General features: G+C 73.1%; 54 protein-coding genes and 1 pseudogene (1 of these 55 running past the window's edge). 36 read left to right on the forward strand and 19 right to left on the reverse strand.

Going from position 1 to position 56,648, the window contains the following annotated elements:
- Positions 1–131 precede the first annotated feature (131 nt).
- Positions 132–1,940 (reverse strand): S8 family peptidase, encoded by a 1,809-nt coding sequence (locus ACIRS4_RS12860; protein ID WP_404194056.1) that lies wholly within the window; start codon positions 1,938–1,940, stop codon positions 132–134.
- Positions 1,941–2,298: 358 nt separating this feature from the next.
- Between ACIRS4_RS12860 and ACIRS4_RS12865 the strand changes: the two genes are divergently transcribed.
- Complete coding sequence (locus ACIRS4_RS12865) at positions 2,299–3,273, forward strand: lytic polysaccharide monooxygenase (protein WP_404194058.1); 975 nt, start codon at positions 2,299–2,301, stop codon at positions 3,271–3,273.
- 36 nt (positions 3,274–3,309) lie between these two features.
- Here the strand turns inward: ACIRS4_RS12865 and ACIRS4_RS12870 are convergent, their stop codons facing one another.
- Complete coding sequence (locus ACIRS4_RS12870; RefSeq protein ID WP_404194061.1) at positions 3,310–3,948, reverse strand: Tat pathway signal sequence domain protein; 639 nt, start codon at positions 3,946–3,948, stop codon at positions 3,310–3,312.
- 706 nt (positions 3,949–4,654) lie between these two features.
- Between ACIRS4_RS12870 and ACIRS4_RS12875 the strand changes: the two genes are divergently transcribed.
- The 7 genes from ACIRS4_RS12875 to ACIRS4_RS12905 all read left to right on the forward strand — a co-directional run bounded on the left by ACIRS4_RS12875 (position 4,655) and on the right by ACIRS4_RS12905 (position 11,297).
- Entirely contained in the window at positions 4,655–5,323 is a 669-nt protein-coding gene (locus ACIRS4_RS12875; protein ID WP_403804877.1) for a DUF6230 family protein, read from the forward strand.
- Positions 5,320–5,742: a DUF6114 domain-containing protein gene (locus ACIRS4_RS12880; RefSeq protein WP_404194063.1), complete on the forward strand. Its 423-nt coding sequence runs from the start codon at positions 5,320–5,322 to the stop codon at positions 5,740–5,742. Before ACIRS4_RS12875 ends, ACIRS4_RS12880 begins: the two co-directional genes overlap by 4 nt.
- 320 nt (positions 5,743–6,062) lie before the next feature.
- Positions 6,063–7,070, forward strand: a complete 1,008-nt coding sequence (locus ACIRS4_RS12885; RefSeq protein ID WP_404194065.1) for a substrate-binding domain-containing protein — start codon at positions 6,063–6,065, stop codon at positions 7,068–7,070.
- Positions 7,071–7,150: 80 nt separating this feature from the next.
- On the forward strand, positions 7,151–9,904 hold the full coding sequence (locus ACIRS4_RS12890) for a nitrate- and nitrite sensing domain-containing protein (protein ID WP_404194067.1): 2,754 nt from the start codon (positions 7,151–7,153) through the stop codon (positions 9,902–9,904).
- Between the two features lie 11 nt (positions 9,905–9,915).
- Positions 9,916–10,350: a roadblock/LC7 domain-containing protein gene (locus ACIRS4_RS12895; RefSeq protein ID WP_404194069.1), complete on the forward strand. Its 435-nt coding sequence runs from the start codon at positions 9,916–9,918 to the stop codon at positions 10,348–10,350.
- Between the two features lies 1 nt (position 10,351).
- Entirely contained in the window at positions 10,352–10,714 is a 363-nt protein-coding gene (locus ACIRS4_RS12900; protein WP_404194072.1) for a DUF742 domain-containing protein, read from the forward strand.
- The gene (locus tag ACIRS4_RS12905) at positions 10,701–11,297 is read left to right on the forward strand and encodes a GTP-binding protein (protein ID WP_404194074.1); all 597 of its coding nucleotides are present in this window, start codon (positions 10,701–10,703) and stop codon (positions 11,295–11,297) included. The genes ACIRS4_RS12900 and ACIRS4_RS12905 overlap by 14 nt, the downstream gene beginning before the upstream one ends.
- 7 nt (positions 11,298–11,304) lie before the next feature.
- Here ACIRS4_RS12905 and ACIRS4_RS12910 read toward each other — a convergent pair whose 3' ends face one another.
- Positions 11,305–11,724, reverse strand: coding sequence for an ankyrin repeat domain-containing protein (locus ACIRS4_RS12910; protein ID WP_404194077.1), 420 nt, complete (start codon positions 11,722–11,724; stop codon positions 11,305–11,307).
- A gap of 674 nt (positions 11,725–12,398) precedes the next feature.
- The gene (locus ACIRS4_RS12915; RefSeq protein ID WP_404194080.1) at positions 12,399–13,355 is read right to left on the reverse strand and encodes an ABC transporter substrate-binding protein; all 957 of its coding nucleotides are present in this window, start codon (positions 13,353–13,355) and stop codon (positions 12,399–12,401) included.
- A gap of 265 nt (positions 13,356–13,620) precedes the next feature.
- Between ACIRS4_RS12915 and ACIRS4_RS12920 the strand changes: the two genes are divergently transcribed.
- From ACIRS4_RS12920 to ACIRS4_RS12935, 4 genes are read left to right on the forward strand one after another with little or no spacing between them, the layout of a single operon-like run.
- A complete protein-coding gene (locus tag ACIRS4_RS12920) occupies positions 13,621–16,449 on the forward strand; it encodes an ATP-binding protein (RefSeq protein ID WP_404194082.1) in 2,829 nt (942 codons plus the stop codon).
- Positions 16,446–16,922: a roadblock/LC7 domain-containing protein gene (locus tag ACIRS4_RS12925; RefSeq protein ID WP_404194084.1), complete on the forward strand. Its 477-nt coding sequence runs from the start codon at positions 16,446–16,448 to the stop codon at positions 16,920–16,922. The genes ACIRS4_RS12920 and ACIRS4_RS12925 overlap by 4 nt, the downstream gene beginning before the upstream one ends.
- A gap of 49 nt (positions 16,923–16,971) precedes the next feature.
- Positions 16,972–17,412 carry a DUF742 domain-containing protein gene (locus tag ACIRS4_RS12930; RefSeq protein WP_404194086.1) on the forward strand — a complete coding sequence of 147 codons (441 nt, stop codon included), beginning with the start codon at positions 16,972–16,974 and terminating at the stop codon, positions 17,410–17,412.
- A complete protein-coding gene (locus tag ACIRS4_RS12935) occupies positions 17,399–17,998 on the forward strand; it encodes a GTP-binding protein (RefSeq protein ID WP_404194088.1) in 600 nt (199 codons plus the stop codon). The genes ACIRS4_RS12930 and ACIRS4_RS12935 overlap by 14 nt, the downstream gene beginning before the upstream one ends.
- A gap of 45 nt (positions 17,999–18,043) precedes the next feature.
- On the opposite strand, the gene ACIRS4_RS12940 is transcribed toward ACIRS4_RS12935, so the two are convergent.
- From ACIRS4_RS12940 to ACIRS4_RS12960, 5 genes are all read right to left on the reverse strand, one after another.
- Positions 18,044–18,721: an ABC transporter permease gene (locus ACIRS4_RS12940; RefSeq protein WP_404194090.1), complete on the reverse strand. Its 678-nt coding sequence runs from the start codon at positions 18,719–18,721 to the stop codon at positions 18,044–18,046.
- A complete protein-coding gene (locus ACIRS4_RS12945; RefSeq protein ID WP_404194093.1) occupies positions 18,718–19,392 on the reverse strand; it encodes an ABC transporter permease in 675 nt (224 codons plus the stop codon). The genes ACIRS4_RS12940 and ACIRS4_RS12945 overlap by 4 nt, the downstream gene beginning before the upstream one ends.
- Positions 19,389–20,534, reverse strand: coding sequence for an ABC transporter ATP-binding protein (locus ACIRS4_RS12950; RefSeq protein WP_404194096.1), 1,146 nt, complete (start codon positions 20,532–20,534; stop codon positions 19,389–19,391). Before ACIRS4_RS12950 ends, ACIRS4_RS12945 begins: the two co-directional genes overlap by 4 nt.
- Before the next feature lie 118 nt (positions 20,535–20,652).
- Positions 20,653–21,084, reverse strand: a complete 432-nt coding sequence (locus ACIRS4_RS12955; protein WP_404194098.1) for an FMN-binding protein — start codon at positions 21,082–21,084, stop codon at positions 20,653–20,655.
- Positions 21,085–21,094: 10 nt separating this feature from the next.
- Entirely contained in the window at positions 21,095–22,432 is a 1,338-nt protein-coding gene (locus ACIRS4_RS12960) for a ferric reductase-like transmembrane domain-containing protein (RefSeq protein WP_404194101.1), read from the reverse strand.
- A gap of 174 nt (positions 22,433–22,606) precedes the next feature.
- On the opposite strand from ACIRS4_RS12960, the gene ACIRS4_RS12965 reads away from it, so the two are divergent.
- The 3 genes and pseudogenes from ACIRS4_RS12965 to ACIRS4_RS12975 all read left to right on the forward strand — a co-directional run bounded on the left by ACIRS4_RS12965 (position 22,607) and on the right by ACIRS4_RS12975 (position 25,879).
- Positions 22,607–23,296, forward strand: a complete 690-nt coding sequence (locus tag ACIRS4_RS12965; protein ID WP_404194104.1) for a response regulator transcription factor — start codon at positions 22,607–22,609, stop codon at positions 23,294–23,296.
- Positions 23,293–24,738: pseudogene (locus ACIRS4_RS12970) on the forward strand (sensor histidine kinase); the annotation flags it as partial. The gene ACIRS4_RS12965 and the pseudogene ACIRS4_RS12970, both read left to right, overlap by 4 nt.
- A gap of 103 nt (positions 24,739–24,841) precedes the next feature.
- Positions 24,842–25,879, forward strand: coding sequence for a YbhN family protein (locus ACIRS4_RS12975; RefSeq protein WP_404194107.1), 1,038 nt, complete (start codon positions 24,842–24,844; stop codon positions 25,877–25,879).
- Between the two features lie 48 nt (positions 25,880–25,927).
- Here the strand turns inward: ACIRS4_RS12975 and msrB are convergent, their stop codons facing one another.
- The 4 genes from msrB to ACIRS4_RS12995 form a co-directional block, all read right to left on the reverse strand.
- Positions 25,928–26,335 (reverse strand): peptide-methionine (R)-S-oxide reductase MsrB, encoded by a 408-nt coding sequence (msrB, locus tag ACIRS4_RS12980; protein WP_404194109.1) that lies wholly within the window; start codon positions 26,333–26,335, stop codon positions 25,928–25,930.
- Between the two features lie 24 nt (positions 26,336–26,359).
- On the reverse strand, positions 26,360–27,751 hold the full coding sequence (gene murC, locus ACIRS4_RS12985) for a UDP-N-acetylmuramate--L-alanine ligase (RefSeq protein ID WP_404194111.1): 1,392 nt from the start codon (positions 27,749–27,751) through the stop codon (positions 26,360–26,362).
- Between the two features lie 123 nt (positions 27,752–27,874).
- Entirely contained in the window at positions 27,875–28,348 is a 474-nt protein-coding gene (locus tag ACIRS4_RS12990) for an indole-3-glycerol phosphate synthase (protein WP_404194113.1), read from the reverse strand.
- A gap of 187 nt (positions 28,349–28,535) precedes the next feature.
- Positions 28,536–29,318: a pyrimidine reductase family protein gene (locus ACIRS4_RS12995; protein WP_404194116.1), complete on the reverse strand. Its 783-nt coding sequence runs from the start codon at positions 29,316–29,318 to the stop codon at positions 28,536–28,538.
- A gap of 37 nt (positions 29,319–29,355) precedes the next feature.
- Between ACIRS4_RS12995 and zapE the strand changes: the two genes are divergently transcribed.
- The 8 genes from zapE to ACIRS4_RS13035 all read left to right on the forward strand — a co-directional run bounded on the left by zapE (position 29,356) and on the right by ACIRS4_RS13035 (position 37,088).
- Entirely contained in the window at positions 29,356–30,471 is a 1,116-nt protein-coding gene (gene zapE / locus ACIRS4_RS13000) for a cell division protein ZapE (RefSeq protein ID WP_404194118.1), read from the forward strand.
- Between the two features lie 208 nt (positions 30,472–30,679).
- Entirely contained in the window at positions 30,680–31,072 is a 393-nt protein-coding gene (locus ACIRS4_RS13005; RefSeq protein ID WP_404194120.1) for a hypothetical protein, read from the forward strand.
- Between the two features lie 78 nt (positions 31,073–31,150).
- The gene (locus ACIRS4_RS13010) at positions 31,151–31,729 is read left to right on the forward strand and encodes a carbonic anhydrase (RefSeq protein ID WP_404194122.1); all 579 of its coding nucleotides are present in this window, start codon (positions 31,151–31,153) and stop codon (positions 31,727–31,729) included.
- Between the two features lie 8 nt (positions 31,730–31,737).
- Positions 31,738–33,231: a SulP family inorganic anion transporter gene (locus ACIRS4_RS13015; RefSeq protein WP_404194124.1), complete on the forward strand. Its 1,494-nt coding sequence runs from the start codon at positions 31,738–31,740 to the stop codon at positions 33,229–33,231.
- Between the two features lie 231 nt (positions 33,232–33,462).
- Positions 33,463–34,296 carry a slipin family protein gene (locus tag ACIRS4_RS13020; RefSeq protein WP_404194127.1) on the forward strand — a complete coding sequence of 278 codons (834 nt, stop codon included), beginning with the start codon at positions 33,463–33,465 and terminating at the stop codon, positions 34,294–34,296.
- 226 nt (positions 34,297–34,522) lie between these two features.
- Complete coding sequence (locus ACIRS4_RS13025) at positions 34,523–35,848, forward strand: alkaline phosphatase PhoX (protein ID WP_404194725.1); 1,326 nt, start codon at positions 34,523–34,525, stop codon at positions 35,846–35,848.
- Between the two features lie 93 nt (positions 35,849–35,941).
- Positions 35,942–36,862, forward strand: coding sequence for a polysaccharide deacetylase family protein (locus tag ACIRS4_RS13030; RefSeq protein ID WP_404194130.1), 921 nt, complete (start codon positions 35,942–35,944; stop codon positions 36,860–36,862).
- 37 nt (positions 36,863–36,899) lie between these two features.
- Positions 36,900–37,088 (forward strand): hypothetical protein, encoded by a 189-nt coding sequence (locus tag ACIRS4_RS13035; protein WP_404194132.1) that lies wholly within the window; start codon positions 36,900–36,902, stop codon positions 37,086–37,088.
- A 23-nt stretch (positions 37,089–37,111) separates the two neighbouring features.
- Here the strand turns inward: ACIRS4_RS13035 and ACIRS4_RS13040 are convergent, their stop codons facing one another.
- Both ACIRS4_RS13040 and ACIRS4_RS13045 read right to left on the reverse strand, forming a co-directional pair.
- Positions 37,112–37,783 carry an ABC transporter gene (locus ACIRS4_RS13040; protein WP_404194135.1) on the reverse strand — a complete coding sequence of 224 codons (672 nt, stop codon included), beginning with the start codon at positions 37,781–37,783 and terminating at the stop codon, positions 37,112–37,114.
- A complete protein-coding gene (locus ACIRS4_RS13045) occupies positions 37,780–38,655 on the reverse strand; it encodes an ATP-binding cassette domain-containing protein (RefSeq protein ID WP_404194137.1) in 876 nt (291 codons plus the stop codon). Before ACIRS4_RS13045 ends, ACIRS4_RS13040 begins: the two co-directional genes overlap by 4 nt.
- An 89-nt stretch (positions 38,656–38,744) precedes the next feature.
- Between ACIRS4_RS13045 and ACIRS4_RS13050 the strand changes: the two genes are divergently transcribed.
- From ACIRS4_RS13050 to ACIRS4_RS13070, 5 genes are all read left to right on the forward strand, one after another.
- Complete coding sequence (locus ACIRS4_RS13050) at positions 38,745–39,467, forward strand: aminoacyl-tRNA hydrolase (RefSeq protein ID WP_404194140.1); 723 nt, start codon at positions 38,745–38,747, stop codon at positions 39,465–39,467.
- Positions 39,468–39,710: 243 nt separating this feature from the next.
- A complete protein-coding gene (locus tag ACIRS4_RS13055) occupies positions 39,711–41,039 on the forward strand; it encodes a DUF692 domain-containing protein (protein WP_404194142.1) in 1,329 nt (442 codons plus the stop codon).
- 109 nt (positions 41,040–41,148) lie between these two features.
- The gene (locus ACIRS4_RS13060) at positions 41,149–41,958 is read left to right on the forward strand and encodes a DUF4142 domain-containing protein (protein ID WP_404194145.1); all 810 of its coding nucleotides are present in this window, start codon (positions 41,149–41,151) and stop codon (positions 41,956–41,958) included.
- A 99-nt stretch (positions 41,959–42,057) separates the two neighbouring features.
- Positions 42,058–42,822: a TIGR04222 domain-containing membrane protein gene (locus ACIRS4_RS13065; RefSeq protein WP_404194147.1), complete on the forward strand. Its 765-nt coding sequence runs from the start codon at positions 42,058–42,060 to the stop codon at positions 42,820–42,822.
- Between the two features lie 147 nt (positions 42,823–42,969).
- On the forward strand, positions 42,970–44,562 hold the full coding sequence (locus ACIRS4_RS13070) for an alpha/beta hydrolase (protein WP_404194149.1): 1,593 nt from the start codon (positions 42,970–42,972) through the stop codon (positions 44,560–44,562).
- Positions 44,563–44,638: 76 nt separating this feature from the next.
- Here ACIRS4_RS13070 and hemQ read toward each other — a convergent pair whose 3' ends face one another.
- Complete coding sequence (hemQ, locus tag ACIRS4_RS13075; RefSeq protein ID WP_352245941.1) at positions 44,639–45,370, reverse strand: hydrogen peroxide-dependent heme synthase; 732 nt, start codon at positions 45,368–45,370, stop codon at positions 44,639–44,641.
- 5 nt (positions 45,371–45,375) lie between these two features.
- Positions 45,376–46,866, reverse strand: coding sequence for a protoporphyrinogen oxidase (gene hemG / locus ACIRS4_RS13080; protein ID WP_404194153.1), 1,491 nt, complete (start codon positions 46,864–46,866; stop codon positions 45,376–45,378).
- Between the two features lie 164 nt (positions 46,867–47,030).
- Here hemG and ACIRS4_RS13085 point away from each other — a divergent pair, with 164 nt between their 5' ends.
- Both ACIRS4_RS13085 and ACIRS4_RS13090 read left to right on the forward strand, forming a co-directional pair.
- Positions 47,031–47,981 (forward strand): DUF4349 domain-containing protein, encoded by a 951-nt coding sequence (locus ACIRS4_RS13085; protein ID WP_404194156.1) that lies wholly within the window; start codon positions 47,031–47,033, stop codon positions 47,979–47,981.
- Between the two features lie 33 nt (positions 47,982–48,014).
- Complete coding sequence (locus ACIRS4_RS13090; RefSeq protein WP_404194727.1) at positions 48,015–49,415, forward strand: FAD-dependent oxidoreductase; 1,401 nt, start codon at positions 48,015–48,017, stop codon at positions 49,413–49,415.
- 57 nt (positions 49,416–49,472) lie between these two features.
- Here ACIRS4_RS13090 and ACIRS4_RS13095 read toward each other — a convergent pair whose 3' ends face one another.
- Positions 49,473–49,748, reverse strand: a complete 276-nt coding sequence (locus ACIRS4_RS13095) for a hypothetical protein (RefSeq protein ID WP_404194158.1) — start codon at positions 49,746–49,748, stop codon at positions 49,473–49,475.
- Between the two features lie 124 nt (positions 49,749–49,872).
- Here ACIRS4_RS13095 and ACIRS4_RS13100 point away from each other — a divergent pair, with 124 nt between their 5' ends.
- Positions 49,873–50,685: a rhomboid family intramembrane serine protease gene (locus ACIRS4_RS13100; protein ID WP_404194160.1), complete on the forward strand. Its 813-nt coding sequence runs from the start codon at positions 49,873–49,875 to the stop codon at positions 50,683–50,685.
- A 10-nt stretch (positions 50,686–50,695) separates the two neighbouring features.
- On the opposite strand, the gene hemE is transcribed toward ACIRS4_RS13100, so the two are convergent.
- Positions 50,696–51,763, reverse strand: coding sequence for a uroporphyrinogen decarboxylase (gene hemE, locus ACIRS4_RS13105; protein ID WP_404194162.1), 1,068 nt, complete (start codon positions 51,761–51,763; stop codon positions 50,696–50,698).
- 176 nt (positions 51,764–51,939) lie between these two features.
- Here hemE and ACIRS4_RS13110 point away from each other — a divergent pair, with 176 nt between their 5' ends.
- The 5 genes from ACIRS4_RS13110 to ACIRS4_RS13130 form a co-directional block, all read left to right on the forward strand.
- Positions 51,940–52,608: a DUF3000 domain-containing protein gene (locus tag ACIRS4_RS13110; RefSeq protein WP_404194165.1), complete on the forward strand. Its 669-nt coding sequence runs from the start codon at positions 51,940–51,942 to the stop codon at positions 52,606–52,608.
- Positions 52,609–52,954: 346 nt separating this feature from the next.
- On the forward strand, positions 52,955–53,617 hold the full coding sequence (locus ACIRS4_RS13115; RefSeq protein WP_003972894.1) for a response regulator transcription factor: 663 nt from the start codon (positions 52,955–52,957) through the stop codon (positions 53,615–53,617).
- 192 nt (positions 53,618–53,809) lie between these two features.
- Positions 53,810–55,099 (forward strand): HRDC domain-containing protein, encoded by a 1,290-nt coding sequence (locus ACIRS4_RS13120; protein WP_404194167.1) that lies wholly within the window; start codon positions 53,810–53,812, stop codon positions 55,097–55,099.
- Positions 55,100–55,302: 203 nt separating this feature from the next.
- Positions 55,303–56,520 (forward strand): thiolase family protein, encoded by a 1,218-nt coding sequence (locus ACIRS4_RS13125; protein ID WP_404194170.1) that lies wholly within the window; start codon positions 55,303–55,305, stop codon positions 56,518–56,520.
- Positions 56,517–56,648 carry the start of a 3-hydroxyacyl-CoA dehydrogenase NAD-binding domain-containing protein gene (locus ACIRS4_RS13130; RefSeq protein ID WP_404194172.1) on the forward strand. The gene runs 1,998 nt beyond the window's last position, so 132 of the gene's 2,130 nt are visible here — the first part of the coding sequence; its start codon is at positions 56,517–56,519; its stop codon lies off the right edge, out of view. Before ACIRS4_RS13125 ends, ACIRS4_RS13130 begins: the two co-directional genes overlap by 4 nt.

Raw genomic sequence — 56,648 nt, forward strand, 5'->3', positions numbered from 1 at the left:
TTTGCGGTGGTGGGGGGGGGGGGGGGGGGGGGGGGGGGGGGGGGGGGGGGGGGCGGGGGGGGGGGCGGGCGGGGGCCCACCCCCCCGGCCCGCCCCGCCCGTTCACCGACAGCTCACGCTGTCGAGGCTGCTCAGAAGGTCAGCTGCCAGCTGTTCAGCCGGCCCGTGTCCTGCGCCGCCACGTCCTGGACGCGCAGCTTCCAGGTGCCGTTGGCGACCTCGCTGGAGGCGTTCACCGAGTAGGTGGTGACGACGTCGTCCGCCGAGTCGGAGCCGGACGACTTCAGGCGGTACGCCGTGCCGTCCGGGGCGATGAGGTCGATGACCAGGTCGCCGCGGTAGGTGTGGGTGATGTTCACGCCGACCTGGAGGCTGGCGGGCGCGTTCCCGGTGCGGCCGGTGACCGCGATGGCGGACTCGATCGCCGCGCCGTTGTCCGGGACGGCGACGGCGGTGGTGTTGGAGAAGGTGGCGCCCGTGGTGGAGCCGCCACTGGTGCCGGTCACGGCCGCCACCGTCTTGGCCGCGTCCGCGAGACCCGCGCCGCAGCCGCCCGAGCAGGCACCCGGCAGAGGACGGGCGTTGGCCTTGATGGCCGACTCGATCTGGGCCGGGGTCAGCGAGGACTTCGCCGACTTCACCAGCGCGGCGAGGCCCGCGATGTGCGGGGTGGCCATGCTGGTGCCCTGGTAGTAGGCGTAGTTCTCGCCCGACGGCGTCTTGGTGCCGGAGTTCAGCGTGGACAGGATGCCGTTGGCGGTGCCGGTGCTGGTCTGGCCGCCGGGCGCGGAGATGTCCACCAGGGAGCCGAAGTTGGAGTAGGACGCCCTGGCGCCGGTGCGGCTGGTCGCGGCGACCGAGATGACGTTGTTGCAGTTGCCCGGCGAGTGGTTCGCGACGTTGTCGTTCTCGTTGCCCGCGGCCACGACGACGGTGGTGCCCCGGTTCACGGCGTTGTTGATCGCGGTCTGGGTCGCCGAGGTGCAGGCGCCGTCGCCGCCGAGGCTCATGTTGATGACCTTGGCGACGTTGGAGTTGGCGGGCACGCCGGAGACGGCGCCGCCGGACGCCCAGGTGATGGCGTCGATGATGTCGGAGTCGTAGCCGCCGCACTTGCCGAGCACCCGGAGCGGGGAGATCTTCGCGCCGTGGGCGATGCCCGCGATGCCCTTGCCGTTGTTGGTGACGGCGGCGATGGTGCCGGCTACGTGGGTGCCGTGCCAGGAGGAGGTGGAAGCGGGGATGCCGGCGCCGCAGTCGTTCGCGTTGTACCAGTCGCCCGGGTCGGCCGGGTTGCTGTCGCGGCCGTCGCCGTCCACCGAGACGGCGGTGTCGGAGATGAAGTCGTAGCCGCCGACGATGTTCGCGGCGAGGTCGGAGTGCGCGACGTAACCGGTGTCGATGACGGCGACCGTGACGCCGGCGCCGGTGGCGGTGTTCCAGGCGGCCGGGACGTTCATGCCGGCGGTGGGCTCGAACAGGTCCCACTGCTTGGCGTACTCGGTGTCGTTCGGGTCGGCCTTCGGGGTGTTCAGGCGGTCCGGGACGACGTAGGCGACCTGCGGGTCGGCCCGGTACTCGGCGACGACGTCGGCGACGTCGGCGCTGCTGAGGTTCTCGCCCAGGTCGACCAGGGCGGCGCCGGTGCCAAGGCGGCGCTGGAAGTCGACGTCCTCGCCGGTCTCCTTGCCCTTGGCCGCGGCGTCGGCCTCGGCGGCCGGGTTCGACTTCGCCTCGGCGGCGTCCGACTTGTAGCCGACGATGAGGCGCTCGGCGGGGGCGCCGGGCGCGGCCTCGGTCTGGGCGGCGGGGACGGCGGCGGCCTGCGGGTCGCCTTCCGGGGCGGCGGAGACCGACGCGGTGGAGGCGGCGGTGAGGAGGGCCGCGGAGACCGCGGCGACGGATATCAGCTTCCGTCTCAAAGCGGGGGAGGTGCGCAACGGCGTGCCTTTCGTGGCCTGCTCCGGACAGGACGGAGCGGCAGTCGATTCGCTTCGTCATCGAAGCGGCGGGGGTCAATCGAGGAGCGACGCATTGGCCGGCCAGGCGGGGAAACCGCTCCCTGTAGGGGTTACCTGTGGGTCGGTTGTGCGTGAACGATAGGCAAAGGGATCGGCGGCCGGATAGCGGGGAAACCCTCGATCGGGCCGGAAACACACCCTTGACGCTCTCAACAGGCTTGCGAATGAGCCGGTTTGCTCAGGTGACACCCGGTGCGTGGGCGTAGTGAACGCGTCGCACCGGTTTCCCGTACTGCACGGCAGAACCGTATCCGCGCCGGCCGAGGAGACGTCCCCGATGCCCCGCACGACCGCACACCGCACCGCCGCCCTGGCCGTCACCGCCCTCGGCCCGCTCACGCTCGGCCTGTGGGCCTCGGCTCCCGCACAGGCGCACGGAGCACCCACGGACCCGGCGAGCCGGGTGTACGCCTGCTCTCCCGACGGCGGCACGGCGTCGCGCTCGGCCGCGTGCCGGGCCGCCGCGCGGGCGAGCGGCGGGCAGCTGGGCGCCTGGGACAACCTGCGGGTCGCGAACGTGAACGGCCGTGACCGGCAGACGATCCCCGACGGCGAGCTGTGCAGCGGGGGTCTGTCCGCCTACAAGGGGCTGGACCTCGCGCGCGCCGACTGGCCGTCGACGCGGGTCGCACCGGGCGGGACGCTGCGGATGACGTACGTCTCGACGATCCCGCACAAGGGCACGTTCAAGCTGTATCTGACGAAGCCGGGCTACGATCCCGCCAAGCCTCTGACCTGGGCAGATCTCCCGCAGCGCCCGTTCGCCGAGGTCAAGGACCCGGCGCTGACCGGCGGCGCCTACCGCTTCTCGGCGAAGCTGCCCGCCGACCGGACGGGGCGTCAGGTGCTGTACACGGTCTGGCAGAACAGCAGCACGCCGGACACGTACTACTCGTGCTCGGACGTGGTGTTCCCGGGGGCCGGGGCCTCCTCGCCGGCCGCGCCCACGTCCGCCGCTTCGTCGGCCGCGCCCACGCCGACCGCGTCGGCCCCAGCGGCGGGCCGGGCCTCCGGACGGCCCTCGGCGAGCCCCTCGGCGAGCGGCGTCCCCTCGACGGCGGCCGCGCCGGCACGCGGGGGCGTCGGCGCGGGGAACCCCGCGGCCCGGGCCGCGGACACGGCGAGCACCCCGGTGGCGGATGCCACCGGGGCCGGTTCGGGACCGTCCACGCCGCTCGTCGCGGGCGGCGCCGCGGCGGCACTGCTGCTCACCGGCGGCGTCGCCCTGGTACTGCGGCTACGGCGGCGCTGACGTGGACAGGCTCTGTGAACTTGCTTTTCTCGCCTACTAGTTGACGATGACCGGGCCGCCGGCGGCGCTCACCGGGGCGTACTTGGCGCTGAAGAAGGCGTTGGCGAAACACAGCGACGAGCCGGACACCTTGGCGAACGGCTGGTTGACGAATCCGATGCTGCTGTCGGCGTTGTCCGCCGTGCCGACCAGGCTGGCGCCCTCGTAGACGCAGCTGACGCTGCCCAGCAGGGTGCGCAGGCTGACGGTCGTGCGGATGTGGGCGCCGGGCGCCGCGGTGACGTTGACGCCGCCGCCTGAGGTGACCGCCGCGGTGTACGGGAGGTTGTTGACGGTGATGCTGTTGACGCCGAGCACGCCCAGGACGTTCGAGGTGCAGCCGGTGAAGGTCTGCTGCGTGAGCGACTCGGAGGCGGTGCCGGGGGCGGCCGGGTTGTCGGTGACGGTGGCGGAGAAGCTGGACGTCGTGCAGGAGATGCCGCTGGTGCCGGTGGCGTTGGAGTAGAACGTGGCGTTGGTGCCGGCGGCCAGGGACGCGGTGACGACCTCACCGACGGCGATGTCGCCGCCCGCGGTGGAAAGGACCGCGGGGCCGGCCGCCGAGGCGGGGCTGACAGCCGTCAGCGAGAGGGCGGCGACGGAACCGACGGCGGCGAGGAGGGTACGGACGCGCATGCGGGTGCCTCATTTCTGAAGTGGGGGGTCGTTCGGGGGAGTCGGCCGAACGAGGGGAATGGGGTGGGGGGTTGGGCGAACACGCTGGTCGTGGGAACAGAGGGGACGCGAGTCCGCGTCGGCCGGAACCGGCCCGTCACGCCTTCTCCGTACGTGACGGACCGGCAGCGGTGAGAGGCGTCGGACCCCACGGACAGGGGGGTGGTGGCCGTGGGCGGCGCCGGTGAACGAATCGGACTCGGGGCGCAGAAAGCCCGTGCTGGATGCCCGGGCGGAGATACCGGTACTGACAGGAGGTCCGGCCGCCGGCTGACGGCGGCCGGACCCGTGTCCGGGAGCGCGGCCGAAGTCGCCGCGCTGCGGATCCGGCGCCACGGATCCAGGCTGAGCCACGAGAGTTGTAGACCTGAGGGTCAGTCAACGTCAAGCATTTGAAGCCAAGTTGATGATCCATTCGACATAAACGCGCACCTGGGTGACAGTGTGGATCACAGCCGATACACAATGGACACCGTTTTTCCACATCTCCCTTGACCCCTCGGTGTAACCATCGGTAACTTCCGAGGAGGCTACTGACGCGTAACGAGTAAGCCCTTGCAACAACATCCGGGAGTTGTGAGGAGCGGTGCGCGACAGTCCGCTGTCCGCGCCAGGACAACGACGCCACTGAAGCCCAACCCGCATGACTATGCCCATGGGAGCAGACATGGCCTCGTCCCCGGACGTCACGTCGTCCGCCGACAACACCCCCGAGAACCCCGAGAGCGGTTCGGCCGTAAGACGCGGCCGGGTCCGGCTGCGCCGGGCCGCCGTGATGGCGGTGCCCGCGACCTTCGTCGCGGCCGGCCTCGCGGTCCTGACCGCCCAGGGAGCGCTGGGTGTGCAGTTCGCTATTTCCGGTATGCCGTTCGTGGTCACCGCCGACAAGCTCGAGGGCGACGGCTTCGCCCAGTTCGGCGCGCTGGACCACATGATCGAGAACAGCCCCAACGAAGGCGACACCGGCGGCCAGGTGCTGGTCGTCACCTCGGTCGTGAAGAAGGGCAAGCTGACCAACCTGTGTCAGAGCGTCGACCTCGGCGGCATCCAGCTCGTCCTCACCGCGGGCGACAAGGGCACCAAGGTCGACGTGGAGAACCTGGCCATCGACTCCGATGACATCACCGGTGACGCCGCGTTCAACAACATCGAGATCGGGCGTGACTCCAGCACCTTCGACAAGGTCGGCAAGCAGGGCCCGGCCGGCGTCTACGGCCAGCAGGCCGACAAGGTCGTCATCACCGACCTCTACCAGCACAACTACGCCGCCACCGCGGCCGTGTTCAAGCTTCCCGACCTCCACATGAGGTTCGGGGGCAAGGGCTGCCCGCAGTGAACCGCTTCCAGGACTGGAAGAGGCACCGGCCCTTCGCCGGCGGAGTGATGCTCGTCCTGGGCGGCGCGGAGATCCTGCTGACCATGAAGGCTCCGCTGCCGGTCCTCCTGCGCATCGGCATGCAGGGACTGGCGGGCTATCTCCTGCCGTCCGTGATGCTGCTGTGCGGGCTGCTGATCCTTTTCAACCCCTCGCAGCGCCTCTTCTATTCGATCATCGGCGTTCTGTGCTCGCTGGGCTCGTGGGTCACCTCGAACATCGGGGGCTTCGTCATCGGCCTGCTCCTCGGCGTCACGGGAAGCTGCCTGGCCTTCGGGTGGCTGCCCGACCAGGAACCCCGGCGCAGCCGCCGCCAGCGGCGCAAGGACGCCCTGGCGGACAAGGCCATGGCCTTCCCCCACCACGGGGAACCGGCCTGACCCCGTACGGCACGGCCACCGTTGTCGTCCCCTGTGCCGGCGTCGGCGACGGCGCCGGCACAGGCATGCGCCGCCCGCCCTCCCCTTCTGATTGACAGTCGGTCGATTCGCCTGCCGTGAAGTCTGCGTGCGGGCCCATGGGTCCGTTCCACATCACGATGCGGCAGCAGCACCTCACCCCGAGTGGTTGTTCACTTGACTACCGGCGGTCACACGCGGTTGGCTCCGAGCCAGCGAAACCTTTCGCCGGTACGTGCCCCGTCGTTCCGGCAGCGCTCGCACGTCCTCCTGCTCTGCCGCACAGCGAGGTACAGCCCCCCATGAACACTCCCCTCCCCGCTCACCCACCCTCCGCTTCCCCCGGAGCCGCGCGGGCGACCGCCTCCGCCGCCGTCTGTCTCCTCCTCGTCGCCGGCTGTTCCGGCGCGACGGCCTCCGGCCCGGACCCGGCCGGACGCCCCGGCGACCGGATCAGGGTCGCCCTGGTCACCCACGGCGCACCGGGCGACGCCTTCTGGGAGTCGGTGCGCAGGGGCGCGGAGACGGCCGCCGCCAAGGACGGCGTCGAGCTGACCTACGCGAGCGACGCCGACGCCGCCGGACAGGCCGCGCTGGTGCGGGACGCGGTCCGCGACAGGGTCGACGGCATCGCGGTGACCCTGGCCAAGCCCCGGGCGATGAAACGCCCGGTGTCGGAGGCCAGGGCGGCGGGCATTGCCGTGGTCGGCCTCAACTCCGGGATCGACGCCTGGCGTTCCGCCGGGCTGCTGGCGTACTTCGGCCAGGACGAGAGCGTCGCCGGCCGTGCCGTCGGCGACCGGCTCGACGGCCTCGGCAGGAAGCACGCGCTGTGCGTCATCCACGAGCGGGGCAACGTCGCCCTGGAGGCCCGCTGCGCCGGGGTGAAGAAGTCGTTCGCCGGTGAGACCGAGATGCTCTACGTCGACGGCACGGACCTGGACGCCATGACCGCCGCGGTGGCGGCCCGCCTCGGGCAGGAGCCCGCCGTCGACCAAGTCATCGCCAACGGAGCGCAGTTCGCGCTCGCCTCGGTGAAGGCGGCGAAGGACGCCGGCAGCGACGCCGAGGTCGCCACCTTCGACCTGGACAAGGACCTGGTCGCCGCCGTCCGCGACGGCAGGGTCCGGTTCGCCGTGGACCAGCAGCCGTGGCTCCAGGGCTACCTCGCCGTGGACGCGCTCTGGCTCCACGAGACGAACGGAGGCGTCAGCGGCGGCGGCACGGCCCCGGTCCTGACCGGCCCGGCCTTCGTCACGAAGGCCGACGTCGCCGACGCGGCCCGGCTCGCCGCCGCCGGAACCCGCTGACCGACCGCTGACCGGCCCCCGACCGGTCCGCACACCCCGCCCCGCTCCCCCACTCCCCCGCCGCTCGCCCAAGGACGACCATGTCACCACGGACAGGTGCCCGGCGCCGCCGTCTCGGCTCCATACGTCTCTCCCTGATCCTCCTGGCGCTGGTGCCCGGCGTCACCCTCGCCGCCATGTGGAGCGTGACGACGATCCAGATGTTCTCCGAGGGCATGCGGCTGCGCGCGCAGACCGAACTGAGCCGCTCCACCGGCGCCATGGGCACCGAGGCCACGCTCGCGCTGCAACAGGAACGCAGCCTGTCGGCCGTGTGGCTGGCCGCGCCCCACGGCTCCCGCGCGGCGCTGGAGGCGCAGCGCGCGCAGACGGACGCGGTGGTCGCGAAGCTGGTCGCCCGCGCGAACGACATCCAGCGGGCGCCCGACCGCGTCCGCGAGCGGATGTTCTCGGTGATCGCCTCCGTCAGCAGCCTGGAGTACTACCGGGGCCAGGTGGACGACCCCACCGACATCACCGCCGCGCAGGCGCTGGACCAGTACACGTCGATCATCGACGACCAGGTCCACGCCTTCCAGGAGCTGTCCCAGGTCGACGACGGCGACCTCACCTCGCAGGCCGGCCCGCTCGTCGCCCTGGAGCACGCCGCCGAGCTGGTCTCCGAGGAGGACCTGTACCTCACGCTCGCCGGTCCGAAGGGGCGCATGGCCGAGAAGGAGTGGGCCGCGTTCGCGCAGACGGTGAACGCGCGCCGCTGGCTGGTCCAGGACCAGATCGTGCCCTCCCTCACCGGCTCGACGAAGACGCAGGCCGAGAAGATCCTGCGCAGCCCGCAGTGGCGCACCCTGGAGTCCGTCGAGGACAGGGTGCTCGCCGCCCGGTCCGACCAACGCGAGAACGGCGACGTCCCCCTGCCCGACGTGCGCCGGCAGTGGCGGGCCGCTCTCATCGACGTCTCCGGCCAGTATTCGGCGCTGATCCGGGAGCGGACCGAGGCGCTGCTCGAGAACAGCGCGGTGGAGGCGCGCGACCTGCTGGTCAAGGCCGCCGCGCTGAGCACCGCCGGGCTCGTGGCGCTGCTGCTGTGCGTCGGGATGTCCTGGCGGATCACCCGTTCGCTGTTCCGGCGGCTGCGCGGGCTGCGGATGGCCACGCTGAGTCTGGCGCGGGTGAGGCTCCCCGACGTGGTGGCCCGGCTCGACCGGGGAGAGACTGTCGACGTGGACTCGGCGGCCCCGCCCCTGGACTACGGCGGCGACGAACTCGGCCAGGTGGCCGAGGCGTTCAACACCGCGCAGCGCACGGCCGTGCACACCGCCGTCGAACTCGCCGACACACGGCGCGGGTTCCAGAAGGTCATCCTGGGCATCGCACGCCAGAGTCAGAACCTCGTCAACCTCCAGCTGAGCAAGCTGGACGCGCTGGAACGCGCCCACCAGGACCCGGACGTCCTCAAGGGTCTGTACGAACTGGACTCCACAGCGAGCCAGTTGCGCCGCTACGAGGAGAACCTCGTCATCATCAGCGGCGGCCGGCCCGGGCGCAGCTGGTCGGAGCCGGTCGCGTTGGTCGACATCCTGCGCAGCGCCGTCGGCGAGGTCGCCGAGTACGCGCGGGTGGAGGTGCACACGGAGGAGGAGGCGTGCGTCGCCCCTCCGGCCGTGGCGGACGTGATCCATCTGCTGGCCGAGCTCATCGACAACGCGACGTCCTACTCCCCGGCGCCGAGCCCGGTCGCGGTGCGGGCGACGACGGTGGCCAAGGGCCTGGCGATCGAGGTGGAGGACCGCGGTCTGGGGCTGTCCGAGGAGGACTACGCGTCGTTCAACGCGCAGTTGGCGGTGGAGCCGCAGTTCGACGTGGTGGCGCTCGCCGACGACCTGCGGCTGGGCATGTTCGTGATCGCCCGGCTGGCCACCCGGCACGGCATCGCCGTCACCCTGCGCCCCTCGCCGTACGGCGGCACCACGGCGATCGTGCTGCTGCCGAAGGACATCGTGGTGCGGGAGAGGGCGGACGGCGAGCGCCCTGAGCCCGAGGGGTCCGAGGGGTCCGAGGAGTCCGAGGCCGAGAGGTCCGAGGGGTCCGAGGCCGAGAGGTCCGAGGGGTCCGAGGCCGAGAGGTCCGAGGGGTCCGAGGCCGAGAGGTCCGAGGGGTCCGAGTCCGAGGGGTCCGAGGGGTCCGGAGCGACCGGGGCGACCGTCGCGCCGGACACCCCGACCTCCGCCCGCCCCTCGCCCGCGCCGGGCGTGCTGGAAGCGGTGCGCGAGGCGCTCACCGCACCGCCGCCCGCCGCAACCGCGAGGGACGCCGACTCCCCGGCCCGCGACGAGGCGCACGCGTCGCACCCGCCGGACGAGGCGCGAGCGCCGAGCGCGCCGGACGCCCCGGACGGTCCTGCTGCCTCCGCGCCGGCTCCCTCCACCGGCCTGCCCGTCAGGACGCCCGGCGCCGCGGGGGTGCGGACGCGCAAGGAGACGGCGACGGCCACGAGCCCGCGCGCGCACGGTGCGGCGGGCTCCGGCCGCTCGCCCGGGGCCTCGCCGCTGCCCCGCCGGGTCCCGCAGACCAGCCTCGTCGCCGAGTTGCGCGAGGAGCCGGCACGCGGCGGGGAAGGCGGTCCCACCGCCGACGGCGACGCGTTCGAGGAGTTCACCGCGGAGCGCGCCGCCTCCTCCCTCGCCGGTTTCCAGCGCGGCACCCTGCGCGCACGCGACGACGCCGACGCGCCGCCCTCCGGACCCGAGGAGACGGCCGCCGCGCCGTTCTCCGGCCCGCCGGCCGCCGCCGCGGGCGCCGCCCCGACCCCGACACCCCCCGCCGACCGCTCATGAAGGACACCGCGATGACATACTCCGCTCCCGCCACCGACACCAAGCTCGACCAGTTGCTCACCGGACTGGTGGAGAAGGTCGCCGATGTGAACCAGGCCGTCGTGCTCTCCGAGGACGGACTGGTGGTCAGCAAGTCCCTCGGCTTCATGCGCGAGGACGCCGAGCGGCTGGCGGCCACCGCGTCGGGTCTGATGAGCCTCAGCAAGGGCGTCAGCATGGACTTCCGCGGCGGCCCGGTGCGCCAGGCGCTCATAGAGATGGCGAACAGCTATCTGATCCTCACCTCGGCCGGCCCGGGGACCCACCTGGTCGTGCTGGCCGGCTCGCACGCGGACGTCGGCGTGGTGGCGTACCAGATGAACATGCTGGTGAAGAAGATCGGCGAGCACCTCAGCGCGGCGCCGCGGACCGGTGTCGGTCCCGCCTCGCGCCCCCTCGGCGGGTGAGGTGAGCGGAGGCGACGAAGCGGGCCGGCTGGTACGGCCGTTCGCCCTCACCGGCGGGCGGACCCGGCCCAGCCGCGCCGACTTCACGCTCATCACGACGGTGACCGCGGTGGACCCACCGCCGGAGCGGGCGGCCCGGCCCCAGCCCGAGCATGCGCGGATCGTGCGGATGTGCGCCCGGCCGGTCGCCGTGGCGGAGCTCGCGGCGCTGCTGGACCTGCCGGTGAGCGTGGTCGTCATCATGCTCTGCGATCTGCTGGAGGCGGGGCTGATCACGGCCCGGCCGCCCCGTCCCGTGACCGGTGACGACGGCCGGGACCTGGAGCTGCTGCAGAAAGTGAGGGACGGCCTTGACCGCATCTGACCCCACCGCCGCCGGGGCCCCCACAGCGCCCGACGCGGTGAAGATCCTCGTCGCCGGCGGCTTCGGCGTCGGCAAGACCACGATGGTCGGCTCGGTCAGCGAGATCGCGCCCCTGCGCACCGAGGAGCCGCTGACCGTCGTGGGGCTGGACGTCGACGACCTGAAGGGCATCGAGGAGAAGCGGTCCACCACCGTGGCCCTCGACTTCGGGCGGATCACCATCGGCGACGACCTGGTGCTGTATCTGTTCGGCACACCGGGACAGCAGCGGTTCTGGTTCATGTGGAACGACCTGGCCGTCGGCGCGCTGGGGGCGGTGGTGCTGATCGACGTGCGCCGGCCGGACACCAGTTTCGCGGCGATCGACTTCTTCGAGCGGCGAAAGATCCCGTTCGTCGTCGGGGTCAACGGCTTCCACGGGCTGCACCCCTATCCGCCGGACGAGATCCGGGAGGCGCTGGCGCTGCCGGCGGGCGTTCCGGTGCTGCTGTGCGACGCCCGCGAGCGGGAGTCGTGCCGGGACGTGCTGATCGCGCTGCTCGATCTGCTGATCGCCGACGCGGATCGGACGACCCGGCATTGACGTCCCGTCAGGCGGTTGCTCCTGCCGCGCGCAGTACGGCGATCGTCTCCGGGTACGGCCCTGTCGTCGCCCATTCCAGCGGGGTGTGGCCGGTGCCGTGGTCCTCGCGGCGGGCGGGGTCGGCGCCGTGGGCCAGGATGACGCGGACGGTGTCGGTGTGTCCCCAACAGGCGGCCGCGCACAGGGGCGTTCCCTCGGAGCCGAGGCCGCCGCTCTCCGCGTCGGGCGGGGCTCCGGCGGCCAGAAGGAGCCGGGCGGTCTCCGCCGCTCCGTGCACGGAGGCCGCGTAGAGGGGCGTGCGGCCGTCGGTGTCGGCCTCGGCCGGATCGGCGCCTGCGCGCAACAGCGCGGCCACGCCCTGACGGTCGCCGGACCCGGCCGCCCTCACCAGGCGGGCCGTCAGCTTCTTCTGCCGTCTTCTGTTCACGGCCTCCGAGGATAGCGGGGGCCGCGTGCGGCCGCCTCCGGTTTTCCGACGGCCCGGCAGCAGGTCACAACTCGGCTGGCCCTGGCAGCAGTTCGAACCGCCGACCGCAGGCCCTCGGTGGGCGGGCGGTCGTCCGGGTACCGCCACACCGTCGGCGAGCGCCATCAACTCGGCCGACACTGGCAGCAGTTCGGCCGCCGACCACACGTCCTCCCCGGACGGCCGTCCCGGCACCGCCACCCCTCGGCCAGCGCCATCAACTCAGCTGGCCCTGCGAACAGTTCGGCTGCCGGCCGCACGTCCTCGCGGGCGGGCGGTCGTCCGGGTACCGCCACACCGTCGGTGAGCGCCATCAACTCGGCCGACACTGGCAGCAGTTCGGCCGCCGACCACACGTCCTCCGGGGGCGGGCGGTCGTCCCGCAACCGCCACACCTCGGCCAGCGTCATCAACTCAGCTGTCCCTGCGCATAGTTCGGCCGCCGGCCGCACGTCCTCCGCGGCCGGACGGTCGTCCCGGCACCGCCACACCGTCGGCCAGCGCCATCAACTCGGCTGGTCAGGGCGCCCAGGGCGACCGCCGGGGCGGACTTGGCCCGGTTCCGGTGGGTCCGGGGGCGGTCGAGTCCGAGGCCGGTCAGGTCGTCGCCGCTTGCGGCCCGGACGCCATGGACCTCAGGACAGGCCGGCCGACTTCAGCCACGCCTTGGCGACGTCCAGCGGGTCCTTGCTCTGGAGCTGCACCTGATAGTCCAGGTCGAGCAGCGTCTTGGTGTCGAGCTTGGCCGAGACCGCGTTGAGCGCGTCGACACCCTCCTTCGAGAGCCCGCTCTTGTAGACCAGCGGGGTCACGTTGGCGAAGCCGAAGAGGTTCTTCGGGTCCTTGAGGAGGACGAACTTCTCCTTGGTGATGGTCGGGTCGGTGGTGAAGATGTCCGCCGCCTGCACGGTGTCCTTCTTCAGTGCGGCCTGGGTCAGCGGGCCGCCGGCGTCGAGCGCCTTGAAGGACTTGAACTTCAGGCCGTACACCGCTTCGAGGCCGACCATGCCCTGCTGCCGGGTCTGGAACTCGGGCGAGCCGCCGAGGACCAGCTGCGGGGCGATGTCCTTGATGTCGTCGAGGGTGGACTGCGCGGTGAGGTTGTGCTTCTTCGCGGTCTCCTGGTTGAGCGCGACGGAGTCCTTGTTCTCGGCCGAGGAGGACTCCAGCAGCGTCAGCTTGGGGTCGAGCTTGCCCTTCACGGCGGCGTTGACCGTCTCCGGCGACTTCTGCCCGGCCTTGGGGTCGAAGTAGGCGAGCAGGGAGCCGTTGTACTCCGGCAGAACGGTGATGGAACCGTTCTTGAGCAGGCCGTACGTGGTCTCGCGGCTGCCGATGTTGGGCTTGTAGGACACCTTGATGCCCTTGGCCTTGAGGGCCTCGCCGTAGATGTCCGCGAGCAGGATGCTCTCGGCGAAGTTGTTGGAGCCGACGACGACGGTGTTGCCGTCCGCCTTCCCCTCGGCGAGCGGGTCGGAGGGGTCGTCGGAGGAGGAACATCCCGCCAGCAGGGCCGTCGTCGCGACGAGGGCGACGGCTGCCGCGCCGGGATGGTGCCGGAGGGACCTGCTGCTGTGGGCGTTGGAAGTCACGGTTGCCGTTCCGGGCTCGGGGGTTCGGTGAGATGGAACTGAAGCACGCTGCAACTGATCCAATCCATCCGCTTCTCCATCAGTCAAGTGCCCCCGGGTCACCGATCGGCTTCGATTCGTGACCGATCGTGTCCGCGGAAGGGGGCGCTTCGTAATGGATTCTTGACGTAGGGCGACACACTCGACCGCACAAAGGCGCGATAGTGTCACGGAGGTCGACGTCGGTCACAACGGCGTGCGCCTGCGAGTCCTTGGAGGAGGCCTGGTGTCCACGAAACCGGTGGACGCGCCTGCCCGGCCATCCGGGGCCGTCTCACCGGTCCGCCGGGGGCGGCGGGGCTTCGCCGACAGGTGGCCTTTCCAGCGCAAGCTCACCGTCCTCGTCGGCGTACCGATGACGGTGATCGCGCTGCTGCTGACGTACCTCATCGTCAACCTGGTCGAGGAGTCCGACCGCGCCGAGTCGGCGGCCCGGCTGGTCCGCGACAGCGCCGAGGTCGCCCAACTCGTCACCGCCGTACAGGCGGAGCATCAGCAGGCCATCCTGCTCTCGGTGCGGCACGAGGCGGCCTTCGACGGTGGCACCCCCTCCACCAGCGCCTACCGGATCGCCCAACTCGCCGTGGACTCCCAGGTGCAGAAGGTGCGCGACGCGTTCGGCGGCCGGCTGCCGGCCGGCGAGGCGCAGGCCCTCAAGGAGATCGAGGGGCTGGCCGGCCTGCGCGCCACCATCGAGCAGGGCTACCTCCCCGCCGACAACATCGACCCCGCGTACACGGGCGCCGCCGAAGGCCTCATCGACGGACTCGGCCTGGACCGCAGCTCCGACCTCGCGACGACCTTCACCGGCAACCTGCTCGACTCGCTGCTGCGCGCCGACGCCGCGCACGGCGCTTTCGAGACCGGCGTCTTCTCCGCCCGCACCGGCGACAGCAACGCCCTCATCGAGTTCATGAGCGCGGTCGGCTCCGCCGAGTCGTACGCCTACCAGTCCGAGCGGTTCGCCCGGTTCGCCACCGAGGCGCAGACCGACGAGCTCGGCGGCATCGAGCACAACTCCTCGATGGCCGAGATCGGCCGGCACTACGCCGAACTGGCCGTCGACCCCAGCGTGTTGCAGGCCGGCTCCAAGGACGAGCTGCGCACGGCGTTCCGGCAGGCGCTCGACTCCTACCACCTCTACAACCAGCAGGCCTCTACACGGATCGAGATCACCGGCTCGCTCATCGGCCAGATCGCCGACCGGGCCGAGGACGCCTCGGTCAACGCCCAGTGGCGCGCCGGTCTGCTGCTCAGCCTGGCGCTGCTCGGCTTCGCCCTGTGGCTCGCCCTCGCGGTCCTGGTGCGCCGTTCCGTGATCCGTCCGGTGCTGGCCCTGACGGGGGCGGCGCAGGAGGTCGCCGACGTCGCCGGGCGCGAACTCGCGCGGGTGGCGGACGACGACGCCGAGGAGAGCGGGCCGCCCAGGCTGCGCGAGCTGCCGGTCACCGCGGACGACGAGATCGGCGAACTCGCCGAGGCCTTCAACGCCGTTCAGACCACCGCGGCCGCGCTGCTGGAGCGCCAGGTGCTCAGCCGGCGCAACGTCGCCGAGATGTTCGGCAACGTGGGCCGCCGCGTCAGCAACCTGACCACTCGTCAACTCGCGCTGATCGACGCGGTGGAGCGGGGCGAGACGGACCCCGCGCTGCTCGAACGGCTCTACTCCATCGACCACATCGCGGTCCGGTTGCGCCGCAACGCCGACAGCCTGATGCTGCTGGCCGGCATCCGTGAGACCGTCCTGGACTCCGGCCCCAGCGCGCTGACGAACGTGGTGCGTGCGGCGCTCGGCCAGATCGAGGGCTTCCAGCGGGTACGGCTGCACGCCGGGACCGAGGTCATGGTGGAGCCCGACATCATCGGCGACCTGACGCTGATGGTCGCCGAACTCCTGGAGAACGCCGTGTCGTTCTCGCCGGAGGGAAGTCCCGTCGAGGTGGCCGTCGACTCCGTCGACGGCGGTGCGACGATCACCGTCGCCGACCACGGTCTGGGCATGAGCACGGAACGCCTCACCGAGGAGAACGCCCGTCTGGTGCGCCGCGAGCGCCTCGACGTGGTGCCGACGAAGGTGCTCGGCCTGTTCGTGGTGGGCGCGCTGGCGCGCCGCTGGGACATCACCGTCACCCTCTCCCGAACGCCCGGCGGGGGTGTGACGGCGGAAGCGGTGATCCCGTCCTCCCTGCTGCTGGAACCGAGCGGCACGGGGACGCCGGAACCGCGTGCGAGCGACGCCAGGACCTCGCGATCGCTCACGAGGGCGCACTCGGACGCAGGGCCGGACTCGGACACGGAGCCGCCCGGTTCGCCGCCCGCCCCCTCGGCGCCCGCGTCCGGCCCCTCCCGCGCCCTCTCCGTCCCCGCCTGGGCCGTCGGCGACGACGGTGAGCCCGCCCCGCTCCCGCGCCGCGTCCCCCGGCGCGACACCGCGTCGGCCGACGAGACGCGGCCCGCGGCCCCGGACCCCACCGCCGTGGAGGAGGAGCAGCCGCCGGCCCACTCGAGAACGGCCGACACGGATCTCCCCGGCGGCACCGGAACGCACGGCGACGAGCCGGCCCCGGCTCCCGCCTCGGCCCACGACGGCGCGCCCTCCCCCGCCCACACGGGAACCGCGACCCACCAGGCCGCCCCGGGCCCCCGCACCGAGGCCGCCCGGCCCCAGGCCCGCGACGCCGCCCCGGTCCCTCACCCCCGTACCGAGGACAGCACCTGCGGCCGTGCCACCGCGGCGGACCGCCCGGTGGACGCGTCCGGCGGCCCCCGCCCACTGCGGCGCCGGGTCCGCGGCGCCACGCTGCGCACGACCGCCGACGCCGCCCAGCAGGCCGCGCGCGGGCCCGCACGGCCCGCGGACGCGGACGCCGTCCGCAGCGCGCTGGAGGAGTTCGAGGCGGCCGTGGAACGCGCCCACCGCGACACCGGCGAGCACCCCCGCCCCGCGGCCCCCCGGGCCGGCCACCACTCCCCCGACACCGTAGACGCCGAAGACACCGACCACCGGAACTCCGCGCACCGCCAGAACCACCTTCCGGAAGGAGCCGAGCAGTGAGCACGTCGACAGGTGAGACTCCCTCGGGAGACGCCACGCCGACCGACCTGCGGGCCGCCGCAGCCGACTTCACCTGGCTGCTCAACCGCTTCGCCACCGAGACCGCCGGGGTGGTGGACGCCATCGCGGTGTCCTCCGACGGTCTGCTGATCACCGTGTCGGAGCTGCGCGAGCACGCCGACTCCGAGCGGCTGGCCGCGATCGTCTCGGGCATCACCAGCCTGGCCGCGGGCGCCTCCGGCAACTACGGCCTGGGCGGCCTGAACAAGGTCATCATCGACCTCGAAGGCGGCCACGTCCTGGTCTCCGCGATCGGCAGCGGCGCCGTCCTCGGCGTGGTCACCGACAAGGAGGCCAAGCTGGGCAACATCGCCTACGAGATGACGGTGTTCGCCAACCGCGCCGGCGCCGCGCTGAGTCCGCAGCTCGTCCTGGAGCTGAAGAACAGCGTCGGCGCCGTCAGGTCGCGCTGACCGGCCGTCGGCGCCCGGCCCGCCGGTCCAGAGAGGGAGCGAACCAGCGATGGGGGACGGCCGCACTGCGCGCGACGCCGGCGAGGACGGCGCCGCACCGGTCGGTCCCGCGTCCGCCGTGCGGCCCTTCCTGGTCACCGCCGGGCGGGTCGCGGGCGCGGGCGCGGCGTCGTCCGGGCGGACGATGCCCGTCGAGACCCAGTTGGTGGCCACCGCCGACGGGCTCGGCGCCCTCGACCGGCTCTCCTTCGAACAGCACGACATCGTCGCCGCCTGCCGGGTGCCGCAGTCGATCGCGGAGATCGCGGCCCGTCTGCGGCTGCACCTGAACGTGGTGCGGGTCCTCGCCGAGGACCTGCGCGCGGCGGGGCAGCTGTCGGTGCACGTGCCGGACGCCGGCGTCGCCCACGACGCGTCCGTCCTGCGCAGGCTCATCGATGGCCTCCGTGCCATCCCCGACTCCCGGGGGGTACTCCGTGACTCCGACTGAACCGCTCGTACGGCACGGCGCCGGCCAGGCCGCCGTACGGCCCCCGCTACCGGTGAAGCTGGTGATCGCGGGCGGCTTCGGCGTGGGCAAGACCACCGCCGTCGGCGCGATCTCCGAGATCGAGCCGCTGACCACCGAGGCGGCCATCACCGAGGTCGCGGCGGGCGTGGACGACCTCAGCCACACCCCGCGCAAGACGACGACCACCGTCGCGATGGACTTCGGCTGCATCACCATCGACCCCACCCTGAAGCTCTACCTGTTCGGCACGCCCGGGCAGGAGCGGTTCGGGTTCATGTGGGACGACATCGTGGAGGGCGCGGTCGGCGGGCTCGTCATCGTCGACACACGCCGGCTGGACGACTGTTACGCCGCCGTCGACTACTTCGAGCACCGGCGGATCCCGTTCGCGGTGGCCGTGAACGCCTTCGACGGCCAGGTGGCGCACACCCTGGAGGAGGTCCGCTGGGCGCTCGACGTCTCCGAGGGCGTGCCGCTGCTGGTCTTCGACGCCCGCGAGCGCGGCTCGGTCCGCGACGCGCTGCTGGTGGTGCTGGAACAGGCGCTGGCGCGGACGGAGGGCTGAGCGCGCCTCCGCGGGCGGAGCGGTGGCGCGCTCTCCGGCGGGGCGTCAGGCCTTCGGGTCGGCGCGGCGCACTCCCGGCGACACCGCCACCCGGGCCACCGCCCAGAACACCGCGAGGGTCGCCAGGGCCATCACGGCGGTCAGGGTGGCGCCGCCCACGACCTTCTCGTAGTCGCGCTGGTAGAGGCCGTCGACGATGTAGCGGCCGAGGCCGCCGAGGCTGACGTAGGCGGCGATCGTGGCGGTGGAGACGATCTGGATGGCGGCGGAGCGCAGACCGCCGAGGATCAGCGGGAGCGCGACCGGCAGCTCCACCCGGAAGAGGATTCCGCTCTCCCGCATGCCCATGCCCCGGGCGGCGTCGACCGGGGAGGGGTCGACGGAGCGCACGGCCTCGTAGGTCGTGACCAGGATGGGCGGGACGGCGAGGACGACCAGGGGGATCATGACCGGCAGCATGCCGAAGCCGAGCAGCATGGTCATCAGCACCAGCAGGCCGAAGGTGGGCAGCGCCCGCCCCGCGGTGGCAACCATGGAGAGCGCGTTGCCGCCGCGGCCGTAGTGCCCGGTGAGCAGACCGACCGGCAGTCCGATGGCGGCGGCCAGGGCGAGCGCTTCGAGGGTGTACCCGGTGTGCTCCCCCAGGCGGGTGGGGATGCCGTTGTAGCCCTGCCAGTGGGCGCCGTCGCTGAAGAAGGCGTGGACGAAGTCGAGGACGTTCACCGGGCCGCGGCCGCCTTCCGGGAGGTACGGGCGCCGCTCGGCATCCACGGCGTGAGCAGGACGCGCAGGAACACCAGCAGGCCGTCGGCGAGGATGGCGAGGACGGCCATGGTGAGCACGGCGTTCCAGGCGAGTTCCGGCCGGTTGTAGATGGTGGCGTCGTGCAGCAGGTTGCCGAGGGCGCCCTGGTTGCCGATGAGGGTGCCGACGCTGACGAGGCTGATGCTCGACACGGTCGCCACCCGCAGCCCGGCGATGATCGCGGGCACGGCGATCGGCAACTGCACCTGGAGGTAGCGGCGTACGGGCCCGAAGCCCATGGCGGTGGCGGCGGCGAGCGTCTCCCGCGGCACCGAGCGCACCCCGTCGACGATCGCGGGGACGAGGACGACCAGCGTGTAGACGGTCAGCGGGATCATCACGGTCAGCTCGGTCTGGCCGGTGTAGTCGATGAGGACGACGAAGAAGGCCAGCGAGGGGATCGCGTACAGCACGGTCGTCACCCACAGCACCGGCGGGTACAACCAACGCAGCCGCACGCAGAGTTGGGCGAGCGGCAGAGCGAGCAGCAGACCGGCCAGGACCGGCAGCAGGGCCTCACGCAGATGCAGCCCGATGAGACCGGCCCAACTGTGCTGGAGATCGCTCGGGATGTCGAAGAACCGGTTCACCGGACGGCCTTCACCGCGGTGTCCGCCGCGTCGCCGCGGCCTTCGGCGTGGGCGCCTCGGATCGCCTCGCCGATGCTCTGCTGGGAGACCACGCCGGCCGCCCGGCCCTCCTCGTCCACGGCGACGGCCCAGCCCGTGGGCGAGAGCACGGCGCAGTCCAGGGCGGCCCGCAGCGAGTCCGTGCCCGCGGTGAACGGCCTGCCGCAGGAGAGCAGTCGGGCGGGGTCGACGGGCCCGGCGGTCAACTCTTCCGGCGCTCCCCAGCCCAGCGGCTTGCCCGCGACGTCGGTGACGAGGAGGTAGGGGGTTCCGGCGCCGGCGCGGGCGGCGATCTTCTCGGCGCTCGCGTCGACGGCGACGATCGGCGCGGTGAGCAGGTCGAGTCCGGCACAGCTGAAGAAGGACAGGCGCCGCACGCCGCGGTCGGCGCCGAGGAAGTCCTCGACGAACTCGTCGGCCGGATGGCTCAACAGCTCGGCCGGCGGCGCGAACTGGGCGAGCCGGCCGCCGGTGCGCAGCACCGCCACCATGGTGCCGATCTTCACCGCCTCGTCGATGTCGTGCGTGACGAAGACGATCGTCTTCCCCAACTCGTCCTGCAAGCGCAGAAGTTCGTCCTGCAGTCCTTTGCGGACGACGGGGTCGACGGCGGAGAACGGCTCGTCCATCAGCAGGACCGGCGGATCGGCGGCGAGCGCCCGTGCGACGCCCACGCGTTGCTGCTGGCCGCCGGAGAGCTGGTAGGGGTACCGCTTGGCGAGCGAGGCGTCGAGACCGACCCGCTCCATCAACTCCCTCGCCCGCGAGCGGGCCTTGTCCTTGCTCCAGCCGAGGAGACGGGGCACGGTGGCGATGTTGTCGACGATCGTGCGGTGCTGGAAGAGACCCGCGTTCTGGATGACGTATCCCATGGACCGGCGCAGGGTGTCGACGGGTTGCCGCTGGATGTCCTCGCCGTCGAGGAGGATGGCGCCCTCGCTGGGCTCGACCATCCGGTTGATCATGCGCAGGGTCGTCGTCTTGCCGCATCCGGAGGGGCCGACGAGGACGGTGATGGAGCGGTCCGGTATGTCGAGGGAGAGCCGGTCGACCGCCACGGTGCCGTCCGGGTATCGCTTCGTGACTGAATCTATCCGTATCAAAACGCCGAATGCCCTTCGGGTCTGACAGTCTCCGCCCGCTCTCGACCTTTTGAGGTCGGGCCGTTGCGGAGAGAGTCTAAGGGCTGTCGTTTTTCGGCAGGGTGCGAGGCCGCGGCCGTCAGGCGGTCCTCGCGTCGATGGCGGCCTGGAGGGACTCCTTGTAGCCCTCGCTCGTCACCGTCGCCCCCGACACCGTGTCGATGTCGGCGCTCTGCGCCTCCAGCGTCCCCGCGATCAGCTTCGGCACCGCCGCCGTCGTCTGCGGGTGGTCCGGCTGCTTCAGCATCCTGACGGCCGTGATCCGGTCGCCCTGATAGGTCACCTCGACCTGCACGTCCCCCTTGTCGGTGCCCACGACCGTGCCCTTGACGACGATGGACGAGCCGGACGCCGGGCCGGAGGCGGACCCGGCGGAAGACCCGGCCGGCGAAGCCGTCGGCGCCGGCGCCGCGACCGCGCCGGACGACGACGCCCCCGTGGACGGCTCGTAACGCCACACCGGGATGAGCCCGGCGATGCTGAGGACCAGGACAGGCAGTGCTCGCTTCACGATCTCCCTCTCATCCCGCCAAGCTGAAACGCTCGAAGTGGACTTGCGTCCGGGGCACGTCCAGCGCACGCAGGCTGCCCAGCACCGCGTTCATCATCGGGGGCGGCCCGCACAGGAACACGTCCCGCTCGGCGATGTCCGGCACCAGCCGGATCAGCTCGCCGGGAGCCAGCTTGTCGGGGACGGGCGGGCCGGTCACGAGGTGCAGCTCGGCGCCCTTGGCGCGGGCGAGGTCGCGCAGCTCGTCGTGGAGGACGGCGTCCCGGTCGGCGCCGACGCGGTAGATCACGACGGCGTGGCCGTGCAGTTCCTCCAGCAGCGCCCGGATGGGCGTGACCCCGACGCCGCCGGCGATGAGGACGGACTCCGGCCGGGTGCGGTGCATCGCGGTGAAGGCGCCGTAGGGGCCCTCGGCGAAGACCCGGGTACCGGGCTCGAGGTGACGCAGCCCGGCGGAGCCGTCGCCCGCGGCCTTGACGGTCAGGCGCAGGGTGCGCCCGTCGGGCGCCGCCGACAGCGAGAACGGGTTGGCCTGCCACCAGCGGTCCTTGGTGAGGAACCGCCACAGGAAGAACTGCCCCGCGCGGGCCGGCAACCGGTCCAGGTCACGTCCGGTGATGTAGACGGAGACGACGTCGTCCGACTCGGGGACGACCGCTTCGACGCGCAGCCGGTGACGCCGGTTGCGCCACAGCGGCAGGACGATCCGGCCAGCGAACACCGAGCCGAGGGCGACGCCCCACACGCCGTACCAGTACGCCGTCGCGGCGGACGACGCGGTGAAGGTGGTGCCGGCGGCGACCTGGTGGGTGAAGGCGAGCACCACGGCGACGTAGGCGTACAGATGGACGAAGTGCCAGGTCTCGTAGGCCAGTCGGCGGCGGGCCCAGCGGGCGGAGGCCCCGCCGACGACCAGCAGGAGGCCCGTCGCCACGACCGCGCGGAAGACGCCCTCGACGGTCTCGGCGAGGTCCACGACCTGGCTGACCGGGTCCAGGGAGGACGACTCGGCGTACCCGAAGGCGATGAACACGACGTGCCCGACGAGCGTCCACAGCAGGCCGAAACCCGTCCAGCGGTGCCAGTTCGTCAGCCGGTCCATGCCGATGCGGCGGTCCAGCCAGGGCAGCCGGGCGACCAGCAGCAGCTGGAACGCCATCAGCAGCGCGGCGTAGAGGCCGGCGAACCGGCCCAGCACGACCAGGGCGTTGGAGGCGAAGCCCGCCTGGACGGCGAAGAGGGTCACGACGGCCGCGTTGGCGGCCAGCACCGTGTACAGCCCGGCGCGGGCCACGGCTCGGGGCCGTATCGTCGCGGTGCGCGCGGGAGGCGACTGGAGGGTCGTCACCAACGGGAACTCCTCGATCGGGTCTCAGGGGCCCTGGGCCCCCCTCTCAGGACACCGAGCCTGGCCGCCGGAGCTGTCGATCACCTGTCGTACAACTTTCAAGTGTGTATCGATCTGCGCACGGGTGCGAAACCGGGCTCCGGTCCGGCCGGGTCGGTGACGCAGTATGAACCCGTGGACAAAGTGCGACTCCTCGTGGTGGACGACGACCCCCCGATCGCCGATCTCGTGGCGACCGTCGCCCGTTACGAGGGCTGGGAAGCGGTCACCGCGAACACGGGCGAGGAGGCGCTGCGCCGCGCCGCCGGGTTCCGCCCCGACATCGTGGTGCTCGACCTGATGCTGCCGGACGTCGACGGCTTCGGCGTCCTGGACCGTCTGCGGCGGTCCGGGACCATGGTGCCGGTGGTGTTCCTGACCGCCCGCGACGGCGTCGCCGACCGGGTCGCGGGGCTGACCCGCGGCGGTGACGACTACCTGGTCAAACCGTTCGCGGTGGAGGAGCTGATGGCCCGGCTGCGCACCGTGCTGCGGCGCAGCGCGGGACCCGCCTTCCAGCGGTCCGTGCTGCGGGTGAGCGACCTGACGATGGACGAGGACACCCGTGAGGTGCGGCGCGGCGAGCGGCTGCTGACGCTGACGCCGACGGAGTACGAGGTGCTGCGCTATCTGATGCGCAAGTCGCCCACCGTGCTGACCAAGGCGCAGATCCTGGACCATGTGTGGGAGTACGGCTTCGGCGGCCGCTCCAACGTCGTGGAGCTGGTGGTGAGCCGGCTGCGGCGCAAGCTCGACGCGACGGGCGCGCCACTGATCCACACCGTGCGCGGCTTCGGGTACGTCGTCCGGCAGGCGGCTCAGTGATCCGCAGGGTCCGGCGGGCGTACCGCAGGCTGCGGCTCGGCACCCGGCTGGCACTGGGCCTGGGCGCGCTGGCGCTGGTGGTGTTCGCCATCGTCGGCACGGCCCTGACGACCTATATGCGCGACTACCTGTCGGCGCAGCTCAACGACCAGCTGAAGCTCGCCCAGGTCGCGCAGTCCAAGAGCATCGCGGACTCCGGCACGCTGACCGGCAAGAAGTACTACCGCTGGTACTACGCGGTGTACGACGTGTCGGCCGACGGCACGCCGGTGCTGCGCAGGCCCGAGGACGCCGGCGACCTGCCCGGCAACCCGGCCGGCGTCGCCGACTTCACCGCCCTGGCGAAGGCGCAGACGTCCACGGGCACGGAGGTCCTGCGCACGGAGCACCTCGAGGGCGAGGGCGTGTACCGGCTGCGGGCCTGTTCGGTGGAGCCCGGCGTCGTCCTGGTCAGCGGCGCGCCGATGGACGCCATCGAGGGCACCGTACGGCAGCTGGTCACCGTCCAGGTCGTCACCTTCGGCCTCGCGCTGCTGGCCCTCGTGGTGTGCGGCCGGGCGATGCTGCGGCGCGGGCTGAAGCCGCTGAGCGACATGGCGCACACAGCGCACGGGATCGCCTCGCACGACCTGACGGAGTCGGCGTCACGGCTGCACCTGCGCGCGCACGCGCCGGGCGGCGGCCCGGAGGTGGAGGAGCTGCGCACCGCGTTCAACACGATGCTGGAGCACATCGACGACTCCCTCGCGGTCCGCGCCCGCGCCGAGCAACGGCTGCGCAGCTTCGTCGCCGACGCCTCGCACGAGCTGCGCACCCCGCTGATGTCGGTGCGCGGCTACGCGGACCTCTTCCAGTACGCGGCGGCCAACGCCCCCGAGGAGCGCGACCGGCATCTGGCCCGGCTGCGCGCAGAGGCCGCGCGGATGGGCGTCCTCCTCGACGACCTGCTGCTGCTCGCCCGGCTGGACGCCGCGGAGGTGGAGACCCCGCTGCGGATGGCGGACGCGGACCTGGTGGCGCTGGTGGAGCAGGCGGCCGACGCGTTCCGCGCGAGTCGTCCCGGCCATCCGCTGACCGTGCGCCCCGGGCCGGGGTCGGTACGGCTGCGGCTGGACGCGCACCGGGTCCGCCAGGTGCTGGACAACCTCCTCACCAACGCGGCCGTGCACACCCCGCCCGGCACCCCGGTGTCCGTCGCGGTGTCCGTGACGGGGGACTCGGCGCTGGTGCGGATCGCCGACGAGGGGCCCGGAATCCCGCCCGGCGACCAGGAACGGGTCTTCGACCGGTTCTACCGCGTCGACAAGGCCCGCAGCCGCGACCGGGGCGGCAGCGGGCTCGGGCTGGCGGTGGCCCGTTCCCTGGCCGACGCCCACGGCGGCTCCCTCACCCTGGCCGGCGCGGCCGGCCGGACGGTCTTCACCCTCGTCCTGCCGGCGACGTCGTCCCGAGGACGCCGCCGGGGGACCTTTGAGCCGTGCGGGGCGCGGGCAGAACTCTCCCAGCCCCCGCCCGCGGACGTGACGCGAAAGGACGCCGTGCGCCGTGCCCCCGCTGCCGCTCGACGGTCCCGCCTCCCCGCTCCCCCGCGCGGACGACCGCCCCCCGCCGCCCGTCACACCCGCCCGCCGCTCGGCGGCCCGCGCCTCCGGCTCACCCGGCGGGCGCCGGGTCCTCGTCCTGCTGCCGCTGCTGATGCTCGGCGGGTGGGCCGCCCTCGACCGGCACTCCCTGCGCGAGGGCGCCGCCAGGCTCGCCGCCGCCGACCCCTGGTGGCTGCTGGCCGGGTGCCTGTTCACCGGCCTGGGCTGGATCGCCGCCGCCTGCGCCCGCCAGGGCGCGATCGCCGACCGGCTGCCCAAGGGCCTGCTGCTGGCCTCCCAGATCGCCGCGGGCGCCGCGAACAACCTGCTGCCCGCCGGCATCGGCGCCCACGCGGTCACCGTCCGCTTCCTCCAGCGCCGGGGCGTCCCCCTCCCGCGCGCCACCGCGTCCATCGCCCTGTACTCCCTGGTCAGGGCGGTGGCGAAGATGTCCGTGCTCCTGGTGCTGCTGCTGGCCGCGCCGGCCGCGGCACCCCCGGTCGAGCTTCTGCCCGAAGGACGGACGATGCTGACGGCCGCCGCGGGGGCGGTCCTGATCCTCGCCGCGGCCGCGGCGCTCCTGGTTCTCCTACGCCCCCTGCGCCGGCCCGCCGTGGACTTCGTCCGCACGGCGCTCACCGACGCCCGCCGGCTGCACTCCCGCCCCGCCCGCTTCCTCCCCCTGTGGGGCGGAGCTGCGGCGGCCCCACTGCTCCAGGCCTGCGTCCTCGCCTCGGTCGGCACGGCACTGGACGTGCCGCTGACCTGGCCGCAACTGCTGTTCGCGTTCCTCGCGGCGAGCACCGCCGCCGGCGCGGTCCCGGCCCCGGGCGGCATCGGGCCCGTCGACGCGGCCCTGGTCCTCACCCTGGCCGGCTACGGGGCCCCGCTCCCCCTGGCCACCGCCACCGTGATCGGCTACCGCGTCCTGACGGTCTGGCTGCCCGTGCCGCCGGGCATGCTGGCGCTCTCGGCCCTGCTGCAGCGCGAGGCGCTGTGAGCGCCCGGCCCGTCGGACCGGGCGCTCCTCCTCACTTCCGCGCCGGCGTCAGCTCTCCGTCGGCGTCAGCCGCAGCGACACGCTGTTGATGCAGTACCGCTGATCGGTCGGGGTGGGGTAGCCCTCGCCCTCGAAGACATGGCCGAGGTGCGAACCGCAGCGGGCGCAGCGCACCTCGGTGCGCACCATGCCGTGCGAGCGGTCCTCGATCAGCTCGACCGCGTCGCTGTCCTTCGGGTCGAAGAACGACGGCCAGCCGCAGTGGGACTCGAACTTGGCGTCCGAGGTGAACAGTTCGGAGCCACAGGCCCGGCAGGAGTACACGCCCCGCGTCTTGGTGTCGGTGTACTCACCGGTGAAGGCGGGCTCGGTGCCCGCCTGGCGCAGCACGGCGTACTCGGCCGGGGTGAGCTCCGCCCGCCACTGCTCGTCGGGCTTTTCGACGTCGTACGACATGAAGGCCAACCCCTCTGCTTCTCTCTACCGCTGTGCGAGACGGTCCAGGATCTTCGGGCCCAGGTCGGTCACGTCTCCCGCGCCCATGGTGAGAACGAGATCACCGGGCTTGGCCATTCCCGCGACGAGGGCCGGCGTCTCCTCCTTGTCGTGGACCGGCGTCACGTCCGCGCCCGCCGCGCGGCCCGCGGCGATGATCAGCTCGCTGGTCACACCCGGGATCGGGTCCTCGCGGGCCGGGTAGATGTCGAGGACCAGGGAGGTGTCGGCCAGGGCCAGCGCCTCGCCCATCTCCTTGCCCAGCTCCTGCGTCCGCGAGAACAGGTGGGGCTGGTAGACGACGAGGATGCGGCCGTCGCCGGCCGCCCCGCGCATCGCCTCCAGGTCGGCGGTCATCTCGGTGGGGTGGTGCGCGTAGGAGTCGATGACCTGGACGCCCGCCGCCTCGCCCTTGAGCTGGAGGCGGCGCTTGACGCCGGTGTACGCGCCGAGCGCCGTCGCCAGCGCGGTGGCCGGGACGCCGAGGGCCACGCCGGCGGCGAGCGCGGCGACCGCGTTGTGCGCGTAGTGGCGGCCGGGCACGGAGACCGTGAAGGTGATCTCCTGGCCGTCCAGGGCGACGGTCACGCTGCTCTTCAGGCCCTGGGCCGTCACGGACAGGATCCGCACGTCGGCGTCGGCGGACTCGCCGTACGTCACCACCCGCAGACCGCCCTCGATCCGCCGCGTCAGCTCGCGCGCGCCCTCGTGGTCGGCGGAGATCACCAGCGTGCCGCCGGGGACGATCTTGCGGACGAAGGTCTCGAAGGACTCGTAGATCTCGTCCATCGAGGCGTAGTTGGCGTGGTGGTCCAGCTCCACGTTGAGGACGATGGCGACCTCGGGCGCGTAGGTGTGGAAGCTGCGGTCGGACTCGTCCGCCTCGGCGACGAAGATCTCGCCCTCGCCGTGCTCCGCGTTGGAGCCGGGGACGTCCAGGTCGCCGCCGATCGCGTACGAGGGGTGCAGGGCCAGCTCGGTCAGCGCGACCGCCAGCATGGACGTGGTGGTGGTCTTCCCGTGGGTGCCGGCGACCGCGATGGGACGCAGACCGTCCATCAGCCGGGCAAGAGCATCCGAACGGTGGACGACCGGAATGCCCAGCTCAGCCGCACGGGTGAGCTCGGGGTTGTCCGCGCGGATCGCCGACGACACCACGACACAGCTCGCGTCGTCGGCCAGGTGCCCGGCCGCGTGCCCGATGTGCACGGTGACGCCGAGCGCGCGCAGCGCCTCGGCGGTCGCGGTCTCCTTGGCGTCGCTGCCCGCCACCCGGGCCCCGCGCCGAGCGAGGATCTTGGCGATGCCCGACATCCCGGCGCCGCCGATGCCGATGAAGTGCGGTCGGTCCATGGCGGTAGGAAGGCCAGGTGCCATGCGTGTTCTCCCAAGTTCCGTACGACACTGAACGCGCCCCCCGGACGGGAGCGCGCCCCCCAGACTATTGCGTACAGAACCGACGAGCCCCGCTAGGTGCGCGGACCGCGCCCGCGTGCCGGGTCACGTCTTGCTGTGTGAGAACAGTTTGAGCACGGGCACGCCGACCTTGTGGCGGGCGCGGGAGGCCCAGTCGCGGTGGAAGAACTCCTCCACGTAGTGCGGATCGGTCAGGACGATCACCTCGTCCGCGTTCACCTCGTCGACGAGGGACTTCAGCGCGTCCAGCGGGTGATCCTCCACCAGGCGCCCCGCCGCCTGGCTCCCGGCCCCGTGCAGCGCCTGCAGGGACACCTCCAGGGCCCGCTCCCCGAATCCCTTCGCCTCGTCGCCCTCCGGCGTCTCCCCTTCGCGCGCGGCCTCGTCGAGCTCGCCGAGCGCCACGTCGTCGATGGCCCGCAGCAGCCGGTCCGCCTGGTCGCCGCGCGGCTGGAGCAGCACGTGGAAGGCGACCTGCTCGTCGCCGTGCAAGGTGGTGACGAACTCCACGTCGGCGGACGTCAGGGCTTTCTCGATCATCAAAACGCTTGTGAACACCAGCGCCCCATTCTCCTTCGAGGGCCCCCGTGGCCCTCAGTCCTCCGTGAGCCGTGCCCGGCCCTGCCGAAACCATCCTTCCCCGTGCGCGCACGGGAAGCGCGCGTCGTGGTCCACCCGCGCGCCGTGCCCGCCTGCCCCGGATCCGGCCCGCCACACCAGGGTGCGTCCGGCTGGGACCGGCATGTCAGTCGCCCCGCTCCCGGCGGTAGCTGCCGTACAGGAAGCCGTCCTCCTCCAGGAGCGAGGCCAGCGCGTACCGCTGCGGCACGGCGATGGCGGGGCCGCCCGCGATCCGCTGCGCGTCGCCCGCCGTGAGCAGCGGCGAGAGGGTCACGCACAGCTCGTCCAGCACGCCGGCGGCGACGAGCTGCCCCAGCAGCCGGGGGCCGCCCTCGGTCAGCAGCCGGGTGTGCCCGAGACCGGCGAGGGCCGGCACGACCCGGCCCGGCTCGACGCCCGTGCCGTCACCGGCGACGACCACCCGGGCGCCGGCCTTCTCGGCGGCCGCGACCCGGTCGGGGGCGGCCGCCGCGCCGGTCAGGACGAGGGTGGGGACGAGCGGGGAGGTGAACAGCGGGAGGGAGAAGTCGAGGTCCAGGCTCGCGGAGACGACGGCGATGGCCGGCGCGGGCCCCTGCCCGGCGGCTTCCCGCCGTCGGGCGAACTCCGCACGCGCGCGTGCGGGGCGGTACCCCTCCTGGCGTACGGTCTCCGCGCCGACGACCACCACGTCGGCGAGGGCCCGCAGGGTGCCGAAGATCCGCATGTCAGTGGCGTTGGAGATGGGCTGGGAGCGCCCGTCGTGCTGGGCGGCGCCGTCGAGCGTGGACACCATGTTGGCCCGCAGCCAGGGCGCGGCGCCGCCCGGGCCGGGCCGGGGATAGGCGTAGGCCTCGGCGATGTCGTCGAGACCCCACTCCCGGGCCTCGGTCGCTGTCTGGTCGGTCACAGGGAACAGCCGTCGCATGCCAGGCAGTCTGGCACGCCACGTACGATGGGGAACCGTGTCGTCCTCCACCCCCGCCTCCGCCCAGACCTCCCCTCACGGGCCGATAGCCGACGCCGCGCCGGTGTCCCTGTGCGCTCGTGAGCCGCGGGTTCCCGCGGACCGGCTGGTCGCCGAGATGGTTCCGCCGCCGCGGTTCGACTCGGTCCGGTTCAGCACGTACATCCCGGACCCGAACCAGCCCAGCCAGACCGAGGCGGTCGGCGTGCTGGAGGGCTTCGCGGCGGGGCTCGGCGCGCGGGCGGCCGGTTCCGCCAAGCGGGGGTTCTTCGGCTTCGGCAGGGCGAAGGCGCCCAGGGCCGCGGCCGGCCCGCGCGGCGTCTACCTCGACGGCGGCTACGGCGTCGGCAAGACGCATCTGCTGGCCTCGCTGTGGCACGCCACCGAGGCCGAGCCCGAGCTCAAGGCGTTCGGCACGTTCGTGGAGCTGACCAACCTGGTCGGCGCGCTCGGCTTCCAGCAGACCGTGCGCACGCTCTCCGGTCACCGGCTGCTGTGCATCGACGAGTTCGAGCTGGACGACCCCGGCGACACCGTCCTCGTCTCCACCCTGCTGGGCAAGCTGGTCGACGCGGGCGTGGCGCTCGCCGCCACCTCCAACACCCTGCCGGGCAAGCTCGGCGAGGGCCGCTTCGCGGCGGCCGACTTCCTGCGCGAGATCCAGGGCCTGTCGGCCCACTTCCGCGCCCTGCGCATCGACGGCGAGGACTACCGCCACCGCGGCCTGCCCGAGGCGCCGGCGCCGTACTCCGACGAGCAGGTGAAGAAGGCGGCGTACGACGTCGAGGGCGCCTCGCTCGACGACTTCCCCCAGCTGCTGGAACACCTCGCCAAGGTCCACCCCAGCCGCTACGGAGCACTGACCGACGGCCTGCAGGCGGTCTGCCTCACCGGTGTGCGGCCGGTTCCCGACCAGTCGACGGCGCTGCGTCTGGTCGTCCTCGCCGACCGGCTCTACGACCGCGAGGTGCCGGTGCTGGCCTCCGGGCTCCCCTTCGACCGGCTGTTCAGCGAGGAGATGCTGAACGGCGGCTACCGGAAGAAGTACTTCCGGGCGATCTCGCGGCTCACCGCACTCGCCCGTGACGCGGGACGCCTCGTCGAAGGCGGCTGACACTCCCGGCCTACAGCCCCGCTACCCCATGGACCGACGCGGATCAAGAGGCTTTTCCAGCCGTCCACCCCGCACGCTTCAGCCTGTCTTCAGCTCGAAACGTTAAGTTAACCCTGCAAACGACTTTGCAGGGTTAATGTGTTTCTTGACCATCCGTTGACCAATCGTTGGTCCGGACTAGAGGCGTGAACTGCCGGGAGGGGGGCGCGTGTTCCGAGGTACGACCGTCAGGGCCCTGGTGGCCCTCCTCGCGGCCGCCCTGCTCGCCCTCCCGTTCCTCACGCCCGCCGACTGCTTCGCAACCGCGCACACGGCCCGTCATGTCGAGGCCAAGGCCCAGTCCGGAACCAACCTCTCCGGCAAGGCGCTCCGCGACAAGAGCACGTCGCCCCGCCCCTGCGACCCCTCCGGGGACCCGACCGGTCCCCTGCGCGCCCGCGACCGGCATCGCGCCGCCGACATCCCCCCACAGGGACTCGAGCGGCCCCTGCCGGCCCAGGACCGGACGGACCCACCCCCACCCTCCGCCCGCGCCGCGCTCACCCTGTCGAGACCGTCGGCAGCGCACTCCCCGGCCGCACTCCAGGTCTTCCGCTGCTGACGACGCAGAGCGGTTCCCCCCACCTCTGTCACGCAAGCCCGACGCGCCGTTCGGCGCGCCAGGAGGAGTCAACACGCCATGCAGCCCCTCATCGACAACGCCCGCACGCACGGACAGCGCCCTGAGGAGTTCGCCCCGCTGGCCCAAGGCCAGTCACCGCAGGTCCTGTTCATCACCTGCTCCGATTCCAGGGTCGTCCCGGCCCTCATCACGGGCGCCCGGCCCGGCGAGCTCTTCGAGCTGCGCACCGCGGGCAACATCGTCCCGCCGTACACCTCCGAGCACCCCACCAGCGAGGCGGCCACCATCGAGTACGCCGTGGAGGTCCTAGGCGTCAGCGACATCGTGGTCTGCGGCCACTCCCACTGCGGCGCCGTCGGCGCGCTGGTCCGCGGCGACGACCTGACCGCCGTACCGGCCGTTCGGGAGTGGCTCACGCGGGCCGAGCCGCGCCCCATCGGGGCGGTCGAGGACCCGTGCGTGGCCGAGGGCGTGCAGAACCACGTCCTGGCCCAGGTGCTGCGGCTGCGCTCGTACCCGTTCATCGACAAGAAGCTGTCGGCCGGTGATCTCACCGTGCACGCCTGGTACTACGAGGTGCACACCGGCTCGGTGCTGACCCACGACACCGCCACCGACGCCTTCCGCGCGCTGTGAGGGGCCCCGTGAACATAGCCGAGACATCCAAGTTCCCCCATCTCAAGCAGGACTTCGCCGCCTCCCTCGTGGTCTTCCTGGTCGCGCTCCCGCTGTGCGTGGGCGTGGCCGTGGCCTCCGGCGTGCCGGCCGAGCTCGGGCTCGTCACCGGCATCGTCGGCGGCATCGTCACCGGTCTGATGCGGGGCAGCAGCCTTCAGGTGTCCGGTCCGGCGGCCGGTCTGACCGTGCTGGTCTTCGAGGCGGTGCAGGAGTTCGGGCTGCCCGCGCTCGGCGTGATCGTGCTCGCCTCCGGGGTGCTGCAGATCGCCATGGGCGCGCTGAAGCTCGGGCGGTACTTCCGGGCCATCTCGGTCTCCGTCGTCGAGGGCATGCTGGCCGGGATCGGCCTGGTGCTGATCGCCGGGCAGCTCTACTCGATGGCCGGCGCCAAGGCGCCGGAGTCCGGGCTCGCGAAGATCGCCGGGCTGCCGGAGGCCCTCGTCACGTCCCTCGGCGACACCGGCGCGCTGGCCTCGCTGGGGCTCGGCGCCGCCACCATCGCCGTGCTGGTGCTGTGGAAGCGGATGCCGGCCAAGGTGCGCACGGTGCCCGGACCGCTGGCCGCGGTCGGTCTCGCGACGCTGGCCGTGCTGGTCTTCTCGATGCCGGTGGCCACCGTCGAGGTGCAGGGGCTGCTCGGCTCGATCCAGCCGCCGCCGCTCGGCGCGTTCGGCGAGCTCGCGGGCGTCGGTCTGCTCGGCACCGTCATCGCCTTCACGCTGATCGCGTCCGCGGAGTCGCTGTTCAGCGCGGCGGCGGTGGACCGGCTGCACGACGGGCCGCGCACCGAGTACGACAAGGAACTGATGGCGCAGGGCGCCGGCAACGCGGTGTGCGGGGTGCTCGGCGCGCTGCCGATGACCGCGGTGATCGTGCGCAGCTCGGCCAACGTCGCGGCGGGGGCCCGCACCAAGGCCTCCCGGGTGATGCACGGCGTCTGGCTGCTGCTGTTCGCGGCGCTGCTGCCGAGCGTGCTGGCCTACATCCCGCTGCCGGCCCTCGCGGGCATCCTCGTGCACGCCGGCGCCAAGCTGGTGCCGCTGCGCACCATCGCCACGATGTGGCGCGAGCACCGGGGCGAGGCGCTGATCCTCGTGGTCACGGCCGTGTCGATCGTCGCGGTCAGCATGTTCGAGGGCGTCCTGATCGGCCTCGCGCTCGCCGTCGTCAAGACGGCCTGGGAGGCCTCGCACATCAGGGTCCAGGTGATCGACAAGGGCGCGGGCCCGGTCCGGGTGTACCTGTCGGGCAACGCGACCTTCCTGCGACTGCCCAAGATCCTCGACGACCTGGAGGCCCTCCCCCAGGACCGCCCCGTCGAACTGGACCTCACCGGCCTCCACCACCTCGACCACGCCTGCCGAACCGCCCTGGAAACCTGGGCGGAACGCCACAGCGCGGTGGGCCCGGAGCCGGTGAAGGTCCGAGAACCCCGACCGGAACCGGCCCCAGCGGCCTGACAACCACGCCGACCACCCCGCCCCTCCGCCTGCCCCGGCTGGTTCCGCCGGTTCCGCCGGGCCGGCCGGCCCGGGCGGCCCGGGCCGTTCTCACCGCTCCCCCGGCCTCGCCGTCCGCTCGGGCCCGCTGTTCGCCTTCGCGCGGGCCGGGGGTGCATGGCTCGGGGGATACTTCGGGGCATATCGTGGCAGAGCAGGCTTGTGGGCGGGGGGTGGGGTGAGGAGGTCGTCATGCTGGAGGATCTGCTGGCGGCGGGCGCGGCGGTCGGGATCGCCGGGCTGGCGTATCTCATGGCGGGCGCGCGGGTGGTCAAGCAGTACGAGCGCGGGGTGGTCTTCCGGCTGGGCAGGGTCGTCGGCGACATCCGCAAGCCCGGCTTCACGCTGGTGATCCCCGCCGTCGACAAACTGCGCAAGGTCAACCTGCAGATCGTGACGATGCCCGTGCCCGCCCAGGAGGGCATCACCCGGGACAACGTGACCGTGCGGGTGGACGCCGTCGTGTACTTCAAGGTCGTGGACCCCGAGGCGGCGATCGTCAACGTCGAGGACTACCGCTTCGCCGTCTCGCAGATGGCCCAGACCTCCCTGCGGTCGATCATCGGCAAGAGCGAGCTGGACGACCTGCTGTCCGACCGGGAGAAGCTCAACCAGGGCCTGGAGCTGATGATCGACAGCCCGGCGGTGGGCTGGGGCGTGCAGATCGACCGGGTCGAGATCAAGGACGTCTCCCTGCCGGACACGATGAAGCGCTCGATGGCCCGGCAGGCCGAGGCCGACCGGGAGCGGCGGGCCCGGATCATCAACGCCGACGCCGAACTCCAGGCGTCGAGGAAGCTCGCCGAGGCGGCACAGCAGATGGAGGACACGCCCTCCGCGCTCCAACTGCGGTTGCTCCAGACGGTGGTGGCCGTGGCCGCCGAGAAGAACTCGACGCTGGTGCTGCCCTTCCCGGTGGAACTGCTGAGGTTCCTGGAGAAGGCCCAGCAGCCGGCGCCGGCGACGCTCCCTCCGTCGAACAGCCCGTCGAACAGCCCACCGCGTCCTGAACGCGCCACGCCGTGACACGTGCTACACGCGTGGTTCCCGGGGCGCGCGGCGAGTGATAGACACGGGCGGGTCAGTGTGTTCCTGTCCGCCAGCAGGAAGGTGACTGCCCGTGCCGGAAATCCCTCGTCCCGCCATCCCCCCCACGTCCCCCGCGACCGCAGCGACTTCAGCGCCCGCCAACGACCCCGCGCCGGAGACCTCCTCCACCACCCGCCGTCAACTCCTGTCCCGTACCGGCGCGTTGGGCGCGGGCATCGTCTTCTCCGGGGCCCTGTCCGAGCTGTTCCCGGCCACCGCCGCCGCCCAGGACCTCGGCCACAGCGGCTACGGCCCCCTCGTCCCCGACCCCGACGGCCTGCTCGACCTGCCGAAGGGCTTCCGCTACCGGGTCCTCTCCCGCGAGGGCGATCCGCTGCGCTCCGGTGAGGGCCCGGTGCCCTCCAACCATGACGGCATGACGGCCCTCCCCGCCCGAGGCGGCCGCGTCCATCTCGTCCGCAATCACGAGAACCGCCCCGCCGCGAAGATCGGCGTCCCCACCGTCAAGGGCCTGACCTACGACCCCGCCGGCAAGGGCGGCTGCACGGCCCTGACCCTCGACCCCGGCGACAGGGTGCTCTCGGAGCGCGTCGCGATCGCCGGCACCGCCGTCAACTGCGCGGGCGGACCTACGCCTTGGCGCACCTGGCTGACGTGCGAGGAGACCGAGGACAAGGCCGGGGTGAACGGCTACACGAAGGACCACGGCTTCATCTTCGAGGTGGACCCGGCGGACCCGCATCGCACCGGCGCCGTCCCGCTGACCGCGATGGGCCGCTTCCAGCACGAGGCGATCGCCGTCGACCCGGTGCGCGGCATCGTCTACGAGACGGAGGACGCGTTCCAGAAACCCTTCGGCCTGTTCTACCGGTTCCTGCCGAGGAAACCGCTGGGCGGCGTCGGCTCGCTGCGCGCGGGCGGCCGGCTCCAGGCGATGCGGGTCCCCGGCGTGCCCGACCTGTCGGCGGTGAAGGAGACGGGCGCGTCCTTCGACGGCGTCGAGTGGGTCGACGTGCCGGACCCGCTGGCCGTCGAGACGCCCGTCCGGCTCCAGGACTTCGGGCCGCGGGGCATCACGCACGCGCAGAAGCTGGAGGGCTGCTACTGGGGCGGCCGGTGCGTGTACTTCGTGTCCTCGTTCGCGCGCGGCGCGGACGGCTCGGCGGCCGACCACTTCGGCCAGATCTGGCGCTACGACCCGGAGCGCCGCCGGCTGACCCTGGTGATCGTCTTCGGCCCCGACACGGACGTGCAGCTGCCCGGCGAGTCCCCCGACAACATCTGTCTCGCGCCCAGCGGCGGTCTGATGGTCTGCGAGGACGGCAACGGCGCCCAGCACGTCTACGGGGTGACCCGCGGCGGCGAGGTGTACGCGATGGCCCGCGGCCGACAGAACATCGGCACGCCCGAGGAGCCCGAGTGGGGCGAGTTCGCCGGCGTCACCTTCTCCCCCGACGGCCGCACGATGTACGTCAACTGCTACACCCCGGGCACGACGTTCGCGGTGACGGGCCCCTGGCGCCGGTAGCTCCGCGGGCCCGGTGATCCGGGCGGGTGACGGAACCGACGGCGCGAACATATTTACACACGAGTGATCGCTCGTTTCTCGTACTTTCATCGGGTGATCACTTCTGTACGCCGTCTCGCCGTGGTCTGTGCCCTGGGCGCCGCGCTGGCCGCCTGCGGCCAGGCCCCGGCGCCGCCGGCGGCCCGCCCGGCCCCCGACCGCCCCAGCCCGTCCGGCTCCCCCACGGCGGTGCCGCCCAGCGCACCGCCGTCCAGCGCACCGCCCACCACGGAGCGCCCGTCCCCCGCAGGGCCCTCCCCCGCGCCCACGCTGGCCCCGGGGCCGGCCGGTCTGACCCCCGTCTTCGAGCACGGCCCCCGCACCGGCGGCAAGACCGTCGCCCTGACCTTCGACGCCGACATGACCGCCGACCAGGGGCCGCGGGCGGCGGACGGGGAGCGTTTCGACCACCCGCAGCTGATCGCCGCGCTGCGCGAGCTGAAGGTGCCGTCCACCGTGTTCATGACGGGCCGGTGGGCCGAGGAGTACCCGGACCAGGCCCGTTCCGTGGGCCGCGACCCGCTGTTCGAGGTCGCCAACCACTCCTACAGCCACTACGCCTTCACCGACGACTGCTACGGCCTGCCCACGGTGCCGAAGGAACGGATGCGGGCCGACGTGGAACGGGCGTACGCGGCCTTCCGCGAGGCCGGGGTGCCGAACGCGATGCCCTACTTCCGCTTCCCCGGCGGCTGCTACGACCGGCGCGCGCTGCGCGAGGTGAGCGGCGCGGGCGTCACCGCCGTGCAGTGGGACGTGGTGAGCGGCGACGCGTTCGCGACGGACGCGGACGCCGTGGCCCGGCAGGTGCTGGAGGGGGTGCGACCCGGGTCGGTGGTCGTCATGCACTGCACCCGCAGCGCCGCCCCCACGACCGAGCGCGCGATCCGCGCGATCGTCCCCGAACTGCGCCGCCGGGGCTACCGTTTCGTCAAGGTCTCCGAACTGATCCGGGCGGCCGGCGAGCGGCGCTGAGACACACCGCGCGCGGCGCGTTCGTACCCTTGGAGGTATGAGCGAGGAGAGCGACAACGCCTACTGCCTGATCGACGACGCCCGGCCGCCCCGGGCCGACGGGCCGCCGTACGCGGCCTGCGTGCTCTGCCAGGAGCCGACGGAGCACCCCGAGTCGTACAAGGGCATCACCCTGTGCCCCGTCTGCGAATGGCAGGAGGCCCAGCGCACGGCCTGCTCGGGCTGAACGGCCGCTCGGCGCCGGCGGCTTCAGGCCGACCGCCGGGACGTGAGCGCGCACGCCACCGCGGTGGCCGCCGCGGAGATCAGCGCCGCCGCGGCCAGCGGCAGCAGCGGTGGATGCACCGTCGCCGACCGCGACCCGCTGACCAGGCCCTGAACCGCGGCCTGGGCCGGAGAACCGGTCGCCACCAGCGCGAGCAGCGCCGCGAGAAGCAGCGAGGGCACCGCGCGGCCGGGCGTGCGCAGGACGGGCCAGGCGGTGAGCGCGCCCACGGCCGTGCCGAGCAGCGCGCAGGTCAGGGCCGCGAGCAGCCCCGCCGCGGCGGCCTCCGGCAGGGGGATCCGCTGCTGGTGGTCGGCGCTCACCGGGTCGCTGATCAGTGCCAGGACCGCCGTCGCCGCCGTTCCGAGCACAGCGGCGGCCGTCAGCGCCACCAGCACGGCGGCCAGGTGCGCCCGCGCGGGTCCGGCCGCCGCCGCGACGACGGTACGGGCCGCCGGGGGCTCGTCGGTCACGCAGATTCGCACCAGCCAGGCGGCGACGGGCAGCAGGGCCGCGGCCGCGTAGCCGAGCGAGTCCAGCACGGGCTGGCCGCTCTGGACGCCGACGCCCAGGAACACGGCGTACAGCAGGAACGGTGGCAGCCAGCGCTGGGAGCGCACGAGCAGGGCGGCCTGGTAACGCAGCAGGGCTTTCACGAGGCGCCTTCACGGTCGGGTCCGGCCGCCGCTGCCGGGCCGACGCCGATCACGTGCCACGGCGGGCGGGCGGTGAGCAGGGCGCGGAGCAGGACGTCGGAGCGGGAGGCGGGGACGGTGAGGCGGTGGATGCCGGGGGCCGTCTCCTCGGCGGTGAGGGCCAGGCGTCGCGCCTGAGCCGGCAGCGGCCCGGCGGGCGGCCCCTGCGCCTCGACGGCCACGTGCGGTCCGGAGGCGGTGAGGGGCGGTTCCGTACGGCGGTGCAGGCCCCCGCCATGGACCGTGTACTCGGCGTCGGTGGTCCCGGCGAGCCGGAGCGGATCGTGGTCGACGAAGACCACGGCCGTGCCGGCCGCCGTCCTCTCGGCGACCGCCCGCTCCAGTTCGGCCCGCGCGTCGGCGTCCAGCCCGGTCCACGCCTCGTCCAGGACGAGCAGCTCCGGCTCGGCGAGAAGCGCCTGCGCCACGGCGACCTTCTGGCTGGTCCCCTTGGACAGCCGGGCCATCGGCACGCGCGCGTGGACGGCGACGCCGAAGCGGTCCAGCCACTCCTCGGCGGCCCGCCCCGCGGCGGCGCGGGTGAGGCCGTGCACGGTCCCGAGGTGGGTGAGGTAGCCGACGGCGGTGAAGGGCAGGGCGGTGGGAAAGCGTTCGGGGACGTACGCGGTGCGGGGGCGGCCGGTGAGCCGTCCCTCCGTCGGAGCGTCGACGCGCGCCAGGAGGCGGAGCAGGGTGGACTTGCCGGTGCCGTTGGCCCCCTGGACGCGGGTGAGGGTGCCGGGCGCCAACCCCAGGCTCGTGTCGCGGAGCACCCAGGGACCGCGCACGCCGTAGCGGCGGCCCACCCTGTCCAGATGTAACACGTGTGTCATCGCGACATCCTCCCGTACGCGGCCCCCGCGGACGAGGAGGGCGACCCCTCGCCAGGAGGACTGACCGGGGCCCCTTAGGGTTGGCCGGTGTGAGCTCCGATCATGCGTCCGCCGGTGACAGTCCCTTCCGGTCCGAGGTGAGCGCGCGCGACGCCGCGCCGCAGTTCGTACTGCCTCTCGTGCTCCGCCTGGAGAAGGCGGCTCCCCCCGCCCGTACCGACGCGCTTCAGACGGCCGCCCGGGCGGTGCTCGTGCTGCTGAGCGACGAGCGGGCCGCCGGGGACGGGGAGTGGGCGCAGGCCGTGCGGGACTGGCAGGACGCCCGGATCCGGAAGGTCGTACGGCGGGCCCGGGGCGCCGAGTGGCGGCGGGCCGAGGCGCTGCAGGGGATCACCGTCACGGGAAAGGCGGCCGAGGTGCGGGTGTTCCCGCCGGTGCCGCTGGACGGGTGGCCGAAGGAGCTCGCGAAGCTCCAGGTGTCCGGCACCGAGCTGGACGACCCCGAGGCCCCGGCGAAGCCGGATCCGGACGCGCCGGTGCTGTGGATGAGCCCGGAGGTGGAGATGTCCGCGGGCAAGGCGATGGCGCAGGCCGGACACGGGGCGCAGCTCGCCTGGTGGGAGCTGGCGGACGACGAGCGGTCGGCGTGGCGGGAGTCGGGATTCGCGCTCTCGGTGCGGACAGCGGAGCCCGCCCGCTGGCGCGAACTGACCGCGAGCGGGCTGCCGTTGGTGCGGGACGCCGGTTTCACCGAGATCGCTCCCGGCAGCTGCACGGTGGTCGCGGACCACCCGGCCCTGCGGGCGCGGTGAGCGCGGAGCGCACCCCGTCGGCTCCTCCGGCGTGACGTGCACGCCGTCGATTGCTCAGCGCTGCTTTGAACCCGCCGCGCCCGGCGCGCGTACCAGACGGGGACGGGGACCGGCGGGCGCGGCCCGCAGGACCCCGGGCCGAACCTCAAATGTTGCTCTGAAGGACGGCGGCGGGCGGTTCGGGGGGCGGCGGGCGGGTCATATCCCCGTCACCGCGGAGGGGGCCGGACGGAGGAGGGGACCATGACGCGACTCGGGACGGGAATCGGCTGGCGGCCGGAGATCGCGGACGCGGTCGAGCGGATGCCGGGCATCGACTGGGTCGAGGCGGTGGCGGAGAACGTCTGCCCCGGCCACCTCCCCGACTCCCTGCTGCGGCTGCGCGAGCGCGGCGTCACCGTCGTACCGCACGGCGTCTCGCTCGGGCTCGGCGGAGCGGACCGGCCCGACGAAGGGCGGCTCACGGCGCTGGCCGAGCGGGCCGAGGCGCTGGGATCGCCGCTGGTCACCGAGCACATCGCGTTCGTCCGCGCGGGCGGTCCGCTGACGGCCTCCCCGCGCCTGGAGGCGGGGCACCTGCTGCCCGTGCCCCGCACCCGCGACGCCCTCGACGTGCTGTGCGAGAACGTGCGCATCGCGCAGGAGGCGCTGCCCGTGCCGCTCGCCGTGGAGAACATCGCCGCGCTCCTCTCCTGGCCGGGCGAGGAGATGACCGAGGGCCAGTTCCTCTACGAGCTCGCCGACCGCACCGGCGTGCGGCTGCTGATCGACGTCGCCAACCTGCACACCAACCACGTCAACCGCGGCGAGGACCCGGCCGAGGCGCTCGCCGAACTGCCCCTGGAGGCCATCGCGTACGTCCACGTCGCGGGCGGCTTCGAGCGGGACGGCGTCTGGCACGACAGCCACGCCCACCCGGTGCCGCGTCCCGTCCTCGACATCCTGACCGACCTCACCTCCCGCGTCTCCCCGCCCGGGGTGCTGCTGGAGCGCGATGAGAACTTCCCCGAACCGGCCGAGCTCGAAGGGGAGTTGACCGCGATCCGGGAGGCGGTGGAGCGAGGCGCGCGTACCCGTCCGCGGACGGAGGGCGGACAGGCGCAGGGGCGTCCGAAGCAGCAGGCTCAGGAGCACGCCGCTCCGGTGCCCGCCGACGTCCGAGCGGCCCGGCAGCGTCTCGCCCTCGCCGAGGCCGCGCTGCTGTCCGCGCTGGTCGCCGGGACGCCCGTCCCGGAGGGGTTCGACCGGGTGCGGCTCGGGGTGCAGTCGCGGGCTCTGGCGGCCAAGCGGGCGGACGTGGTGGCGAAGGTCGCCCCGGAGCTGCCGTCGATCCTCGGCACGGAGTACCGGTCCGCCTTCGTCGGCTACGCCCAGCGCCACCCGATGCGCGGCGGCTACCGCCAGGACGCCCTGGACTTCGCGGAGTCGCTGCTGCTGGGCGACAAGCTGACGGAGGGCCGCGCCCGGCGGGAGCTGCGCCGGTGGTGGCTGGACCGGTCGGGACCCGCCCCGCGGCCGCTGTCGCGGCTGGCCCGGGTGGGGCAGGTCGGCCGGTCGCTGATCGGACGCTGAGGCGGCGCCGAGACGGCCGCCGGCCCGGCGCCCGAAACCGCGCAGTAAGATGCCTTTCCCGCACGCGCCCCGAAGCGCACTGGCGTGCGGTGCGTGTGCAGGAGGCTTCATGCGACCGCGACCCCCGGTCAGGGGCAGAGGCATGTTCACCGGCACCGGGCTCATCATCACGGGCCTGGTGGCGACCCTGGCGGCGTTGATCCTCCCGCTCTGGTCCTACGAGAACCGGTCCTCGCCGGGGACGAGCGTGGACACGCTGAACGCCGACACCGTGCCGACGCTGTACGGGCCGCTGTCCGCTCTCGACCGGGACTTCCTCGTCAAGGTCCGGCTGGCCGGGCTCTGGGAGCTGCCGGCCGGGCGGCAGGCGCAGCAGAAGGGTGTCGGCGAGGCCGTACGGACGGCGGGCCGGCATCTCGTCGAGGGGCACACCGTCCTCGACGAGCGGGTGCGCACCGTCGCGGCGGAGCTGAACATCGCGCTGCCCGACGAGCCGAACGACCAGCAGAAGGCCTGGCTGTCCCAGCTGGACTCGGCTCAAGGCACGGACTACGACCGCGAGTTCGCCAACATCCTGCGGCTGGCGCACGGCCGGGTCTTCCCGCTCGTCGCCCAGGTGCGGGCGAGCACCCAGAACGCGCTGGTGCGCGGTCTCGCCGACGACGCCAACAGCACCGTCCTGGACCACATCAGGGTCCTGGAGGCGACCGGTTACGTCGATTTCGCCGCTCTGGCCCGCGAGATGGCGGCCACCGGCGCGTCGCCGTCCGCGGCGCCCACCGTCCCCGGTACCGCGGCGCCCGCCGCCCCCACCGTCCCCGCCGATCCCGCCGCCCCCGCCGTGTCCGCCCCGGCCGCCCAGTCCGTGCCGGCGGATCCCGGTCCCGGCCCCGGGCAGGTCGTCCCGGCCACGCCGTGACCGCGGGCCCGAAACGGAACGTCACATACCCGCAACGCTCTGGGTCCGGGCAGTGAAAAGGCATGGCGTTTCGGTGTGCGTCCGGCATAGAAACACGGCATGTTCTGGCTTCTTCTCCTGCTCCTGGCCTGGGCCGGCGCCGGTGTGGCGTGCACCCGGCTGTGCCTGGCCGCCGTCCGGGCGGCGGCCCTCGACGCGGACGCGGGACGAACACATGATCTGACCCTGTACGAGGCGGCGTTCCTGTCCGGCGGACCCGCCCGGGTCGCCGACCTCACGCTGGTGGCCATGGCCCGGCAGCGGCGGCTGCTGCTCGCCCACACCGGCTGGGCGACCGTCGTCGACCCGTGCGGGCGCGACGAGATGGAGCGGTCGGTCATCGGCGCCATCGGACCGGCCGGACAGTCCCGCATAGCCCCGGTGCGCGCCGCCGCGGCCGCGGCCGACGCCGTGCGCGGGCTGGCGGACCGGCTGGTCGACGCGGGCCTGGCCGTGCCCGACGGAGCCCGGACGACGGTCGCCGCCGGGGTGCGCCAGGTGCGGGCGGCCGCCGTCGCCGTCGTAGCGCTGGGCGCCGTCGCGCTGCTGACGCCCGTCGCCGGGGACGTGCCGCGCGCCCATGTGGCCCTGTGGTTCGCGCTGCCCTTGGCGCTCACCCTGAGCTGCCTGGCGATCGCCCGGGTCGAGGCGCACCCGTACTCCCGCTGGGCCTCCCCGGCCGGGATGCGCCTCCTGGGCGCACTGGCCGTGCGCACGGCCGGCGAGGGCGACGACGGGACCTACCTGGCCTCGTTCGCCGTCCACGGCGTGCACGCCGTGGACGAGCCCGGTCTGCGCGCCGCCCTGACCCACCGTCACGGCTGAAGGAAGCGCTCGAATTCATCGGGGGCGCGCCGACAAAGAAGGGGCGCACCGGGGGCATCGGGTGCGACACCCGGGCGCGGTGCTTGCCTTCGCCCACGGCCGAACCAAGCATCCCTTCTGTCGCCGCCGTGCACCGAAGGGACACCGATGAGAGCCGCCGTCCTCTACCCGGCCGCCGGAGCCCTGCTCCTGTCGACCCTGACCGCCGCACCGGCCGGCGGCGCCCCGCACACCGCGGGCGCCTCCGGCGTCGCGCTCGCCGCGGCCCGGGCCGCCGCCACGGGCATCGCGTTCGGGGCGTGCTCCGACGCGCAGGACCTGCCGGGCGACCTGCAGTGCGGCAAGGTCGCCGTCCCGCTGGACTACTCCCGGCCGGACGGCAGGCAGATCGAGCTGACGGTCAGCCGGGTGCCGGCCACCCACCGCGACCCGCACAACAGCAAGCGCCGGGTGCCCCGGCAGGGCGCGCTCGTCTTCAACCCGGGCGGGCCCGGCGCCTCCGGACTGTACTTCCCGCTGGTCGGGCTGATGCCCGAGTGGAAGCGCATCGGGGCCGCCTACGACCTCGTCGGTTACGACCCGCGCGGTGTCGGCCGCTCCGCGCCGCTGTCCTGCCGGAAGCCCGAGGACTTCTTCAAGGGCCCCTCGCCCGCCCCGACCCACCCCTCGGAGGCGTACAAGCGTGAACGCGTCACGCGGGCCAAGGCCCTGGCGCGCGGCTGCGCCGAGCGGACGGGCAGCGCGCTGCGGCACTACAACTCGCTCAACAACGCGCGCGACCTGGACGTGCTGCGGGCCGCGCTCGGCGAGGAGCGTCTGACCTTCATGGGGGCGTCGTACGGCACCTACTTCGGCGCGCTGTACGCGACGATGTTCCCCTCGCACGTGCGCCGCATGGTGTTCGACGCCCCGGTGAACCCGGACCCCGCGCAGGTCTGGTACCGCAACAACCTCGACCAGTCGGTGGCGTTCGAGAGCCGCTGGACCGATTTGCGCGAGTGGATCGCCGCCAACGACGGCGTCTACGGGCTGGGCGGGACCGCCGAGGCGGTGCGGCTGAGCTACGAGCGAGCGCTAGACCGGCTGGCCGGGGAGCCGGCCGGCGGCGCCGTGGGCCCCGGCCAGTTGCAGGGCGCGTTCCTCCAGGCGGGCTACTACGACGAGCTGTGGCCCTCGCGGGCCGAGGCGCTGTCGGCGTATCTGAAGGGCGATCCGAAGCCGCTCGTCGCACTGGCCTCGCCGGTCCGGGAGGCCGCCGCGGAGGCGGAGAACGCGAGTGCCGTCTACACGGCCGTGGAGTGCAACGACGCGCCCTGGCCGACCGACTTCCGGGTGTGGGACCGCGACAACACGCGGCTCGCGCGGGTGGCGCCGTTCGAGACCTGGGACAACGTGTGGGCGAACCTGCCGTGCGCTTACTGGACAGCGCCCCGGCAGCGGCCGCTGGACGTGCGGACGGGGCCGGGCGAGCTGCCGCCGACGCTGATCCTCGCCGCCGAGCGGGACGCCGCCGCACCGTACGACGGGGCGCTGGAGATGCACCGGCGGCTGTCGGACTCGGTGCTGGTGACCGAGCGCGACGCCGGCACGCACGGCATCGCGGGCGGGCCCAACCGGTGCGTCAACGGGCATCTCGACGCTTACCTGCTGGAGGGCCGGCTGCCCTCGCGGCGGGCCGCCTGCGCGGGACACGCGGCGCCCACGGCGACGGCCCCGGGGCCGGAAGCGGCGGCAAAGTGAGCCCGTGAGCGGCCTGTGCCCCGCTCACGCGCGCGGAGCCGCACGGCGATGCGGCTCCGCGTGCGGTCGGGGCGCCCTAGGCGAGGCCCGCGATCAGGTCGGCGACCGACTTGCGGCGGCCCGTGTAGAACGGGACCTCCTCGCGGACGTGCATGCGGGCCTCGGAGGCGCGCAGGTGGCGCATGAGGTCGACGATGCGGTACAGCTCGTCGGCCTCGAAGGCCAGGATCCACTCGTAGTCGCCCAGCGAGAACGAGGCGACCGTGTTGGCGCGCACGTCCGGGTAGCCGCGGGCCATCTTGCCGTGGTCGGCGAGCATGCGGCGGCGGTCCTCGTCGGGCAGCAGGTACCAGTCGTAGGAGCGCACGAAGGGGTAGACGCTGACGTAGTCGCGGGGCGTCTCGTCGGCGAGGAACGCCGGGATGTGCGAGCGGTTGAACTCGGCGGGGCGGTGCAGCGCCATGTTCGACCACACGGGCTCCAGCGCGCGGCCGAGCCTGGTGCGGCGGAAGAGGTTGTACGCCTCCTGGAGCTGGTCGGCGGTCTCGGCGTGCCACCAGATCATGACGTCGGCGTCGGCGCGCAGCCCGGACACGTCGTACGTGCCGCGGATCGTGACGTCCTTGGCGGCGAGCTGGTCGAACAGCTCCTGGACCTCGTCGGCGTAGCCGGTGCGGTCCTCGGGCAGCACGTCCTTCAGCCGGAAGACGGACCACAGGGTGTAGCGGATGACCTCGTTGAGGTCCTTGGCCAGCTTGCCCTTGTTGGGGATCCTGCCGGGCTCGGTGGTGGAGGCGTCGTCACTCATGGTCCTCATTCTCCCGCTCCGCCGTGCAGGCTCTGCACCGGGTGGGCCGTGAGCTCCTGCACGGCGCGCAGGTCGCCGTGGATCTGGTCGACCGCCGCGTGGGCGCTCGCGACGCACGCGGGGATGCCGACTCCGTCGTACTGCGCGCCGCACACGGCGAGGCCGGGCAGCTCGGCCACATGGGCGCGGACACGGGCCACGCGCGCGTGGTGGCCGACCGGGTACTGGGGCAGGCCGTCGGTCCAGCGGGTGACGCGGGTCTCCACCGGGGCGGCGGCGAGACCGGTGGCCGCCTCCAGGTCGCCGCGGGACACGGCCACCAGGTCGGCGTCGGAGCGGTTGAGGATCGCCGTCTCGCCGTAGCGCCCCACGGAGGTGCGCAGCACGACGACGTCCGGGTCCTGGTCGGCGATCCAGCCCCACTTCTGCGAGGCGAACGTCGACGCCTTGATGGTGCGTCCGTCGACGGGCGGCACCAGGAAGCCGCTGCCGTCGGGCAGCGCGGCGGCCTCGGAGCGGCGGTAGGCGAGGGTGATCAGGGCCATGGAGGCGTACTCGACGGCACGCAGTTCGGCGGCCGCCCCCGGCGACTCGGCGGCCAGCAGCGCGGCGGCGGCGGGCGCGGGCACGGCGACGATCACGGCGTCGGCGTGCAGCACCCGGTCGCCGGCGGCGACCCGCCAGCGCTCCGCGTGCGCGGAGCCGGCCGCGCCCTCGGCCGGCCCGGTCGTCCTGCGCAGCTCGGTGACCGGTGCGCCGGTGACGATCTCGCCGCCCCGCGCGCGGACCGACTCGGCGACCGCGAGCGGCAGGGAGCCCACTCCGCCCTCGATGCCCATGAACACGGGCCCGGTCTGCCGGGCGGCGGCGGCCTGGGCCTGGATCTCGCGGACGGCCTCGGTGAGCGAGGTGTGCGTGCGCGCCGCCTGGAAGAGCTGGGGGACGGCCGAGCGCATGGAGAGGCGGTAGGCGTCACCGGCGTAGACGCCTCCCAGCAGCGGCTCCACGAGACGGTCGACGACCTCACGGCCGAGGCGGGCCGCCACGTACTCCCCGACCGCCACGTCCTCGCCGACCTCCGTGCGGGGCAGATCGGCGTCGCGCTCGACGCGCGCGAGGCCCTCGTCGGAGAGGACGCCGGCCAGGGCGGAGGCGGCGCCGGGGACGCCCATGACGTGGCCCTTGGGCATGGGGCGCAGGGCGCCGCGGGTCCACAGGGAGGCGGTGGCGGTGGCCGGCGGCCGGAGGCGGTCGGCGAGGCCCGCCTCGCGTGCGAGGGCGACCGCCTCGGGCCGGCGCGCCAGCATCGACTCCGCGCCGAGGTCGACGCGGACGCCCGCGACCTCGCCGGGCATCAGCTTGCCGCCGACCCGGTCCGACGCCTCCAGCACGGTCACACGCGCGCCGCGCTCCAGCAGCCGGTGGGCCGCGGCCAGGCCCGCGACACCGGCTCCCACGACGACGACATGCCCCCTGCTCGTGCCCGTTGCGCTCATGCCCCCCACTCTCTCAGACCTCACTGACACTCCCTCCGCGCCCGGGTGTCCCGACCGTGACCTGTTCGGAACCGTTTGCCGCCAACGGTCCGGGCCGTCCCGGCGTCGAAGGAACGTCAGTCCACGGAACGCCGGCCGTTCCACGACCCTCGGGGGTACGACGCATGCGCACACGACGATCCGTACGACCGGTCCGGGCCCTGTCCGGGCTCCTGCTCGCCGCCGCCGTCGCGCTCACCGGCTGCGGCGCCGGGGGCGACTCTGGCGACGCCCCTTCGGCGATGAAGGACACGGCCGCCGCGCCGGGCGAGGCCGACGGCGCGCAAGCGGACGCCAAGGAGGGCGCGGACGCGGCGGCGAGCGGGGCGCGGCCGGGCGCGGCGTCGGGCGCCGGCTCCGCGCCGAAGCTCCCCGTCGATCACGTCATCCGCACCGCCACCCTGACCGTGCAGGTCAAGGATGTCCCCAAGGCCCTCGACACGGCCCGCACGGCCACCGAGAACGCCGGCGGCTACATCGGCGACGAGACCACGACCCGCGATGTGGACAGCGCCGAGCAGACGCGCGTCGTCCTGCGCGTGCCGGTCGAGAAGTACGACGCCGTCCTCACCGCCCTTCAGGGCACGGGCAGGCTCCTGGAGCGCACGGCGAAGGCCCAGGACGTCGGCGACCAGGTCGTCGACGTGGACAGCCGCGTCGCCTCCCAGCGGGCCAGCGTCGCCCGGGTCCGGGCGCTGATGGACCGGGCCACCAAGCTGACCGACGTGGTCGCCCTGGAGGGCGAGCTGAGCCGCCGCGAGGCCGATCTGGAGGCGCTGCTCGCCCGGCAGGCGTCCCTGAAGGACCGCACGAGCATGGCCACCGTGACGCTGACGCTGAGCGAGACGCCGGTGACGAAGGCCGCCGAGGACGACGACCCCGGGTTCCTGGACGCGCTGGCCGGCGGCTGGCACGCGCTGGTGACGACACTGCGCTGGGTCGCCGTGGCGATCGGCGCGGTCCTGCCGTTCGCCGTGCCGGCCCTGGTGATCTGGCTGGTGTGGCGGCGACTGCTGCGGGCCCGGCGCGCGACGCGGACGGCTGGACCCGCCGGGGACCGGCCCGGGCCGGAGTGAAATGCCGTGCGGCCGTAGCGTGTTCGCATGAGCATGAGCGAGAGCGCGCGTGGTGGGGACAGTGGGCGGGAGCGTCTGGTCGTGATCGGCGGGGACGCAGCGGGCATGTCCGCGGCGTCCCGGGCCCGTCGGCTCAAAGGGCCCGGGGAGCTGGAGATCGTGGCCTTCGAACGCGGGCACTTCACGTCCTACTCGGCGTGCGGCATCCCGTACTGGGTGGGCGGTGACGTCCCCGACCGGGACGACCTGGTCGCCCGCACGCCCGAGGAGCACCGCGCCCGCGGGATCGACCTGCGGCTGCGCACGGAGGTCACCGAGATCGACGTGGCCGGACAGCGCGTACGCGCGCGTGACGTCGACTCCGGCGCCGAGTCCTGGACGTCGTACGACAAGCTCGTCATCGCGACCGGGGCCCGGCCGATCCGGCCGGACATGCCGGGCGCGGACGCCGACGGGGTGCACGGGGTGCAGACCCTGGACGACGGCCAGGAGCTGATCGACACGCTCACGCGTGCGCGTGGCCGGCGCGCGGTGGTGGTCGGCGCGGGCTACATCGGCGTGGAGATGGCCGAGGCGCTCATCAACCGCGGGTACGAGGTGACGGTCGTCAACCGGGGCAGCGAGCCGATGTCGACGCTGGACGCGGACATGGGCCGGCTGGTGCACGAGGCCATGGAGGGCCTCGGCATCACCATGGTGAACGACGCCGAGGTCACGAAGCTGCTCACCGGCGAGGACGGCCGGGTGCGGGCCGTCGTCACGGACGACGCCGAGTACCCGGCGGACGTGGTGGTCCTCGGTCTCGGCGTCCGTCCGGAGACCGGCCTGGCGGAGGCCGCCGGCCTGCCCCTGGGCGCCCACCGCGGTTTGCTCACCGACCTGGCGATGCGGGTGCGCGGCCACGAGAACATCTGGGCCGGCGGCGACTGCGTGGAGGTCCTCGACCTGGTGTCCGGGCGGGAGCGCCACATCGCCCTGGGCACCCACGCCAACAAGCACGGCCAGGTCATCGGCACCAACGTCGGCGGCGGCTACGCCACCTTCCCCGGCGTCGTCGGCACCGCCGTCAGCAAGGTGTGCGACCTGGAGATCGCCCGCACGGGCCTGCGGGAGAAGGATGCGCGCCGGGCCGGACTCCGGTTCGAGACGGTCACCGTGGAGTCCACCAGCCGCGCCGGCTACTACCCCGGCGCCTCCCCCATGACGGTCAAGATGCTCGCCGAGCGGCGGACGGGCCGCCTGCTCGGCGTGCAGATCGTGGGCAGGGAGGGCGCGGCCAAGCGCGTCGACATCGCCGCAGTGGCCCTCACGGCCGGCATGACGGTGGAGCAGATGACAGCCTTGGACCTGGGCTACGCCCCGCCGTTCAGCCCCGTGTGGGACCCGGTGCTGGTGGCGGCGAGAAAGGCAGCGGCGAAGGTACGGGGCGATTGATCCGCCGGACACGCCCTGAGCCGTCCCGGACGGGCGTCGAGCCGTCCCGGGCAGGCTCTAAGCCGTCCCTGACAGCCTCGGCAGCGTGGAGACCGGCGAGCCGGCCGTGGGCGGCTGCTCCGCGGGCTTGGCGTGCGCGGCGGTCGCGGGCCGGGAGCGCAGCCGGTGGCTCACGGCCTCGTCCAGCGTGACCGGCCGCTGCGTCTGGGAGGCGAGCCGCGCCGCCTCCTGGCCGAGCCTGGCCACGTCCTCCCAGGGGAGCCTGATCACGAGCGCGATCTCCGCCTCGCCGTCGGGCAGGGCGTGCATCGGGGGAGTAACCCGGTCGTTCATCGCCTGTTCCTCACGTCGTCCCCGCGGCCCGCATCCCCGTGCCGCGGACGGTTGACGCTTCATACGCGGTCACGGGAGGGCGCGTTCACCGATTCACCGAACGGATCGGGGGCAGTACTTCCTTGTGGTCATCCCCGTCCATGACGTGAACCCCGTGCGCCGTACTCCGGTGGTGACGTACGCGCTGATCGGCGTGAACGTCTTCGTGTTCTTCTTCATGCCCGGCCTGTCGGGCTCCGTGGCCGGCGACAGCACCCTGGTGCAGACGTGCAACCTGCACGCGTTCCTGGAGCAGTACGCGGCCGTGCCGACCGAGTTGATCCACCATCAGCTGCCGCAGCTCGTCCCCACGGGCGACGCGCGCGACGGCGGCTGTGTGCTGGGCCCGCCCGGCTACGACAAGTCCCCGGCGCTGAGCGTCCTCACCGCGATGTTCCTGCACGGCGGATGGCTGCATCTGCTGGGCAACATGCTGTTCCTGCTGATCTTCGGCAACAACATCGAGGACCGCATGGGCCACATCCGCTTCGCGCTGTTCTACGTCGCCTGCGGTTACGCGGCGTCGTACGGCTTCGCGCTGCTGAACGCCGACTCCACCGATCCGCTGATCGGCGCGTCGGGGGCGATCGCGGGAGTGCTGGGCGCCTATCTGGTGCTGTATCCGAAGGCCAGGGTGTGGGTGCTGGTGCCGTTCCTGGTCTTCCTGCCGCTGCGGCTGCCGGCCTGGCTGGTGCTCGGCTTCTGGTTCGTGCTGCAGGCGGTGTACTCCTCCGGCGAGGGCGTCTCCGAGGCGGGCACCGTGGCCTACGCGGCGCACATCGTCGGCTTCCTCGCCGGCATGCTGCTCGCCTGGCCCCTCAAGCCGGGCACGCCCCCGCCGCCGGAGCCGGGCGGCCTGCTCTTCGGCAGGCGGGCCCGGCCCCGGCAGACGTGGTGAGCGAGTCGCCCTAACCGGCGGTCTGCGTGTGGACGTAGTCCACGAGGCGGGTGAGGGCGTCCGGGTCGGTGGACGGCATGACGCCGTGGCCGAGGTTGAAGACGTGGCCCTCCAGGCCCGCGGCGGAGTCGAGGACCTCGCGGGTCTTGGTCTCGACGGCCTCGGGGGTGGCGAAGAGGACGGTCGGGTCCAGGTTGCCCTGCAGCGCCTTGCCGGGGCCGACGCGCCGGGCCGCCTCGTCGAGCGGGACGCGCCAGTCGACGCCGACGACGTCCGCGCCGGCCTCGCCCATGAGCGTCAGCAGCTCGCCGGTGCCGACGCCGAAGTGGATGCGCGGTACGCCGTACCCGGCGACGGCGTCGAAGACCTTCGCGGAGGCCGGCATCACCGAGCGGCGGTAGTCGGACGGGGCGAGGGCGCCGGCCCAGGAGTCGAACAGCTGGACGGCGGAGGCGCCCGCCTCGATCTGCACCTTCAGGAACGTGGCCGTGATGCCGGCGAGGCGGTCGAGCAGGTCGGCCCAGAGCTCGGGGTCGCCGTACATCATCGCCTTGGCGTTCTCGTAGGTGCGCGAGGGGCCGCCCTCGACGAGGTAGCTCGCGAGGGTGAAGGGCGCGCCGGCGAAGCCGATGAGGGGGGTGGCGCCGAGCTCCCGGGTGAGCAGGCCGATCGCCTCGGTGACGTAGGAGACGTCCTCGGGGGTGAGCTCGCGCAGCCGGTCGAGGTCGGCGCGGGTGCGGACCGGCTGTTCGACGACCGGGCCGACGCCGGGCTTGATGTCGAGGTCGATGCCGATGGCCTTGAGCGGGACGACGATGTCGCTGAAGTAGATCGCCGCGTCCACGTTGTGCCGGCGCACCGGCTGGAGGGTGATCTCGGTGACCAGTTCGGGCCGCATGCAGGACTCGAGCATCGGGATGCCCTCGCGGACCTTGCGGTACTCCGGCAGCGAGCGCCCGGCCTGCCGCATGAACCACACGGGCGTGTGCGGCACGGGTTCCCGCCTGCACGCCTTCAGGAAGGGGCTGTCGTACGTCGCTGTCGGCTGCCGGCCCGCGGGGCCCTCGTTCACGCTCACGACGGCAAGTCTCGCACGGCCCCGGAACCGGTGCGGCCGCCCTCTTGCGGGCCCCCTCCCCCGGTCCCGCCCCGTCCGCCGCCCGCGCGCTTGTTCGCCCAGCGCGCATCCGCCCGCGGCCCGCGCACGGGTGTCTTGCCCTGCGCGACGGCCCCGTTCCCTTTAATCTTCCCCGCATGGCTGCGGCTCAGGGACGACTGTCGGACGGCACGGACGGAATGGACGACGGGAACGAGGAGGACCGGAATGGGACCAGTTCGGCTCCGCCGCCCTTCCGGGCCGCCGTCGACGCGCTGAGGGCCGCCCGGCTGCGACCACAGATCGAGGTCGAACCGACGCCCGCCCCGCAGCGGCTCGCGCCGCACGCGTACGCGTTGGAGGCGACCGTCGTGGACGGCGATCTGGACCTGGCGGACGGCCGGCTGGTGCTGCTGCACGACCCGGCCGGGCACGACGCGTGGCGCGGCACGTTCCGGCTGGTGACGCTGATCCGGGCCGAACTGGAGCAGGAGATGGCCGTCGACCCGCTGCTGCCGGAGGTGTGCTGGTCGTGGCTGACGGGCGCGCTCCAGGCCCGCGGGCTGACCTACGGCGAGCCGAGCGGGACCGTGACGCGCGCCAGTTCGCACTACTTCGGCGGGCTGTCGGAGCGTCCGGCGGCCTCGCAGATCGAGATCCGGGCCTCCTGGACGCCCCGGGAGGGACTGGGCGGGGTGCCGGACACGGGGGCGCATCTGGCGTCCTGGTGCGATCTGCTGGCGCAGGTGGCGGGGCTGCCGCCGGCCGGGCCCGGGGACGCCTCGGTGGTGACGCTCCCTCAGCGACGGGACCCCCAGGCACGCTGACCCACCGGCGGGACCCCCAGGCGCGCTGCCCTCGTGGCGGCGCGCTCTCGCGTTCCGTACCCCAGTCCGGGGAACCCCTGTGCTGCCCGGAAACCCCGTGCCGCCCTCATTGACCATCTCTTTGTCGATACGACCACTTTCGATCTCGTACGACACGCACTCAAACCGACTCGATCTTCGGATGATCGATCGCGTGTCCGAATTGCACAGATTGTTACTCACTAGATCGTGATCATCCCCTAAAGGACACCGGGCCGGGTGCCGAAGACGACTGTGACCTTGAAAGCACGGTTCGCCCCGGCTCCACTCCCCACGAGCCGGCCCGTCCCGCAACCCAGGAGGCCTGGTGTCCGTTCTCCTCGAGCAGCCCGCAAGCCTGGTCGCCTACCGCCCGAACAAGCCCACCGCCATGGTGGTCGTGGCCGACCCGCGCGTCCGCTCCACCGTCACCCGCCATCTGTGGGCGCTCGGTGTGCGTGATGTCATCGAGGCCTCGTCCGTCGCGGAGGCTCGTCCCCGCATCGGCAACCCCCGCGACATCTGCGTCGCCGACGTCCACCTTCCCGACGGCTCCGGCCTGACCCTGCTGTCGGAGACCCGTGCCGCCGGCTGGCCCAACGGGCTCGCCCTGTCCGCCGCCGACGACATCGGAGCCGTGCGCAACGCCCTCGCGGGCGGCGTCAAGGGCTACGTCGTCACCGGCACCCGCACCAACGTCGGGCTCCCCACCCGGCCCGGCGCCGCCCCCATCGGCGCGGCCGCCGCCCGCCTGCACCGCCGCCCCCCGGGCGCCCCGAGCCACCCGGGCGGCTACCGCGAGCTGTCCGGCCGCGAGGTTGAGGTGCTCAGACTCGTCGCCGAAGGCCAGTCCAACAAGGCCATCGGCGTCTCCATGGGTCTGTCCGCGCTGACCGTCAAGAGCCACCTGGCCCGCATCGCCCGCAAGCTCGGCACGGGCGACCGCGCCGGCATGGTCGCGGTCGCCCTGCGGACCGGCATCATCCACTGACCCCCGCTCCCGCCCTGACCACTCACTGACCGCTTCGCCTTGCGACCCTTGCCCTGAACCGACCGGCCGCCGTCCCGGCCCTTACGGGACCCGCCCGATCGATCCCCGATCTGACCGGTTTACGACCCCGCGAAGCCCGCCGACGGAACGTTCCCTCGGCGGGCGACGCCCCCACACGGATACCCTTGACAGGTGACCGACGCCCAAGAAACCGCAGCAGCCAGCTCACTGCGAACCACCGGAGGCGCCCCTCCGGACGACGGCGGATCGACTGCTTCCGGGGCGCCGACACCTCTCCTCGAACCGCGCGAGGGCATCCCCGAGGTGATCGCCGACGAAGCCTCGCTCGCCGAGGCGATCGCCGCGTTCGCCGCCGGCTCCGGCCCCGTCGCCGTCGACGCCGAGCGCGCCTCCGGCTACCGCTACGGACAGCGCGCCTATCTGGTGCAGCTGCGCCGCCAGGGCGCCGGCACCGCGCTGATCGACCCCGTCGCCTGCCCCGACCTCTCCGCGCTGGGCGAGGCGCTCTCGGGCGTCGAGTGGGTGCTGCACGCCGCCACCCAGGACCTGCCCTGCCTGCGCGAGATAGGCATGGTGCCGACGCGGCTGTTCGACACCGAGCTGGCCGGACGGCTGGCCGGGTTCCCGCGGGTCGGCCTCGGCGCGATGGTCGAGGGTGTCCTCGGCTTCGTACTGGAGAAGGGGCATTCCGCCGTCGACTGGTCGACCCGCCCGCTGCCCGAGCCGTGGCTGCGCTACGCCGCTCTGGACGTCGAGCTGCTCGTCGACCTGCGCGACGCACTGGAGAAGGAGCTCGACCGGCAGGGCAAGCTGGAGTGGGCCCGCCAGGAGTTCGACGCGATCGCCTCCGCTCCCCCGCCGGAGCCCCGCAAGGACCCCTGGCGCCGTACGTCCGGCATGCACAAGGTGCGCCGCCGCCGGCAGCTCGGCGTGGTGCGGGAGCTGTGGCAGACCCGGGACCGGATCGCGCAGCGGCGGGACGTCTCGCCGGGCAAGGTGCTGTCGGACGCGGCCATCGTGGAGGCGGCCCTCGCCCTTCCCACCACGGTGCAGGCGCTCGCGGCGCTGAACGGCTTCGGGCACCGGACGGGCCGGCGTCAGCTGGAGCAGTGGCAGGCCGCCGTCGACCGGGTGAGGTCGCTGACGGAGGCGCAGTTGCCGCTGCCGGGGCAGCCGGTCGCCGGGCCGCCCCCGCCCCGGGCGTGGGCCGACAAGGACCCGGCGGCCGCCGCGCGGCTGTCCGCCGCGCGGGCCGCGGTGTCGGCGCTCGCCGAGGAGCTGAACATGCCCCAGGAGAACCTGATCGCGCCGGACAGCGTGCGCCGGGTCTGCTGGGAGCCGCCCGCGCAGGCCGACGAGAGCGCGGTCGCGGCCGCCCTCACGGGATTCGGCGCGCGTCCGTGGCAGGTGGAGCAGGTGACACCGGCCCTGACCGCCGCCCTGACCGCCAAGCCGGCCTAGGGAGCTCGCGCCGGCCCGCCGGCGGGCTCGTGGGGACGCTCGCAGAGGAACAGGGACGTCGAGATCACGCCAAGATCGGCGACGGCCGCACCTGTCAGGTGTGACCTTCGCCGCTCGCCACGTGAGGACTGGGCAGCTACGTTACTCAGAAGTAGCATGGTCTGAGCAAGCGCTCAGCGTCCCGCACCTGGAGGAGAGCCATCGTGCCTCGTACCGTCAGGGACGTCGTCTTCGTCGACGGCGTCCGTACCCCGTTCGGCAAGGCGGGCCCGAAGGGCATCTACCACGAGACCCGGGCCGACGACCTCGTCGTGAAGGCGATCCGGGAGCTGCTGCGCCGCAACCCCGGGCTCGACCCCGCGAAGATCGACGAGGTCGCCATCGCCGCGACCACGCAGATCGGCGACCAGGGCCTCACCATCGGTCGCACGGCCGGGATCCTGGCCGGTCTCCCCCAGTCGGTCCCCGGCTACTCCATCGACCGCATGTGCGCCGGCGCCCTGACCGCCGTCACCTCGGTCGCCGGCTCCGTCGCCTTCGGCGCCTACGACATCGCCGTCGCCGGCGGTGTCGAGCACATGGGCCGCCACCCGATGGGCGAGGGCGTCGACCCCAACCCGCGTTTCGTCAGCGAGAAGCTGGTCGACGAGTCCGCGCTGTTCATGGGCATGACCGCGGAGAACCTGCACGACCGCTACCCGCAGATCACCAAGCAGCGCGCCGACGAGTACGCCGTGCGCTCCCAGGAGAAGGCCGCCAAGGCGTACGCCAACGGCAAGATCCAGGCCGACCTGGTGCCGATCTCGGTGCGCCGCACCAACGCCGACGCCGGTGAGACGGGCTGGGGCCTGGTCACCGCCGACGAGCCGATGCGTCCGGGCACGACCCTGGAGAACCTCCAGGGCCTGAAGACCCCGTTCCGCGTCCACGGCCGGGTCACCGCCGGCAACGCGGCCGGTCTGAACGACGGCGCCACCGCCTCGCTCATCGCCTCCGAGGACTTCGCCCGCGCCAACGACCTGCCGGTCAAGATGCGCCTGGTGTCCTACTCCTTCGTGGGCGTCGAGCCCGAGGTCATGGGCTACGGCCCGATCCCGGCCACGGAGAAGGCGCTGGCCCAGGCGGGCCTGTCCATCTCCGACATCGGCCTGTTCGAGATCAACGAGGCCTTCGCCGTCCAGGTCCTGGCCTTCCTGGACCACTACGGCATCGCCGACGACGACGAGCGCGTCAACCAGTACGGCGGCGCCATCGCCTTCGGCCACCCGCTCGCCTCCTCCGGCGTCCGTCTCATGACGCAGCTGGCCCGCCAGTTCGAGGAGCAGCCGCAGGTCCGTTACGGCCTCACCACCATGTGCGTCGGCTTCGGCATGGGCGCGACGGTCATCTGGGAGAACCCGCACTTCGAGGGGGACAAGTGAGCACCACCGCTGAGCTGTTGAAGGGTGCGGCCGAGCTGTTCCCGGACGAGGTCGTCACCCAGGCGCACGTACGCCACCTGGACCTTCCGTTCGGCGCCGGGCGCTTCGCCCTGATCACGCTGGACAAC

This window comes from Streptomyces sp. NPDC101166, from assembly GCF_044768125.1.
Taxonomy (GTDB): domain Bacteria; phylum Actinomycetota; class Actinomycetes; order Streptomycetales; family Streptomycetaceae; genus Streptomyces.

Bases quoted from the DNA above. Each gene is read 5' to 3' on its own strand.
- ACIRS4_RS12865 (WP_404194058.1), top strand. From the start codon at position 2,299: ATGCCCCGCACGACCGCACACCGCACCGCCGCCCTGGCCGTCACCGCC.
- ACIRS4_RS12870 (WP_404194061.1), bottom strand. From the start codon at position 3,948: ATGCGCGTCCGTACCCTCCTCGCCGCCGTCGGTTCCGTCGCCGCCCTC.
- ACIRS4_RS12875 (WP_403804877.1), top strand. From the start codon at position 4,655: ATGGCCTCGTCCCCGGACGTCACGTCGTCCGCCGACAACACCCCCGAG.
- ACIRS4_RS12885 (WP_404194065.1), top strand. From the start codon at position 6,063: ATGAACACTCCCCTCCCCGCTCACCCACCCTCCGCTTCCCCCGGAGCC.
- ACIRS4_RS12890 (WP_404194067.1), top strand. From the start codon at position 7,151: ATGTCACCACGGACAGGTGCCCGGCGCCGCCGTCTCGGCTCCATACGT.
- ACIRS4_RS12895 (WP_404194069.1), top strand. From the start codon at position 9,916: ATGACATACTCCGCTCCCGCCACCGACACCAAGCTCGACCAGTTGCTC.
- ACIRS4_RS12930 (WP_404194086.1), top strand. From the start codon at position 16,972: ATGGGGGACGGCCGCACTGCGCGCGACGCCGGCGAGGACGGCGCCGCA.
- msrB (WP_404194109.1), bottom strand. From the start codon at position 26,335: ATGTCGTACGACGTCGAAAAGCCCGACGAGCAGTGGCGGGCGGAGCTC.
- murC (WP_404194111.1), bottom strand. From the start codon at position 27,751: ATGGCACCTGGCCTTCCTACCGCCATGGACCGACCGCACTTCATCGGC.
- ACIRS4_RS12995 (WP_404194116.1), bottom strand. From the start codon at position 29,318: ATGCGACGGCTGTTCCCTGTGACCGACCAGACAGCGACCGAGGCCCGG.
- ACIRS4_RS13010 (WP_404194122.1), top strand. From the start codon at position 31,151: ATGCAGCCCCTCATCGACAACGCCCGCACGCACGGACAGCGCCCTGAG.
- ACIRS4_RS13020 (WP_404194127.1), top strand. From the start codon at position 33,463: ATGCTGGAGGATCTGCTGGCGGCGGGCGCGGCGGTCGGGATCGCCGGG.
- ACIRS4_RS13035 (WP_404194132.1), top strand. From the start codon at position 36,900: ATGAGCGAGGAGAGCGACAACGCCTACTGCCTGATCGACGACGCCCGG.
- ACIRS4_RS13045 (WP_404194137.1), bottom strand. From the start codon at position 38,655: ATGACACACGTGTTACATCTGGACAGGGTGGGCCGCCGCTACGGCGTG.
- ACIRS4_RS13055 (WP_404194142.1), top strand. From the start codon at position 39,711: ATGACGCGACTCGGGACGGGAATCGGCTGGCGGCCGGAGATCGCGGAC.
- ACIRS4_RS13060 (WP_404194145.1), top strand. From the start codon at position 41,149: ATGCGACCGCGACCCCCGGTCAGGGGCAGAGGCATGTTCACCGGCACC.
- ACIRS4_RS13065 (WP_404194147.1), top strand. From the start codon at position 42,058: ATGTTCTGGCTTCTTCTCCTGCTCCTGGCCTGGGCCGGCGCCGGTGTG.
- ACIRS4_RS13070 (WP_404194149.1), top strand. From the start codon at position 42,970: ATGAGAGCCGCCGTCCTCTACCCGGCCGCCGGAGCCCTGCTCCTGTCG.
- hemQ (WP_352245941.1), bottom strand. From the start codon at position 45,370: ATGAGTGACGACGCCTCCACCACCGAGCCCGGCAGGATCCCCAACAAG.
- hemG (WP_404194153.1), bottom strand. From the start codon at position 46,866: ATGAGCGCAACGGGCACGAGCAGGGGGCATGTCGTCGTCGTGGGAGCC.
- ACIRS4_RS13085 (WP_404194156.1), top strand. From the start codon at position 47,031: ATGCGCACACGACGATCCGTACGACCGGTCCGGGCCCTGTCCGGGCTC.
- ACIRS4_RS13090 (WP_404194727.1), top strand. From the start codon at position 48,015: ATGAGCGAGAGCGCGCGTGGTGGGGACAGTGGGCGGGAGCGTCTGGTC.
- ACIRS4_RS13095 (WP_404194158.1), bottom strand. From the start codon at position 49,748: ATGAACGACCGGGTTACTCCCCCGATGCACGCCCTGCCCGACGGCGAG.
- ACIRS4_RS13110 (WP_404194165.1), top strand. From the start codon at position 51,940: ATGGCTGCGGCTCAGGGACGACTGTCGGACGGCACGGACGGAATGGAC.